Source organism: Streptomyces sp. CoH27 (genome assembly GCF_020181035.1).
GTDB lineage: Bacteria > Actinomycetota > Actinomycetes > Streptomycetales > Streptomycetaceae > Streptomyces > Streptomyces camelliae.
Map to the genome: position 1 here is coordinate 35439 of NZ_JAIQYY010000003.1, position 56450 is coordinate 91888.

Annotated in this window: 53 protein-coding genes and 1 pseudogene (1 of these 54 only partly in view); 27 read left to right on the forward strand and 27 right to left on the reverse strand. The window is 71.9% G+C overall.

Annotated elements, in window-relative coordinates; genetic code table 11:
• Window positions 1–687 (reverse strand): glycerophosphodiester phosphodiesterase family protein (locus tag LE548_RS05435; RefSeq protein WP_225095478.1); only part of this gene is annotated, 687 nt, incomplete at its 3' end.
• A 441-nt stretch (window positions 688–1128) separates the two neighbouring features.
• Between LE548_RS05435 and LE548_RS05440 the strand changes: the two genes are divergently transcribed.
• Both LE548_RS05440 and LE548_RS05445 read left to right on the forward strand, forming a co-directional pair.
• Window positions 1129–1839: a hypothetical protein gene (locus tag LE548_RS05440; RefSeq protein WP_225095479.1), complete on the forward strand. Its 711-nt coding sequence runs from the start codon at window positions 1129–1131 to the stop codon at window positions 1837–1839.
• 111 nt (window positions 1840–1950) lie between these two features.
• Window positions 1951–2655 (forward strand): Clp protease N-terminal domain-containing protein, encoded by a 705-nt coding sequence (locus LE548_RS05445; protein ID WP_225095480.1) that lies wholly within the window; start codon window positions 1951–1953, stop codon window positions 2653–2655.
• Window positions 2656–2750: 95 nt separating this feature from the next.
• Here LE548_RS05445 and LE548_RS05450 read toward each other — a convergent pair whose 3' ends face one another.
• The 3 genes from LE548_RS05450 to LE548_RS05460 all read right to left on the reverse strand — a co-directional run bounded on the left by LE548_RS05450 (window position 2751) and on the right by LE548_RS05460 (window position 4399).
• Window positions 2751–3719 carry a phosphotransferase family protein gene (locus LE548_RS05450; protein ID WP_225095481.1) on the reverse strand — a complete coding sequence of 323 codons (969 nt, stop codon included), beginning with the start codon at window positions 3717–3719 and terminating at the stop codon, window positions 2751–2753.
• 80 nt (window positions 3720–3799) lie between these two features.
• Window positions 3800–3937 (reverse strand): hypothetical protein, encoded by a 138-nt coding sequence (locus tag LE548_RS05455; RefSeq protein WP_225095482.1) that lies wholly within the window; start codon window positions 3935–3937, stop codon window positions 3800–3802.
• A 27-nt stretch (window positions 3938–3964) separates the two neighbouring features.
• A complete protein-coding gene (locus tag LE548_RS05460; protein WP_374116026.1) occupies window positions 3965–4399 on the reverse strand; it encodes a tautomerase family protein in 435 nt (144 codons plus the stop codon).
• Between LE548_RS05460 and LE548_RS05465 the strand changes: the two are divergent.
• Window positions 4287–4709, forward strand: a pseudogene (locus LE548_RS05465) (YbfB/YjiJ family MFS transporter); the annotation flags it as partial. The gene LE548_RS05460 and the pseudogene LE548_RS05465 sit on opposite strands and share 113 nt — an antisense overlap.
• Before the next feature lie 136 nt (window positions 4710–4845).
• Here the strand turns inward: LE548_RS05465 and LE548_RS05470 are convergent.
• Genes LE548_RS05470 through LE548_RS05490 form a run of 5 tightly spaced genes read right to left on the reverse strand, consistent with a single transcriptional unit; the run spans window position 4846 to window position 9010 of the window.
• Entirely contained in the window at window positions 4846–5304 is a 459-nt protein-coding gene (locus LE548_RS05470; protein ID WP_225095484.1) for a Fur family transcriptional regulator, read from the reverse strand.
• 13 nt (window positions 5305–5317) lie between these two features.
• A complete protein-coding gene (locus tag LE548_RS05475; protein WP_225095485.1) occupies window positions 5318–6187 on the reverse strand; it encodes a metal ABC transporter permease in 870 nt (289 codons plus the stop codon).
• Window positions 6184–7095, reverse strand: coding sequence for a metal ABC transporter permease (locus LE548_RS05480; RefSeq protein ID WP_225095486.1), 912 nt, complete (start codon window positions 7093–7095; stop codon window positions 6184–6186). Before LE548_RS05480 ends, LE548_RS05475 begins: the two co-directional genes overlap by 4 nt.
• The gene (locus LE548_RS05485; protein ID WP_225095487.1) at window positions 7082–8023 is read right to left on the reverse strand and encodes a metal ABC transporter ATP-binding protein; all 942 of its coding nucleotides are present in this window, start codon (window positions 8021–8023) and stop codon (window positions 7082–7084) included. The genes LE548_RS05480 and LE548_RS05485 overlap by 14 nt, the downstream gene beginning before the upstream one ends.
• Window positions 8024–8032: 9 nt before the next feature.
• Entirely contained in the window at window positions 8033–9010 is a 978-nt protein-coding gene (locus LE548_RS05490) for a metal ABC transporter solute-binding protein, Zn/Mn family (protein WP_225095488.1), read from the reverse strand.
• A gap of 238 nt (window positions 9011–9248) precedes the next feature.
• Between LE548_RS05490 and LE548_RS05495 the strand changes: the two genes are divergently transcribed.
• The 4 genes from LE548_RS05495 (at window position 9249) to LE548_RS05510 (ending at window position 14124) form a co-directional block, all read left to right on the forward strand.
• A complete protein-coding gene (locus LE548_RS05495) occupies window positions 9249–10736 on the forward strand; it encodes an alanine racemase (RefSeq protein ID WP_225095489.1) in 1488 nt (495 codons plus the stop codon).
• Window positions 10733–12052, forward strand: a complete 1320-nt coding sequence (locus tag LE548_RS05500) for a pyridoxal-phosphate dependent enzyme (RefSeq protein ID WP_225095490.1) — start codon at window positions 10733–10735, stop codon at window positions 12050–12052. The genes LE548_RS05495 and LE548_RS05500 overlap by 4 nt, the downstream gene beginning before the upstream one ends.
• Before the next feature lie 5 nt (window positions 12053–12057).
• The gene (locus LE548_RS05505; protein WP_225095491.1) at window positions 12058–13266 is read left to right on the forward strand and encodes an aminotransferase class V-fold PLP-dependent enzyme; all 1209 of its coding nucleotides are present in this window, start codon (window positions 12058–12060) and stop codon (window positions 13264–13266) included.
• Between the two features lie 93 nt (window positions 13267–13359).
• Complete coding sequence (locus LE548_RS05510; protein WP_225095492.1) at window positions 13360–14124, forward strand: trans-aconitate 2-methyltransferase; 765 nt, start codon at window positions 13360–13362, stop codon at window positions 14122–14124.
• Window positions 14125–14140: 16 nt separating this feature from the next.
• Here LE548_RS05510 and LE548_RS05515 read toward each other — a convergent pair whose 3' ends face one another.
• The 8 genes from LE548_RS05515 to LE548_RS05550 all read right to left on the reverse strand — a co-directional run bounded on the left by LE548_RS05515 (window position 14141) and on the right by LE548_RS05550 (window position 22528).
• Window positions 14141–14533: an SCO5389 family protein gene (locus LE548_RS05515; RefSeq protein WP_225095493.1), complete on the reverse strand. Its 393-nt coding sequence runs from the start codon at window positions 14531–14533 to the stop codon at window positions 14141–14143.
• A gap of 46 nt (window positions 14534–14579) precedes the next feature.
• A complete protein-coding gene (locus tag LE548_RS05520) occupies window positions 14580–15539 on the reverse strand; it encodes an adenylyl-sulfate kinase (protein WP_225095494.1) in 960 nt (319 codons plus the stop codon).
• A gap of 262 nt (window positions 15540–15801) precedes the next feature.
• Entirely contained in the window at window positions 15802–16290 is a 489-nt protein-coding gene (locus LE548_RS05525; RefSeq protein WP_225095495.1) for a carboxymuconolactone decarboxylase family protein, read from the reverse strand.
• A gap of 417 nt (window positions 16291–16707) precedes the next feature.
• The gene (locus LE548_RS05530) at window positions 16708–16881 is read right to left on the reverse strand and encodes a hypothetical protein (RefSeq protein WP_225095496.1); all 174 of its coding nucleotides are present in this window, start codon (window positions 16879–16881) and stop codon (window positions 16708–16710) included.
• A gap of 32 nt (window positions 16882–16913) precedes the next feature.
• Window positions 16914–17927: a methylmalonyl Co-A mutase-associated GTPase MeaB gene (gene meaB / locus LE548_RS05535; protein ID WP_225095497.1), complete on the reverse strand. Its 1014-nt coding sequence runs from the start codon at window positions 17925–17927 to the stop codon at window positions 16914–16916.
• A 14-nt stretch (window positions 17928–17941) separates the two neighbouring features.
• Window positions 17942–20116, reverse strand: a complete 2175-nt coding sequence (gene scpA / locus LE548_RS05540; RefSeq protein ID WP_225095498.1) for a methylmalonyl-CoA mutase — start codon at window positions 20114–20116, stop codon at window positions 17942–17944.
• Window positions 20116–21921 (reverse strand): methylmalonyl-CoA mutase family protein, encoded by a 1806-nt coding sequence (locus tag LE548_RS05545; RefSeq protein WP_225095499.1) that lies wholly within the window; start codon window positions 21919–21921, stop codon window positions 20116–20118. Before LE548_RS05545 ends, scpA begins: the two co-directional genes overlap by 1 nt.
• Window positions 21922–22027: 106 nt before the next feature.
• Window positions 22028–22528, reverse strand: coding sequence for a MarR family winged helix-turn-helix transcriptional regulator (locus tag LE548_RS05550; RefSeq protein ID WP_225095500.1), 501 nt, complete (start codon window positions 22526–22528; stop codon window positions 22028–22030).
• A gap of 117 nt (window positions 22529–22645) precedes the next feature.
• Here LE548_RS05550 and LE548_RS05555 point away from each other — a divergent pair, with 117 nt between their 5' ends.
• Window positions 22646–23161 (forward strand): YceI family protein, encoded by a 516-nt coding sequence (locus LE548_RS05555; protein ID WP_225095501.1) that lies wholly within the window; start codon window positions 22646–22648, stop codon window positions 23159–23161.
• A 19-nt stretch (window positions 23162–23180) separates the two neighbouring features.
• Here LE548_RS05555 and LE548_RS05560 read toward each other — a convergent pair whose 3' ends face one another.
• A complete protein-coding gene (locus LE548_RS05560) occupies window positions 23181–24944 on the reverse strand; it encodes a hypothetical protein (protein WP_374116027.1) in 1764 nt (587 codons plus the stop codon).
• Between the two features lie 222 nt (window positions 24945–25166).
• On the opposite strand from LE548_RS05560, the gene LE548_RS05565 reads away from it, so the two are divergent.
• From LE548_RS05565 to LE548_RS05580, 4 genes are all read left to right on the forward strand, one after another.
• A complete protein-coding gene (locus tag LE548_RS05565) occupies window positions 25167–25556 on the forward strand; it encodes a cell division protein SepF (RefSeq protein ID WP_225095502.1) in 390 nt (129 codons plus the stop codon).
• Window positions 25557–25689: 133 nt separating this feature from the next.
• The gene (locus LE548_RS05570) at window positions 25690–26940 is read left to right on the forward strand and encodes an AAA family ATPase (protein ID WP_225095503.1); all 1251 of its coding nucleotides are present in this window, start codon (window positions 25690–25692) and stop codon (window positions 26938–26940) included.
• Window positions 26937–27305, forward strand: coding sequence for a nucleotide pyrophosphohydrolase (locus LE548_RS05575; RefSeq protein WP_225095504.1), 369 nt, complete (start codon window positions 26937–26939; stop codon window positions 27303–27305). The genes LE548_RS05570 and LE548_RS05575 overlap by 4 nt, the downstream gene beginning before the upstream one ends.
• A gap of 166 nt (window positions 27306–27471) precedes the next feature.
• On the forward strand, window positions 27472–27960 hold the full coding sequence (locus tag LE548_RS05580; RefSeq protein ID WP_225095505.1) for a DUF6099 family protein: 489 nt from the start codon (window positions 27472–27474) through the stop codon (window positions 27958–27960).
• Window positions 27961–28019: 59 nt separating this feature from the next.
• On the opposite strand, the gene LE548_RS05585 is transcribed toward LE548_RS05580, so the two are convergent.
• Window positions 28020–28166 carry a hypothetical protein gene (locus LE548_RS05585; RefSeq protein WP_225095506.1) on the reverse strand — a complete coding sequence of 49 codons (147 nt, stop codon included), beginning with the start codon at window positions 28164–28166 and terminating at the stop codon, window positions 28020–28022.
• A 235-nt stretch (window positions 28167–28401) separates the two neighbouring features.
• On the opposite strand from LE548_RS05585, the gene LE548_RS05590 reads away from it, so the two are divergent.
• From LE548_RS05590 to LE548_RS05610, 5 genes are all read left to right on the forward strand, one after another.
• Window positions 28402–29325, forward strand: a complete 924-nt coding sequence (locus LE548_RS05590) for an LLM class F420-dependent oxidoreductase (RefSeq protein ID WP_225095507.1) — start codon at window positions 28402–28404, stop codon at window positions 29323–29325.
• A 77-nt stretch (window positions 29326–29402) separates the two neighbouring features.
• The gene (locus LE548_RS05595; RefSeq protein ID WP_225095508.1) at window positions 29403–30341 is read left to right on the forward strand and encodes a CbrC family protein; all 939 of its coding nucleotides are present in this window, start codon (window positions 29403–29405) and stop codon (window positions 30339–30341) included.
• A gap of 97 nt (window positions 30342–30438) precedes the next feature.
• Window positions 30439–31377 carry a hypothetical protein gene (locus tag LE548_RS05600; protein WP_225095509.1) on the forward strand — a complete coding sequence of 313 codons (939 nt, stop codon included), beginning with the start codon at window positions 30439–30441 and terminating at the stop codon, window positions 31375–31377.
• A 52-nt stretch (window positions 31378–31429) separates the two neighbouring features.
• Window positions 31430–32920 (forward strand): 3' terminal RNA ribose 2'-O-methyltransferase Hen1, encoded by a 1491-nt coding sequence (locus tag LE548_RS05605; RefSeq protein ID WP_225095510.1) that lies wholly within the window; start codon window positions 31430–31432, stop codon window positions 32918–32920.
• Window positions 32917–35457 (forward strand): polynucleotide kinase-phosphatase, encoded by a 2541-nt coding sequence (locus LE548_RS05610; RefSeq protein ID WP_225095511.1) that lies wholly within the window; start codon window positions 32917–32919, stop codon window positions 35455–35457. The genes LE548_RS05605 and LE548_RS05610 overlap by 4 nt, the downstream gene beginning before the upstream one ends.
• 6 nt (window positions 35458–35463) lie before the next feature.
• Here LE548_RS05610 and LE548_RS05615 read toward each other — a convergent pair whose 3' ends face one another.
• Window positions 35464–36363: a hypothetical protein gene (locus tag LE548_RS05615; RefSeq protein WP_225095512.1), complete on the reverse strand. Its 900-nt coding sequence runs from the start codon at window positions 36361–36363 to the stop codon at window positions 35464–35466.
• A gap of 289 nt (window positions 36364–36652) precedes the next feature.
• Window positions 36653–37831: an SPFH domain-containing protein gene (locus LE548_RS05620; RefSeq protein WP_225095513.1), complete on the reverse strand. Its 1179-nt coding sequence runs from the start codon at window positions 37829–37831 to the stop codon at window positions 36653–36655.
• Window positions 37832–37975: 144 nt separating this feature from the next.
• On the opposite strand from LE548_RS05620, the gene LE548_RS05625 reads away from it, so the two are divergent.
• Window positions 37976–39199 (forward strand): arginine deiminase, encoded by a 1224-nt coding sequence (locus LE548_RS05625; RefSeq protein WP_225095514.1) that lies wholly within the window; start codon window positions 37976–37978, stop codon window positions 39197–39199.
• A 98-nt stretch (window positions 39200–39297) separates the two neighbouring features.
• Entirely contained in the window at window positions 39298–40326 is a 1029-nt protein-coding gene (argF, locus tag LE548_RS05630) for an ornithine carbamoyltransferase (RefSeq protein WP_225095515.1), read from the forward strand.
• Window positions 40327–40460: 134 nt separating this feature from the next.
• On the opposite strand, the gene LE548_RS05635 is transcribed toward argF, so the two are convergent.
• On the reverse strand, window positions 40461–40916 hold the full coding sequence (locus LE548_RS05635) for an ATP-binding protein (RefSeq protein ID WP_225095516.1): 456 nt from the start codon (window positions 40914–40916) through the stop codon (window positions 40461–40463).
• 307 nt (window positions 40917–41223) lie between these two features.
• On the opposite strand from LE548_RS05635, the gene LE548_RS05640 reads away from it, so the two are divergent.
• Window positions 41224–42051 (forward strand): enoyl-CoA hydratase family protein, encoded by an 828-nt coding sequence (locus LE548_RS05640; RefSeq protein WP_225095517.1) that lies wholly within the window; start codon window positions 41224–41226, stop codon window positions 42049–42051.
• Between the two features lie 6 nt (window positions 42052–42057).
• Complete coding sequence (locus LE548_RS05645; protein ID WP_225095518.1) at window positions 42058–44325, forward strand: bifunctional salicylyl-CoA 5-hydroxylase/oxidoreductase; 2268 nt, start codon at window positions 42058–42060, stop codon at window positions 44323–44325.
• A 36-nt stretch (window positions 44326–44361) separates the two neighbouring features.
• On the opposite strand, the gene LE548_RS05650 is transcribed toward LE548_RS05645, so the two are convergent.
• A complete protein-coding gene (locus tag LE548_RS05650) occupies window positions 44362–45174 on the reverse strand; it encodes a PaaX family transcriptional regulator C-terminal domain-containing protein (RefSeq protein WP_225095519.1) in 813 nt (270 codons plus the stop codon).
• Between the two features lie 15 nt (window positions 45175–45189).
• Entirely contained in the window at window positions 45190–46782 is a 1593-nt protein-coding gene (locus LE548_RS05655; RefSeq protein WP_225095520.1) for an AMP-binding protein, read from the reverse strand.
• Between the two features lie 291 nt (window positions 46783–47073).
• Between LE548_RS05655 and LE548_RS05660 the strand changes: the two genes are divergently transcribed.
• Window positions 47074–48210, forward strand: a complete 1137-nt coding sequence (locus LE548_RS05660; protein WP_225095521.1) for an acyl-CoA dehydrogenase family protein — start codon at window positions 47074–47076, stop codon at window positions 48208–48210.
• Complete coding sequence (locus tag LE548_RS05665) at window positions 48207–48605, forward strand: RidA family protein (protein ID WP_225095522.1); 399 nt, start codon at window positions 48207–48209, stop codon at window positions 48603–48605. The genes LE548_RS05660 and LE548_RS05665 overlap by 4 nt, the downstream gene beginning before the upstream one ends.
• Before the next feature lie 85 nt (window positions 48606–48690).
• On the opposite strand, the gene LE548_RS05670 is transcribed toward LE548_RS05665, so the two are convergent.
• Window positions 48691–48885 carry a DUF5999 family protein gene (locus tag LE548_RS05670; RefSeq protein ID WP_225095523.1) on the reverse strand — a complete coding sequence of 65 codons (195 nt, stop codon included), beginning with the start codon at window positions 48883–48885 and terminating at the stop codon, window positions 48691–48693.
• Between the two features lie 251 nt (window positions 48886–49136).
• Here LE548_RS05670 and LE548_RS05675 point away from each other — a divergent pair, with 251 nt between their 5' ends.
• Window positions 49137–49562 carry a DUF6299 family protein gene (locus tag LE548_RS05675; protein WP_225095524.1) on the forward strand — a complete coding sequence of 142 codons (426 nt, stop codon included), beginning with the start codon at window positions 49137–49139 and terminating at the stop codon, window positions 49560–49562.
• Between the two features lie 92 nt (window positions 49563–49654).
• Here the strand turns inward: LE548_RS05675 and LE548_RS05680 are convergent, their stop codons facing one another.
• Complete coding sequence (locus LE548_RS05680) at window positions 49655–50143, reverse strand: hypothetical protein (RefSeq protein ID WP_225095525.1); 489 nt, start codon at window positions 50141–50143, stop codon at window positions 49655–49657.
• A 244-nt stretch (window positions 50144–50387) separates the two neighbouring features.
• Here LE548_RS05680 and LE548_RS05685 point away from each other — a divergent pair, with 244 nt between their 5' ends.
• Window positions 50388–52289, forward strand: a complete 1902-nt coding sequence (locus LE548_RS05685) for a galactose oxidase early set domain-containing protein (protein WP_225095526.1) — start codon at window positions 50388–50390, stop codon at window positions 52287–52289.
• 113 nt (window positions 52290–52402) lie between these two features.
• Window positions 52403–54673, forward strand: coding sequence for a Dyp-type peroxidase (locus tag LE548_RS05690; RefSeq protein ID WP_225095527.1), 2271 nt, complete (start codon window positions 52403–52405; stop codon window positions 54671–54673).
• Between the two features lie 13 nt (window positions 54674–54686).
• Here the strand turns inward: LE548_RS05690 and LE548_RS05695 are convergent, their stop codons facing one another.
• On the reverse strand, window positions 54687–55421 hold the full coding sequence (locus tag LE548_RS05695) for a GntR family transcriptional regulator (protein ID WP_225095528.1): 735 nt from the start codon (window positions 55419–55421) through the stop codon (window positions 54687–54689).
• A gap of 291 nt (window positions 55422–55712) precedes the next feature.
• Here LE548_RS05695 and LE548_RS05700 point away from each other — a divergent pair, with 291 nt between their 5' ends.
• Window positions 55713–56450: the 5' portion of an extracellular solute-binding protein gene (locus LE548_RS05700; protein WP_225095529.1), read on the forward strand. Its footprint extends 540 nt past the window's final position; the window shows 738 of its 1278 coding nt (coding positions 1–738); it begins with the start codon at window positions 55713–55715; its stop codon lies off the right edge, out of view.

Genomic DNA, 56450 nt, shown 5'->3' on the forward strand with positions numbered 1-56450 from the left:
GGCCTCGACCAGCCGCTTCATGCCGGGCTGGTCGGTCACGCAGCCCACCAGGCCGAGCGTCCGGGCCAGCGTCAGGTCGCGCTCGTCGTTGACGGTCCAGGCCATCACGTCGATGCCGGCGGCGCCGCACTTCTCCACGATGGCCCGGTTCACGTGCCGCAGGTCCACGCTGACCAGGGTGGAACCGACCTTCTGGGCGCGGCCGACGAAGGTGTCGCGGTGCGCGCTGGGGCCTGCCACCAGCACGGTGCGGGCCTGTGGCAGCAGGTTGTGGATCTCGATCAGCGCCACGTCGTGGAACGACAGCACCGAGACCCGGTCCAGCAGGTCGCGGTCGGTGAGCACCTTGGCCAGCGACCGGGCGGCCGCCACGTCCTTGATCTCCGCCTGGATCGGCAGCGTCGGCCCGACGGCGTCCAGCACCTCCCCGAACGTGGGGATGCGCTCGCCGAGGCCGGCGTCGAGCTTCTTGAGCTTCCGCAGCTTCTGGTCGGCGATCGGACCGGAGCCGTTCGTCGTGCGGTCCAGAGTCTCGTCGTGCATGACGACCAGCTCGCCGTCCTTGCTCAGGTGCAGGTCCAGTTCGATGCCGTCCAGCCCCTCGCGTTCGGCCCGCAGGAAGGAGCGCAGGGTGTTCTCCGGCTCGGCGGCCATGACACCGCGGTGGCCGATGGTGAAGAAAGACACTCGGTTGCCGTCCTTGGGTGTGGTGGTCCGGGGCAGCCGCACGAGCGCCGTACCCCCGCCTGGCGGCGGGCGACCACCCGTGGGACGCCCCAGCCTAATGGGCCCGTCCGGCCGCGCGCTCCGGGCCGCCTGGACCGCGCCGGAGCGCGCCCCAGGACACAGAGCGAGTTGAGGGGCGAGGCGCTGGGGGGTCTGTGTCGAGCAGCACGGGCGGCGACTAGGGGCACGGCACGGCATGGCCGAGTGTGTTCGAGCACGAACTGCTACGCCGCGCCGCCCGGGCGGTCATGGGCGCTCCCCGAAGGGCACGGCGCACCGACGCAATGCGGCATGCCAGGTGACGGAACCGCCGTGCCGGGCGCGGGACGGGTGGGCGGGGGACGGATGACAGCCGCCGGAGGGCTCCGCATCGTTGTCGTCGGCTTCCAGTACCGTTCTGGCGTGTCCATGCCTCCGGCGCCGCAGTCGCCGTATCAGACGCCCCTCTCCCCCTGGGGCGCCCCACTCCCGGCCCCTCCGGAGAAGAGCCGGGTCGGCCTCATGGCCGGGATCATCGGCGGGGTCCTCCTCCTGATCGTGGCTCTCCTGGCGACGCTGGTGCTGGTAGGAAAGAAGATCGAGAATGGCCTTCCGCGGGCCGAGTACGCCTTGACCGTGCCCAGGGCAGTGCTCGACGGCGATGACGAGCTGACCAGGGACGAGTCCGCGACCCTGGGCCGGGCGATGAAGAGGAGTTGGAGCCGCAGCTGGGATGCCGAGGCCGTCCACGGTCTCGTCGCGAGGTACCGCCCGGTCAGCGGCGACCGGGGCGAGCTCACCGTGGCCGCCATGTACGGCCGGTTCAGGGACATCGCCGGGGTGCGCGCCCGCGTGCTGGCGGGCAACCGCGCCCGCGCCACCCAGGTGAAGGTGCTCGTGCCGCCGCAGGACGTCACCCCGTCCGGCTCCCGCGTCAGGGTCGACTGCGAGGTACTGACCCGGACCTGGGCCGACGGGGCGAAGCTCACCTACCCGGTCTGCGCCTGGGCGGACGGCAACACCTGGGGTCGGGTGGCGTACATGACCCTCGACACCGCGCTGAACGTCGACCTGAAGAACGAGGCCAGGACCACGCTCCGGATCCGCTCCGCGATGGTGAGGCCGATCAGGTGACCGTTCCCGCCGCCCGTGTCCAGCCTCAGCAGCTCCAGTGAGGGGGCCGGCGACAGGAACAATCGTCAATTACAAGTTGACGCTGAGGGGTCGTCAACTTACGATTGACGCATGAGCCCACTCGACATCAACCTCGCAGATCTGATCGCCCGTCTCGACGAGGAACTTCCCGGCGCCGACGACCTGGCCCGCATCAGCGAGGCGCGACTTCGTGCCCAGACGCTGTCCGACCTCGGTGACCAGCTCATCGACCACTACGTCAGCAAGGCCAAGCGGAGCGGCGCGTCATGGACCGAGATCGGCGACGCCATCGGGGTGTCCAAACAGGCCGCCCAGCAACGCCACGCGCCCAACCCGTTCGAGCGGTTCACCAACCTGAACCGGCACAGCATCGTGCTGGCGCAGGAGGCCGCCCGAACCCACAAGCACGACTTCATCGGCACCGAACACATGCTGCTCGGCCTGCTCGGCGAACCGCGGGGCCTGGCATACGAGGTGCTGGTGGGGAAAGCCGAGTCGGAGCAACGCGTCCGTGACGCGATCGAGGAAGCGATGCCGCCGGCCGGGAAGAAGGCGCCGCGGGGTCACATCGCGTTCCGGCCGGAGAGCAAGGAGGCCATCGAGCAGGCACTGCGCGCGTCGGCCGACCTCGGTCACGACTGGGTCGGCACGGAACACACGCTGCTGGGCCTGATCCGCGTCGAGGAAAGCCCGGCCGCGCAGATCCTGCGCAACCTCGGCTTCACGTCGGACGAGCTGCACGAGACGGTCAGGACCGAGATCGCCGAACGGCTCGCCGTGCGCGACGAGCAGTAACGAAACGGTCAGCCTCCGCGCAGGACCGAACCGCCACAGGCTTGTCACCCGCCATCGCCAAAAGCCTTGCAGCGCCCGGTGATGGCCGACGAACGTCAGGCCGGTGCACCGGGCAGGGCGCCCTGCCCGGTGACCGCGTTGCGGTTCAGCAGTGCTGCGCACCACCGGAAATGGCCGTCGCTGCCGTCCAGGCTGAACAGGTCGTAGGTGGTCAGGGCATATGCCGCCTGGTACAGCGCCAGCACCTCCGCGTCATAGCCCAGTGCCTCCGCGAACAAGCTGGTGAGTGCGGCCGTGTGGTGCTCCGCGTGGGGGCCGTACATGTCCCAGATCGCGGCCGTCACCGCTGCCTCGAACGCCGGGTCGCCGGCCGTGGTGAAGAAACCGAAGTCCAGGACCGCCACCGGAACTTCGGCGTCGTCGACGTGGACGTTGGGCGGGACCAGGTCGCCATGGACGGCCGTGACGGGCGTGGCGGGCAGGGCCCGCAACGCCCTGGTGGTCCGCTCGACCGCCACGGCCAGCCCGGGTACCGCCGCGGCGAGCACCTCCCCGTCGCGGCGGGTGGCACGCTCGACCAGGGCGGCGAGTGCGTCGGGGAAGCGGGTGTGGCCGTCCCACAGCGGGCGGTCGTCGCCCTGGACGGTCAGCTGCCGCATCGCGGGCGAGCCCGGCACGGACGCCAGGCCGCGCAGCACGGTGAGCAGGGTGCCGGTCTCGCGTGCGGGCATGTCCCGTGCCGGGGGCGTGTTCCCGGCGCCGCCGCGCAGGGGCGCCCCGGGCAGCTCGCGCTCGTAGGTGACAAGCACTCCGTCGCGCTCCTCGACGGCAAGGATCTGTGGGGTGGCGAACGGCAGCGGATGCCGCGCGATGTCCGCGTAGACCTGCCGGATCAGGCCGAGGCCGACCGGCGGCCGCCCGCTCCACACCTTGGCGACCAAGCCCTCGCCGAGCCGGTAGACCGCGCCCTCGACACCCGCGGCCAGCGGCTGCGGGTCACAGTGGCCTCGCGTGGCGAAGTACGCGAGCCAGTCGTCGGTGTGCCGTTGGAGGTGTTCGACCATGGGAGGCAGTACATCCCGCCGGCCTGGTCCGTGCACCTCCATAACGCCATGAGCGGGCCGCGCGCATGCGGGCCGGACCACTACCGCCGGCCGCGCTGCCGCACCGGGCCGCTGACCAGCGCGCCGTCGAGCCGGTACGCCAGGACATCCCCGACCATCCGCAGGCCGGACAGGTCCGCATCGACCTCCGCGTGGGCCCGAGGCGGCCAGGAGCACACGTGCGGTCGGTTGTGGGGCGGCCGTCGTCAGCGGCCGGGGACGGCCAGGTCGCCCTCGACGTACTGGGCGCGACCGAAGCCGAAGGACCAGTCCTGAGGGCCGTTCTCGATGATGCCGATGAAGACGTCCTCGCCGGCGATGCCGAGAGGTTCCAGCTGCTTGGCGATGGTTCGGAAGAGCTGTTGCTTGACCTCGGTGGTGCGTCCCGCCTGGGTGAAGATCTGGATCATCACCAGCTGGTCGGTCCGCTCGAAGCCCAGGCCCGCGTCGAGGGCCATGATGTGGTCCGCGTCGTGCTCGGTGATGACCTGGAACCGGTCCCGCTCGGGGACCTCCAGGACATCCACGATCCCCCGGTGTGCCGCGTCGGCGCTCTGCTCGCCGCGCTCGCCTGGCCCCTGGCCCCACCGCCGGAACCCAGGGGCGGCCGAGGCGGCCACGAGGACCGAACGGCCACGCACTCACCGCTGGTTCCTCGCGCTGCTCGCCAGCTACACCTTCGAAGGCATCGGCTACATCATCGCCGGCACCTTCCTCGTCGCCGCGATCCAGCAGGGGGTCAAGGGCTGGCTCGGCTCCGGGGCCTGGATCGTGGTCGGCCTCGCCGCCCTTCCCTCGTGCGCGCTGTGGACCCGGCTGGCCCGCCGCTGGTCCCGGCCGGCCCTGCTGCTCACCTCGCTGACCATCCAGGCCGTCGGCATCGCCCTGCCGGCGCTGCTGGGCGGTGCCACGCCCGCGCTCGTGTCCGCCGTGCTGTTCGGCGCCACCTTCATGGGTGTCAGCACGATGGCACTGTCCATCGGCACCCACCTTCAAGTGCCCCGCGCCAGCAGGAGTCACCGCCGCCGCTCGTGCGGGTGGATACCTGTGGTTGTGCTCTGCGCCGGCGGGGGCATGGCGCCCGGGTTCACTGCCGTGCGGCTGCCGCGGGCGTTCTGCCGCAGTCCGGGCACAGCCCGGACAGCTCCACCGTGTGCCGGACGTTCGCGAACCCGGAGGTCCGTGCGATGGTGTCGGCCCATTCCTCCACCGGTCCGGAGTCGACGGGGCGGCTCAGGCCGCATTCGGTGCAGATGAGGTAGTGGCGGTGTTCGGGGCCGGGGCGGTAGCGGAAGAGGCGTTCACCGCTGGTGTCGCGGACCATGTCGGCCCGGCCGGCGGCGGCCAGGGCGGTCAGGGTGCGGTAGACCGTGGAGAGGCCGACCGGTGAGCCTGCGGCGGCGAGTTGGTTGTGGAGGGTTTGGGCGCCGACGAAGCCCTCGGCGCGGATGAGGGCCTCGACGACGACGGTGCGTTGCTGGGTGTGCCGGCCGATCAGCGTGACGTCGGCTGATGGTGTGGGGGTGGGCTGCCGGTCGGGTTCCATCGGGTGCCTTCGCTCAGGTGCCGCTGGGGACGGCAGTTCGCATACGAGGGCCGGGAGCGGGCCGTCGTATGAGGAACGTCGCGGCGTATACGGCCGTGGCGGCGGCCATGATGGCGAAGCTCGGCGGCATCTTCGGCACCGTGTACGAGGCGAACAGTCCCGCCCACATCTCCAGCACCGCCAGAGCGGCGGAGAGGGCGAGTGCCCGGTAGGGGCGGTCGGTGAGGCGGATCGCGGCGCCGGCGGGGGCGGCGAGCAGGCCGAGCAGCAGCAGGGAACCGACCGCCTGCGTGGCCTCGGCGGCGCTGATCCCGGCCAGGGCGAGGAAGCCGTACCCGAGAAGGCGGACCGGTACGCCGCGGGCGGCGGCCACGGCCTCGTCGAGCGTGGCGAACAGCAGCGGCCGCGCGATCAGCACCACCAGCAGGCCGACCCCGGCGGCCACCAGGGCGGCGGCGGCCGCGCTGCCGGAGGAGAGGCCGTAGATGGAGCCGAACAGCACACTCACGCCGGCGGTGCCGTTCGTGGTGCTGCGGGAGGTGGTGTAGAGGGTGATGAAGAAGGCGCCCAGGCCCAGGATCCAGGAGAAGACGCTGCCGATGACCACGTCGTCGGGCCGGGCCGTGCGGCCGAGGGTGCCGAAGAGCACCGCCACGGCGATGGTGGCGGCGAACAGCCCGAGCCGCAGGTCGGCACCGAAGGCGAGGGCGGCCATCGCGCCGGTGAAGGCGACATGACTGAGCGCGTCGCCGGTGAAGACCTGGGCCCGCAGGACGAGGAAGTAGCCGACCAGTCCGCAGGCCGCGGCGATGGCGGTTCCGGCGAGGAAGGCGTGCAGGAAGAACGGGTGGGACAGCGGGGAGGCGGCGAGCAGGACGGTCATGCGACCACCTCCTTGGCGGCAGGCGTGGGCCCGGCTCCGGTGCGGCTGAGTACCTCGCGCAGTGCACGCCGGCCCAGCGCGAGCAGGTATCCGGCGAAGGCGATGGACGTCACGAAGAAGCCCAAGGGGTAGGGGGAGTAGTAGGCGGCGGTCAGCCCGAGCCAGGTCGCGGCGAAGGCCAGCAGGACGGCCAGGGCCAGACTCAACGCCGGGCGGGCGGTGAGGACCTGCGCGGTGGCGGCCGGGATCACCATGAGGGCGAAGACCAGCAGGGTCCCGGTGATCTGGCTCGCCTCGGCAGTGGCCGCGCCGAGCAGGACGAGGAAGACCACGGACAGCGTGCGGACCGGCACTCCGCGCCCGGCGGCGACCTGTGGGTCGATGGACGCGAACAGCAGTGGTCTGCCGATCAGCGCCAGCACCGCGAGCACCACCGCACCGACCACTGTCAACACGGTCACCTGGGAGGAGGTGATGCCCAGGAAGGTGCCGAAGAGGATGGTCTGCGGCCCCTCCAACAGCCCCCGGTACAGGGCGGTGAACAGGAACCCGGACGCGAGCAGGAACGCCTGCACGGTCCCGGTCAGCGCGGAGTCCTCGTGCTCACCGCCACCGCGCAGGGCCGCGATGACCAGCGCAGCGGCCACGCACAGCGTGAAGTAGCCGTAGACCGCGCTGAACCCGAGCAGGAGCGCCCCGGCCGCGCCGGGGAAGGCGACGGCGGAGACGGTGTGCGCGGCGAACGTCTGCCGGCGCAGCACCACGAACCAGCCCACGACCGCGGAGACCACGGCCACGACCGCGCCGGCGCGGAACGCGTTGACCATGAACGGGTAGGACCACATGTCCTGGAAGTCGGTGAGGAGGTTCCACGACCAGGCCGGGGCCCCCGTCTCAGCGAGCCTCATGACCGCTCCCCGGGGTCTCGTGCCGGTCGGTGTGCACCGCGGGGGGCTCCGGCTGGCCCACCACGACCAGCCGGCCGCCCGAGGTCCGCAGCACCTCGACCGGTGTGCCGTACAGCCGGGTCAAGGTCTCGGAGGTGATGACCTCCGCGGGAGTGCCGGTGGCGGCGCCGCCCTCGGCCAGGTACACCACCCGGTCCAGGTGGTGCAGTATCGGGTTCACGTCATGGGCGACCATGACCACCGAAACGCCCTCCTGGTGGCAGATGCGCCCGATCAGCGCCGCGACCGCGCTCTGGTTGGGCAGGTCGAGGCTGTCCAACGGCTCGTCGAGCAGGAGCAGTTCCGGCCTTCGGACCAGTGCCTGGGCGATCAGCAGCCGCTGCTGCTCGCCGCCGGAACACTGCCCGATCGGCCGGTGTGCGTACGCCGACGCCCCGACCAGCTCGATCACCTCGTCCACCCGTGCACGGGCGGCCCGCCGGCGTGCACTCGGGAACGGCAGGGGCACCCCCCACCGGTCACCGTCCAGGCCCATGCGCACTACATCGATGCCGCGGATGCGCAGGGTGGCGTCGAAGCTGCGGCGCTGCGGCAGGTAGCCGATGCGGTCGTTGGCCTGCCCGGGCCGGGCGCCGAGCACCTGAACCTCGCCGGCCGCCGCGGGCAGGGCGCCGAGCAGGACCTTGATCATGGTGGACTTGCCGACGCCGTTGGGGCCGAGGACGGTGGTGAACTCGCCGGCCCCGATGCGAAGGTCCACGCCCGACCACAACGTACGGCCGCCGACCCGTACGGCGGCGTCGCGCAGGGCGACCACCGGATCGCTTCCGGTTCCTGTGGCCGTGTCATGACCCCCGCTTCGGCGGCCGGGGACGGTGTGGCCGCTGGTGTGTGTGACGGCTTCGCGGGCCTTCGCTATCGGGTTCATGGCTTCAGTTCACTTCCCGGTCGCCTTGGCCAGGGCCTGCTCGATGCCCTGGAGCTGGGCGGTCTGCCACTGCTGGAAGGTGGCCCCGGCGGGGGTCAGGGTCTCGGTCACCGTGGCGACCGGGATGCCCTGCGCCTTGGCCTCCTTGACCTGCGCCTGCACGTCCGGCGTGGAGTTCTGGGAGTTGTAGACGTAGATCTTGATCTGCTTGGTCTTGATCTGCTGGTCGATGGTGGCCTTGTCCTTGGCCGTGGGGTCGGACCCCTCGCTCATCGCGTCCAGGAACGTCTCCGGGGTGAGCATCTTCAGCCCCAGGCCCTCGGCGAGCGGGGTGACGATGGACTCGGAGGCGCCGATCGGGGTTCCGGCGTACTTGGCCTTGATGCCGGCGATCAGCTTGTTGTAGTCGGCGAGGGTCTTGGTCTCGAAGGTCGTCTTCTGCTGGTCGAAGTACGAGGCGTCGGCCGGGTCGGCCTTCTTGTAGTCGGCGGTGATCTTCTCGATGACCTGGTGGACGTTGTCCGGGGAGTACCAGCGGTGCGGGTTGCCGCCGGGCTTGATCCCGACCAGGTCGCCGACCTTCAGCTCGGTCCGCCCGCTGCCGGGGTTGGAGGCGAGCAGTTTGTCGGCCCAGGCGTCGTAGCCGATGCCGTTGACGATGGCGTACTGCGCGCCGGCCACGGTGCGGGCGTCGGCGGCGGTCGGCTCGTAGTCGTGCGGATCGGTGTCCGGGTTGGTGATGATGCTGTCCACCTTCACGTGGCTGCCGCCCAGCTGGGAGGCGATGCTGCCCCAGAAGTTCTCCGCCGCCACCACCTGGATGGTCTTGCCCGAGCCGCTGCCGCTGCCGGTAGCGGCGGTGTCGGTGGTGTGCGAGGAGGAGGTCGAGCAGGCCGTCGCCGTCACGGCCGTCAGGGCGGCCGTCGCGGTGACCAGTGCGATCCTCGTGGACGGCCGGGCGGAACGGGAGGCGGGGGCGGTGGACATGCGGAACTCCTTCGAGCGGTACCGGGCACGCGGCGGCCACGCGCCGGCCGGGTGACGACACCTTCGACGCTAGATGGAAACGATTTTCAGATCAATGGCAGATGAAAACCGTTGCCATCTTTTGACCGGGTGTACGACGGCGGCCATCCGGCGCTTTCCGCCCACTCGGGGAGTTTCGGGGGGTAAACCGACCGGAGGAGGGGAAGGGTGCCTACGGCGTGCCGGGGGAGGGCCGGGTATGGGCGGGCAGCCCTTGTATCTCGCACCGCGGCTGGGGGAGAGGCTGCGCTCCCTGCTGGAGTCCCGCGAGCTGCTGCACACCCTCACCGACGCCCTCGGATCTCCGCTGAACATGGTCGTGCCCGAGCAACTGGCCGCCAATCTGGAGCGGTTCCGGGCGGTGTACGGCAGACATCACCTCTCGGGTCAGGTGTTCTTCGCCCACAAGGCCAATCGCTCCAGTGCCCTGCTGCGGCGGCTGGCGGCCACCGATGCCGGTGTGGACGTCGCCTCGCTGGGGGAGCTCCAGCACGCGCTCGGCGCCGGCTTCACCCCCGACCGCATCATGGCCACCGGTCCGAAGAATCCGGAGTTCCTGTGGCTGGCCGCGCGCACCTCGGTCACCGTCGGGGTCGACAGCCGGGAGGAGCTGGAGCAACTCGCCCTGCTCGGCCGTAAGTTCGCACTCCCTCCGCTGCGCGTCCTGCTCCGGCTGTCGGGGTTCGAGGCGGCCGGCGTGCGGGTGCTGAGCCGGCGCAGCCGTTTCGGAACACCGCTGACGGAGCGGGAGGGGCTGCTGGAGGCGGTCGAGCGGCACGGTGCCGCCGTGGAGTTGGCGGGCGTGGCCTATCACCTGGACACGACGAGCGTCACGGAGAAGGCGACGGCGCTGGAGGGCTGCCTGCGGGTGCTGGAGGAGTGCCGGAGCCGGGGCCTGCGGCCCTCGATCGTGGACATCGGCGGCGGGTTCGGCGTCGACTACCTGGCCGACGGCGGGCAATGGGAGCGGTACACGACCGAGCTGACCGGTGCCGTCCTGGGCACCCGGCCGCCGCTGACCTGGGACGGACACGGCTACGGACTGCGCAACGAAGGCGGCACGCTCCGCGGATCCCTCGGCCTCTACCCCGCCCACCGCCCGGTCGCCGGGCCGCACTACCTCGACGAACTCCTCGCGCACCCGGCCGCGTCCTTCGGCGGCCGGCCCCTGGCCGCGCTGCTGCTGGAGCACCTGTACGACCTGTACGCCGAGCCGGGCCGGGCCCTGCTGGACCAGTGCGGGCTGACCCTGGCCACGGTGCTGGAGGTGCGCGAGCCGGAGAACGGCGGCGAACTCCTCGTACGGCTCGCGGCCAAGGCCGACGACATCGCCCTGGAGGAGCACGGGGTGCTCATGGACCCCGTCGTCGTCCCCCGGTGCCCGGCGCCGGCGGACACGGGACCCGTCGCCGTCCACCTGTTCGGCACCCGGTGCCTGGAAACCGACCTGATCACGCGTCGGACCGTGTTCCTGCCGCGCCGGCCCGGACCGGGCGACCTGCTGGCGTTCACCAACACCGCCGGCTACTGCATGGACTTCCACGCCACGCACGCCCAGCGACAGCCGGTCGCCCGCAAGGTCGCCGCCTGGGAGGAGGGCGGTGCGTGGCGCTGGTGCCTGGACGACCGGTACTGGCCGACCACTTCCATGGACCCACGAGGCTTCGACATGGGGGGAGCGCAGTGAGGTACGACAGCATCACCGAGGCCATCGGCAACACTCCGCTGGTGCGCATCGACCCGGCCGTGCACGGCCTGCGGAACATCGACCTGTACGCCAAGCTGGAGCTGCTCAACCCGTTCGGCTCGGTGAAGGACCGGGCCGCCTGGAACATGGCCGGCCCGCAGCTGACCGAGGCAGCGGCACGCGGCAGCCAGGTCGTGGAGCTGTCCAGCGGCAACACCGCCAAGGCCCTGGCCGTCCTCGCCGGGATGCACGGCCTGACCTTCAAGAGCGTCACCAACCGGATGCGGGTCCCGGAGATCAAGGACCTGCTCCTGCTGCTCGGCGCGGAGATCGAGGAGCTGCCGGGCCAGAGCGAATGCCTGGACCCCACCGCCACCGACGACCCGCTGACCCTGTTCCACCGGACCCTGTCCGAGCCCGGCAGCACCTATCTGCACACGGACCAGTACTTCAACCCGCGCAACACCGAGGCTCACCTCGCCGGCACCGGGCCGGAGATCGTCAAGGACCTGGACGGCCGCTCCCCGGACTGGTTCATCGCCTGCGTGGGGACGGCGGGTTCCTCCACGGGCGTCGCCCGCGTCCTGCGCGAACACGATCCCGCCGTACAGGTCCTCGGGCTGGTCGCGGCCAAGTCCGACTTCATCCCCGGCATCCGCACCATCGACGAGGCACATCAGGTGGGTCTGTTCGATCCAGGCACCTACGACGCGATCGAGGCGGTGAACTCGGACGACGCGATCGAAGGAATGCTGACCCTGAACCGTCGTTGCGGCATCCTGGCCGGACCCACCGGAGGCGCCGCCTACTTCGGCGCCGTACGCACGCTGAGGACCGTCGACAGCGAGACGACGGAGCGCCGGACCGCCGTCTTCATCGTCTGCGACCGTATCGAGAGCTACCTGAGTTACGTACGGCAGCGCCGCCCCGACCTGTTCGGCCGCCCCCGCCGCGCCAACTCCCCGGCCCTCCTCACCGACGCCGAGGTACAGGCGGCGCCCGCCATCGGTGTCACGGACGCCCGGACGTGGATCGCCACCGGCACCCCTCTCGTGGTCGACCTGCGCAGCCCCTACGCCTTCGCCGCCCTGCACATCGACGGCTCGGTCAACATCGTCGACGAGCTGTTCGAGGAGCTGCTGCACGGCGGACTGCCCTTCAGCCGCAGTCGTCCGGTGCTGCTGGCCTGTCCGGTCGGGGAGAAATCGGCCCGATACGCCGCACTGCTGACGCGGATGGGCCACCCGGACGTGCGCAGCCTGGCCGGCGGCATCATCGCCTGGCGCGATGCGGGCGCTCCTCTGGTACGGGACTGACCCCCATGACCACGTGTGCCGACAACACAGCTGTCATAGCGGAGTTGACGGAGTGGCAGCGCGCGCTGCGGGACCGGTTCCCGATCGTCACGGGGCACCCGGATCTGGCCTACCTCGACAGCGCGGCCACCTCCCAGAAACCCCAGGCGGTCCTCGACGCCGTCCAGACCTACCTCACCACCACCAACGCCAACGCCGGACGCGGCACATACCCGTGGGCCAACCGCACCACGGCCCTCGTCGAGCAGACCCGTGACCGGGTCCGGCGCTTTCTGGACGATCCGGCTCCGCAGCGGTCGGCCGTGCACTTCACCAGCGGCACCACCGAAGGGCTGCGTACGATCGCCCGCGACTGGCTCCCGGGGTTCCTCGCGGACGGTGACGAGATCGTCGTACCCGTCGCCGATCACCGGGCCAACATCGAGCCCTGGCTGGAGACCCAGCGGCAACTGGCCCGCGAGGGCACACGCATCCGTGTCCTGCCGATGCCCTACCAGCGGGCGTCCGGCGACTACGACCACACCGCCCTCGCCCGGCTCGCCGGACCGTGCACCAGGTTCGTCGCCGCCACCCAGGTCCACCACGTCTACGGCGGCGACATGAACATCCACCGGATCCGGGAGGCGGTCGGCCCGGACGCGGTCATCTGCCTGGACGCCGCCCAGAGCATCGGTCACGTGCCGGTGTCCGTGGCCGGCCTGGACGTCGACTTCGTCGCCTTCTCCGGGCACAAGGCCCTGGCCCTGCCCGGCTCGGGGGCCGTCTGGGCCCGCCAGACGCGCGGCCCGGAGTTCGTGCCCGGCGGCTGGTCCGGCACTCCCAACACCGTCGGAATTGTCTCGCTGGCCGCCGCCCTGGACTGGCTCCAGGCCGCGGGCACGGACCGCATCGAACGCTGGACGGTCGCCCTGGCCGCCCGCCTCACCGACGGGCTGCGCCGCCTCGACGCGTACGAGGTCCTCGGCTGCCGGGCCAGCCTGGCCGCCGACTCACCGGTCCAGCGGCGCCGGGGGATCGTCACCTTCCGGCACCGGGAGATCGGCTCCGGCGACCTGGGGTTCATTCTCTTCAGCCATGGCTTCATGGTCCGCTGCGACCACCACTGCCAGGGCAGTGCCGGGGAGGAGAGCGAGTCGGTGCGGGTGAGCCTGCACGTCTACAACACCGTCGAGGAGATCGACCGGTTGCTGTCGGTCCTTGCCTCTCTCGGGTGACAGGCACCCATGCAGTGTAATGGAAACCGTTTCCAGTTGTAGGGTGCCCGAGCAAGGGGACCGCAACGCGAGACGGCAAGGTGGCGCGACCGGATGGGACTGAGCCTGGCGACGGCCGAGAAATGGGTGGAGCGCTGGGAACTCCAGCAGCAGCGGTACGCCGTCGACCGCGAGGACCGCTTCACCGTGATCGCCGATGTCGTCGAGCACAGCACGGCGGACCGCACGGACCGGCCCCTGGTCGTCGACCTCGGCTGCGGCCCCGGCTCGCTGGCGGCCCGCCTGGCCCGCAGGCTGCCGCACGCGGACATCGTGGCCGTGGACCGGGACCCCCTGCTGCTGGAGCTGGCCCGGACCCACCACGCCGACGCGGCCCGCTACGTCGACACGGTGATCGGCGAGGGCGGCTGGACGCGGGCCCTGGCCCTCGACCGCCCACCGGACGCGGCCGTTTCGACGACCGCCCTGCACTACCTGGCCCCGGACACGCTGTACCGCGTCTACCGGGAACTCGCCGGGCTGCTGCGGCCTGGCGGCGTCCTCGTCAACGGCGACCACTTCCCGCCGGACGACGCCGTGCTGGCCGAGCTGGCGGGGTGCGTGGGACGGCGCCGGGCCGAGCGGCAGCGGGCCTTCGCCCAGGAGGACTGGGCCTCCTGGTGGACGGCCGCCGCCGCGGACCCCGAACTGGCCGACCTCGTCGCCGAACGCGACAGGCGGCAGCCGGCCACCGGCACCGACAGCGCCGCCCGCCTGTCCTTGTCCGGCCACATCCGCCTGCTGCGGCGGGCGGGGTTCGGGCGGGCCGGTGCCGTCTGGCAGTACGGGGACAGCGGTGTCGTCGTCGCGATCCGCTGACCCCGCCGCCGGTGGATCAGCAGTCGCGGAACTCCGGCGACTGGTTGAGGATCTGGGAGCGCAGGGAGGTGAAGCGGGTGTGGGTCTCGCCGCCGCGCGCCTCCGGGTGGAAGGCCGCGACCCGGTGGCAGTTCTGGAAGGCGAGCGCGATGCCGAAGTGGCGCTCCAGGCTGCCGCGGATGGCGTCGCTGGACAGGGCGCGCAGCAGCTGGCCGCGCTCCTTCTCGGAGGGCGGCGGAGTCTGGTTGTCGGCGAACTCCGCCGAACCGGACCGCAGTTCGTCCGCCAGGCGGGCGATGAGGTCGTAGGCGTACGGCAGGGAGGTACGCACCGTTTCCACGAAGTCCTGCTCCCGCACCTCGCCGTTCTCGGCTTCGGCGAGCAGCTGCGGGGAGACGTCGAGTGACATGAAGGGCTGTCCTGTTCTGTGGTTCTGGTCGTGAGGCGGCTGGGGGTCAGGCGAGAGCGGTCAGGGCTGCGGGGCCGTGCCGGAAGTCCGGGTCGACCTGGCCGGCGAGGTCCTGGCCGGTGGCCTCGTCGGCCCAGGCGGCGGCGTTGCGCAGGTGGAACTCCACGGCGTGCCTCTGGAAGGTGGCCCAGTCCTTGGGGCGGGCGTCGACGGCCGTTCGCAGCAGGTCCAGAGTGCGGGTGTTGTGCGGTTCCAGCCCGCCGTGGCCGCGGCCCTGTTCCTGGGCGCGTACGTAGGGGGACTGCTCGCAGTGCGCGAGCAGGTCGTCGCCGACGTGCTCCTTGAGGAAGAGCAGGTCGTCCTCGCCGGTGACCTTGTTGCCGACGACGGCGACCGGGATGCCGAACTCGGCCGCGTGGTCCCGGTACTGGCGGTACACGGAGACACTCTTGCGGGTCGGCTCGACGACCAGGAACGTCATGTCGAAGCGGGTGAACAGGCCGGAGGCGAAAGCGTCGGCGCCGGCGGTCATGTCGACGACGACGTACTCGCCGGGGCCGTCGACGAGGTGGTTCAGGTACAGCTCGACCGCGCCGAGCTTGGAGTGGTAGCAGGCCACCCCCAGATCGCTCTCGCCGAAGGCGCCGGTGACCATCAGCGGGACCCCGCCGACCGCCTGGACGTGGTGGCGGTGGATCTCGTCGTCGCCGAGCAGTCGCAGCAGCCGGGAGCCGCGTCCGGGCGGGGTCGTCTTGACCATGGCGCCGCGGGACGGGATCCGCGGATTGGCGCCCCGCAGGTAGTCCTTGATCTCGCCGGTGCGCGCGCTGAGCGGCGGCGCGGCGAAGCCCTCGTCCTCGTCGAGGCCGAGGGCGTGGGCCAGGTGCTGGTTGATGTCGCCGTCGATCGCGACGACCGGCGCGCCCGAGCGCGCCAGATGACGGGAGAAGAGGGCCGACAGGGTCGTCTTGCCGCTGCCGCCCTTGCCGACGAAGGCAACGCGCATGGTCAGCCACTTCCTGTATTGAAAATGGGTGTCATGAGCATTAGGTTGGGGCTGCGGCCGAGCGCTTTCAAATCGACAGATCCCCAACTCGCCGATGGCTACAGCGAGTTGGGGTCCATGCGGAGGAGGAGCGGAGATGAGCGATACCGCAGCCGGCCGTCAGGGCCATCGCCAGGCGCCGGACTCCCGCACCGTCGTCCTCACGCGACCGCTCCTGCCGTGGCCAGGCAGCCGGCGAAGCCGTGCTCCTGGAAGGATCAGGTCAGTCCCACTGCTGGTCGGCGAGAGAGCTGACCGGCTGCGGCTTGCCGATGACGGCCAGGGCGATGAAGAAGCTGATCTGGCCGATCGCGATGGTGAGGGTGGCCAGCGCCTTCTCGTCGTAGTGCTTCGCGACCTCGGCGTACAGTTCGTCGGAAACGCGCTCCTTGCCGTGCGGCGCGGGCTGGAGGGTGGCCTCCACCAAGGCCAGGGCGGCACGTTCGGCGTCGCTGAAGTACGGAGCGTCCTGCCAGGACGAGACGGCGGTGATGCGCTCCTCGGACACACCGGCCTTCCGCAGGAAGCCGGTGTTCAGGATCGTCAGATAGGTGTTGCCGACGATCTGCCCGGCACGCAGGTGGACAAGGCTCATCGTGGTGCGCGGCACCGAGCGGTTGCCGGTGGCCCTGAACAGAGCGGCGCTGATGTCGTTCAGCTCGGGCACGAACTCGGCCGGGTTCGGCATCCGGGAGATCGAGGTGTTCGTCACGACTGCACTCCTTTGTATCAACCTGATCAACAACTTCACCGCACTGACGAACCGGCTCACCAGGATGTGACAGGCACCCGGAAAAATTCTTTCCCGGCGCGCTCCGGACCTGGTCAGGACGCTGCGTTCCGGGACAAGAGGGCGGCACGGACTCCGGCGCAGGCGTGCGGCCGCGATCTCGGCCGTACGGCGGGCGGCGCCGCTGGAGTTCGTCAGCGGCGGCGGCACCGGCCGTCTGGAGATCACGGCCTCCGGACCCGCCGTCAACGAACTCGGCGCGGGCTCGGGCCTCTACGGGCCCGCCCTCTTCGACACCTGCCGCGGCTTCCTGCCCCGGCCGCCGTGTTCTTGCGGTTCACCCGCCTCGAAGGCGCCGGCGAGGTCCGGACCCCGCTCACGGCCCTGACGCCGCGCATCTCACCGACGGACCATTGCCGACCTGCCGACCTGCCGACCTGCCGACCTGCCGACCTGCCGGCTTGCCGGCGCGTCGACCGCGGCCGTGACGCGTTCGGGTCCGTGCTCCGGGCCGGCCGGCGCGGTGTCGATGGTGTCGACGAGCGGGTCGATGTCGACGTGTTCGGCGTCCATCGCGTCCAGCAGGGCCGGATCCCATGAAGCCCTCAGGAGTTCGCCGAACCCTCCGAACCCGCCGTACCCCCCTCGAACGCCGCCAGGATCCGTTCCGCCGCCAGAGTCGCCGTCAACGTGCCCTCCCTGACCCGCTGTTCCAGGCCCGGCGCAGCCGCCCGTACCGCCGGCGCCGCGTGCAGACGGCCGAGGAGTTCGTCGCGGACCATCGACCAGGTCCACTCCACCTGCTGGTCGCGGCGCTTGGCGGTGAGGCGGCCGGTGGAGTCCAGCAGGGTCCGGTGCTGCTCCAGGCGTTCCCACACCGTGTCCAGACCCGTCGACTCGCGGGCGCTGCAGTGCAGGACCGGCGGGGTCCAGAAGGCGTCCTTGCCGTGCATCAGGCGCAGGGCGCCGGTCAACTCCCGTGCGGCTGCCCGTGCGTCCCGCTCGTGGGGCCCGTCCGCCTTGTTGACGGCGATGACGTCGGCCAGTTCCAGGACGCCCTTCTTGATGCCCTGGAGCTGGTCGCCGGTGCGGGCGAGAGTCAGGAGCAGGAAGGTGTCGACCATGTCCGCGACCGTGGTCTCCGACTGGCCCACACCCACCGTCTCCACGAGGATCACGTCGTAGCCGGCCGCCTCCATCACGACCATCGACTCCCGGGTGGCCTTCGCGACCCCGCCCAGCGTGCCCGCGCTGGGGGAGGGGCGGACGAAGGCCGCCGGGTCCACCGACAGGCGCTCCATTCTGGTCTTGTCGCCCAGGATGGAGCCGCCCGTGCGGGTCGAGGAAGGGTCGACCGCCAGGACCGCGACCCGGTGGCCCAGTGACGTCAGCATCGTGCCGAACGCGTCGATGAACGTCGACTTGCCGACGCCCGGCACCCCGCTCACACCGATCCGGCGTGCCCGGCCGCTGTGCGGCAGGAGCTGCGTCAGCAACTGCTGTGCCAGGACGCGGTGTTGGGGGCGGGTGGACTCCACCAGGGTGATGGCGCGGGCCACCAGTGCCCGCCTGCCGTCCAGCACGCCCTTCACATACGTGTCGAGATCGATCGATGCCACCCCGAGAGCCCCCGCTACAGCTCGTGGCCCAGGTCGGCCGACAGCCGCTTCACCAGGTCGTACGCCGCGTCCGGGATCACCGTCCCGGGCCCGAACACGGCCGCCGCGCCCATCTCCAGCAGCGTCGGCACGTCCTGCGGCGGGATCACTCCGCCGACGACGACCGTGATGTCCTCGCGGCCTTCCTCCGCCAGCTTCTCCCGCAGCGCCGGGACCAGGGTCAGGTGACCGGCCGCCAGGGAGGACACCCCGACCACGTGGACGTCGGCCTCGACCGCCTGGCGGGCGACCTCCTCCGGCGTCTGGAACAGCGGGCCGACGTCCACGTCGAAGCCGAGGTCGGCGAAGGCGGTCGCGATCACCTTCTGGCCGCGGTCGTGGCCGTCCTGGCCCATCTTGGCGACCAGGATGCGCGGCCGCCGCCCCTCGGCCTCCTCGAAGGCGTCCACCAGGGCACGGGTGCGGTCGACGTTCGGGGACTCGCCTGCTTCGTTGCGGTACACGCCGGAGATCGTACGGATCTGGCTCGCGTGCCGGCCGTACACCTTCTCCAGGGCGTCCGAGATCTCGCCGACCGTCGCCTTGGCGCGGGCCGCCCGCACGGCCAGTTCCAGCAGGTTCCCGGTGCCCTCGGCGGCCCGGGTGAGGGCGTCGAGCGCGTCCTGGCAGGCCGTCTCGTCCCGTTCCGCCCGCAGCCGGCGCAGCTTCTCGATCTGCTGGGCGCGTACGGCCGAGTTGTCGACCTTGAGGACCTCGATCTGCTCGTCGCTGGCGACCCGGTACTTGTTCACGCCGATCACCGGCTGGCGGCCGGAGTCGATGCGGGCCTGGGTGCGGGCCGCGGCCTCCTCCACGCGGAGCTTCGGGATGCCCGCGTCGATGGCCTGGGCCATGCCGCCCGCCTGCTCGACCTCCTGGATGTGCTGCCAGGCCTTGCGGGCGAGGTCGTAGGTGAGCCGTTCGACGTACGCGCTGCCGCCCCAGGGGTCGATGACCCGGGTCGTGCCCGACTCCTGCTGGATGAGCAGCTGGGTGTTGCGGGCGATGCGCGCGGAGAAGTCCGTCGGCAGGGCGAGGGCCTCGTCCAGGGCGTTGGTGTGCAGCGACTGGGTGTGGCCCTGGGTCGCCGCCATCGCCTCCACGGCCGTACGCGTGACGTTGTTGAACACGTCCTGCGCGGTCAGCGACCAGCCCGACGTCTGCGAATGGGTACGCAGGGACAGGGACTTGGTGTTCTTCGGGTCGAACTGCGACACCAGCTTGGCCCACAGCAGCCGGGCCGCGCGGAGCTTGGCGATCTCCATGAAGAAGTTCATGCCGATCGCCCAGAAGAAGGACAGGCGCGGGGCGAACGCGTCCACGTCCAGGCCCGCCTCACGTCCCGCGCGGATGTACTCCACGCCGTCCGCGAGCGTGTACGCCAGCTCCAGGTCGGCCGTCGCGCCCGCCTCCTGGATGTGGTAGCCGGAGATGGAGATGGAGTTGTAGCGGGGCATCCGCTGCGAGGTGTACGCGAAGATGTCGGAGATGATCCGCATCGACGGCTTCGGCGGATAGATGTAGGTGTTGCGGACCATGAACTCCTTGAGGATGTCGTTCTGGATGGTCCCGGCCAGCTTCTCGGGCGGTACGCCCTGTTCCTCCGCCGCCACGATGTACAGCGCCAGCACCGGCAGCACGGCGCCGTTCATCGTCATCGACACCGTCATCCGGTCCAGCGGGATGCCGTCGAAGAGCTGGCGCATGTCGAGAATCGAGTCGATGGCCACGCCCGCCATGCCGACGTCACCGGTCACGCGCGGGTGGTCGCTGTCGTAACCCCGGTGCGTGGGCAGGTCGAAGGCGACGGACAGGCCCTTCTGGCCGGCCGCGAGGTTGCGCCGGTAGAACGCGTTGGACTCCTCGGCGGTGGAGAAGCCCGCGTACTGGCGGATCGTCCAGGGCTGGTTGACGTACATCGTCGGGTACGGGCCGCGCAGATAGGGCGCCATGCCCGGGTAGGTGCCCAGGAAGTCCAGGCCCTCCAGGTCACGGCCGGTGTAGAGCGGCTTGACCCCGATGCCCTCCGGGGTCTCCCACAGCGGCGCTTCGCCGCCGGCCGCCCGCTCGACGGCCGCCTGCCACTCCTCGGTGCTGCCGTCGGCGGCCGGGGTGCCCAGCTCGATGCCGGAGAAGTCGGGGATTCCCATCAGGACACTCCCATGCGGTCGAGGGTCGAGGACAGGATGTCCACGGCGTCGCAGCCCGTGAAGACATACGCGTCGATGCCGGCGTAGTCGCCCCGGCCGGCGAGGAACACGTGCCGGGCACCGGCCGCGCGCAGCGACGCGGCGGTCTGCTCGGCCTGTTCGGCGTAGCGGCCGTCGCCGGCGCACAGTACGGCCTCGGTGGCGCCGCTCTCCTCGAAGCTTCCCTCGGTGACCGGCTCGATGCCGCCCGCCTGGAAGAGGTTGGCGGCGAAGGTCGCGCGCGCGGTGTACTCGGCGGCCGGGCCGAGGGTGGCGAGGTAGATCCGGGGGCGGGCGCCGGTCGCCGCGAGGTGGGCGTCGGAGCGGGCGCGCAGCTCCTCGTACGCCTCGTCGCGGCGCACCCGGGGCAGTCCGCCGGACGGCGGCTCGGGCGCGGGCTCGCGCTCCACGGGCTTCTCCGCCAGCAGCGGGAACTCACTGACCCCGGTGATGGGTTCGCGGCGCCTGGCGAGCCTCTTGGAGCGCTCCGCCCAGGTCGTCGCGAGGTCGGTGCGCAGCCGGCCGGAGCGCAGCACGGCCGCCTGGCCGCCGTCGCGCTCGATCGACCGGAAGAACTCCCAGGCGGACCGGGCGAGTTCGTCGGTCAGCGTCTCGACGTACCAGGAACCGCCCGCCGGGTCGATGACCCGGGCCAGATGCGACTCCTCCACCAGGATGGTCGATGTGTTGCGGGCGATGCGGCGGGCGAACACGTCGGGCAGGCCGAGCGCGTGGTCGAACGGCAGCACGGTGACGGAGTCGGCGCCGCCCACCCCGGCGGCCAGTGTTGCGACCGTCGTGCGGAGCATGTTCACCCAGGGGTCGCGGCGGCTCATCATCACCGGCGAGGTCACCACGTGCTGCACCTGGGCGCCGGGCGCGCCGCAGACCTCCGCGACCCGGGCCCACAGCCGGCGCGCGGCGCGCAGCTTGGCGATGGTCAGGAACTGGTCGGCGGTGGCCGCGTAGCGGAACTCCAGCTGGGCGGCGGCCTGTTCGACGCCGAGGCCGGCCTCGGTCAGCTCGCGGAGGTAGGCCACGCCGGTGGCGAGGGAGGCGCCCAGCTCCTGCGCGGCGGAGCCGCCCGCCTCGTGGTACGGGAGCGCGTCGACGGTGAGCGCGCGCAGGCCCGGGTACCGCTCGGCGCAGCGCGCGGCCAGGGCGGCGTACGGCGCGAAGCCGAGGGCGGTGCCGGTGCGGGCCTCGTAGCCGAGCGGGTCGCCGCCCAGGTTGCCGCGTACGGCCTCGGCGGCCACGCCCTTCTCGGCGTACAGCGCCAGCAGTGCCTCGGCGGCGGCCTCGGTGTCGCGGCCCGCGTCGAGGACGACCGGCGCCAGGTCGAGATAGACACCGTCGAGGGCGCGGGGCAGGTCGGCGACCGGGAAGCCGCCCTCGCCGAGCACCAGCCACAGGGAGGTGCCGCCGTTCTCCAGGTCGGCCAGCACGGCGGCCGCCGTGTCGACGGGTGCCGCGTGCCGCTGCCGTACGTCCCAGCCGCCGGCGATGCCGCCCTCGGGGCGGCCGCCGCGCACATACGGGGCGAAGCCGGGCAGGCCGGCGTCGGGCGCGGCATCGCGCGCGGTGTAGAGGGGCCGGGTGCGCAGCCCGTCCTCCAACGTCGTGGACAGGGCGTCCTCAGCTGCCGTGCCCGAGACTTCCTTGCCCGACTTGCGCAGCACGCCCTCGACCAGGCGTTGCCACTGCTCGTGCGTCGCGTCAGGGAACTCGGCGGCCAGTGAGAGCCCGTCGTCAGGCAGGACCGTCATGCTCGGATGCTAGGGCAGGGGGCTCAAGTGAGGGTGAAGCGCGGGCTGTGAGGTTTCCCTCCTTACACCTGTGACCTGCGCCTCTCGTTCGGCGGTCGACGACTTTTCAGTCCTCTGTGTCCGCTACGTCCGGTACGAGCGCGCACATCGCCGCGCGCTGCTCGGTGCCCATCGAGTCGGCGAGGGCCTGCCGGACGGTCCCGGCGAGCAGGGCGGACGTCTCGCGCAGCAGCTCGCGCGCCTTGTCGGTGAGGGCGACCTCCACGCCCCGCTTGTCGCCGCACACGGAGCGGCGGCTGACCAGACCGGACCGCTGGAGGCAGGCGATCTGGTAGGTGAGCCGGGTCTTGGGGCGGCCGAGGAGGTCGGCGACCTGGGTCATGCGCAGTCCGGTGCGCGGCCGTTCGGCCAGCAGGCACAGGATCAGGAACTCGTCGTGGGAGACGTCGAGGGTCTCCTTCACGACCGTACGCATCCGCTGCTCCACCGCGCCGGTCGCCGCCAGCAGCACCATCCACGCGCGCAGCTCGTCCGGGAGCAGCCGCTCACCGCTCTCGGCCGAGGGACATGCGGGCTGGTCGGAGAGGGGTGCGTCGGCGGCTGTCATGGAGGAAGTCTACCTGTTGTGCAAATTTGGACGACTGGGTTGTTCAAAATTGGATGAGCGGCTAGCGTGGGGGTCCGGAAGTCATCCAAATTTGAATCATCAGTCGGGAGCACGATCATGACCGTCGCCGTGGAAACCGGTACCTGGCAGCTCGACCCCAGCGCGTCCACCGTCGCGCTGCGGCACAAGACCATGTGGGGCCTGGTCACCGTGAAGGGCGCGTTCACCACGATCAGCGGCGGGGGCGAGGTGCACCCCGACGGCTCGGCCAGCGGCACCGTGACCCTGGACGCCGCCTCCCTGGACACCAAGCACACCAAGCGGGACACCCACCTGCGCTCGGCGGACTTCTTCGACACCGACCGGCACCCGGAGATCACCTTCGCCGTCCGCGGCGCCGACCGCCTCGACGACGACGGCGTGCGGGTCACCGGTCAGCTGACCGTACGGGGCATCAGCCGGCCGCAGACGTTCACCGCGCGCCTGGCCTCGACGGCGGCCGACGGGGTCACCCTGGAGGCCGAGTTCGCCGTGGACCGCGAGCAGTTCGGCATGGGCTGGAACCAGCTCGGCATGATGCGCGGCCTGACCACGGTGACGGCCACGCTGCGCTTCACTCGGACGCCGGCCTGAGGCTCCCGGGAAGCCCCGCTCAGCCCTTCAGGCCCAGCTCGGCGCCTGTCACGTCCTTGGTGGAGAGCGTCTGCGGAGTCGCCGTGAAGGCGCGCAGCCGGAAGCGGGTGCTGTTCTTCGGGGGCAGCGGGAAGCTGCCGTCGGGCGCCCGCAGGACGACGGTCGCCGTGCTGTGCGCGGGGATCGTGGCCGGGCCGTGCGTGAGCGACCAGTACTTGCTCATGCCCTGGCCCGTCGTGAGCATGTAGTGCGGAGTGAGCGCGCTGCCGCCGGAGTTGGTGACCTTCAGGGTCAGCGCGGACAGCGAGTGCGCCGAGTCGTGCCGGGCCTTCGTGATGCCGATGCGCAGCGGCGGCCTGCCGGTCACCGCCAGGGTCGCGCTGACCAGCGCGGGCAGCACCAGCGCCACCACGGCCGCGGCCAGGGCCTGCTTGCGGCGTGGGCCCGTCAGCCACCGCGGCCGCGGCTGCCACGCGCCCGAGAACTCCGCCAGGGGCGTGGTGATCGCCGCTGCGAGCCACAGCGGCGTCATCAACAGGTAGTAGCCGTCCTGCGAGCGGGTCGCCAGGTAGAAGGCCAGCCAGGGCAGCACGGTCGCGGCCGGGCCGAGCCGCCGCACGAACAGCACGAACAGCGCCAGCAGAGCCGCGGCGAGCAGCATGCTCGCGTGGCCGTACCAGTCGAGCCGGTCGCTGCCGTGGGTGAAGTACAGGGAGATGCCCACCAGGCCCTGCCCGTGCAGCACCGCACCCTGGGTCAGTGGCAGGGCGATGCCCCGGATCCAGGGACCGGGCTCGGTCACGATCAAGTACGCGTTGATCAGCAGCCAGGTGAGGACCGCGATCCCCGTGATCCGCAGCACCACACGCGCCGCCTCCCGCCCGCCCAGCTCACCCCGGCGCACGGCGTAGATGCCGGCCAGCAGGAACGGGGTCACGAACCACGGCAGTTGCTGAGCCGCGCACGCGGCGCCGAGACACGCGGCCCGGGCGATCCCCGGGGCGCCCAGCCGGCCCCCGGCGCCGAGCCGTGGCCAGCGTACGACCACCGGCACCAGCAGGACCAGGCCGACGATCGCGGGATAGCCCTGGCGGGCGTACATCGGCAGGAAGCCGAACCCCAGGAGGACCATCGTGGCCGCCGAGCGCCACGGCACCGGCAGCAGCCGCCACATCAGGACCGCGCCCACGACCAGCACGACGGTCACCGCCGCTGTCGCCGGAATGCCGCCGTGGCCCACCCACAGGAACGGCAGGATGAGCAGCGGGGTCAGCGGCGGATAGCCGTACGTGAAGTCGTACCCGCCGTCTGTCGTCGGCGTCAGCGCGACGCTCGGGTCGCGGAACAGCCACGGCCAGGGATTGTCGTACACCTGATGGCCGTTCATGATCTCGCGCGCGGCCTGGGTGCTCAGGACCGCCTCGTCGCCGCCGGCGTGGTTGAGCGCCCAGGTGCACAGGACGAGTGCGATCGCCGTCACCAGGACCACCAGGTCGAGGCGGGCGAGCGAGCGCGCCCGGCGGACCGTGAGCGCGAGCACGCCGGTCACCAGGATCGCGGCGTAGCAGACGGAGATGACGGCCGCGAGGACCAGCCGGTGCGTGGCTGCCTGGGTCCACACCGTCCGGGTGCCGATGAACAGGCTGACGTCGGCGAGCAGGGTCAGCACGCGATGCCACTGCGCGGGCGCCCCGGGGGCATCGGCGCGTGGTCCCGGAACGGCGGACACCGCCGACTGCGTCCGCCGGCCGGGTGTCACCTGCGGTGTTTCTGCCAAGTGCACGGGCCGGACGGTACCGGCGGCACATGAGCGCCAGATGGACGCGTGTGAAAACTTCGATGAGGCAGAGGTGATCGGCGGGCGTAATCGCACATACAGCCCAGGTCGGGCAGCCGCGGGTCACCGGATCGGTCGCAGACCGTGTCGTTGTTGGGCCGAACGGGTGACTTGGCGTAAGAATTGACCGGTGCAGGCATTGAGTGCGAGTCAGGTCGGGGGGAGCCGGTGAGCCGTTACGACGTCACCGATGAACAGTGGGAAGGGCTCGCCCAGGTCGTGCCGCTACGGGGCCGGGACGCCTGGCCGTCCGCGGTGGACCACCGCGCGCTGCCGGACGCCGAGACCGAGACCCGGCGCCGGTTCGTGGTTCTGCGCGTCAACGTCTTCGCGGACGCCCGCGAGGTCGCCGAGACCCTGATGGCCGGTGCGCCGGTCCTGCTCGACCTGTCCGGCGCGGAGACCGAGGTCGCCAAGCGCGTCCTCGACTTCAGCACGGGCGTCGTCTTCGGCCTGGGCAGCGGCATGCACCGCGTCGACCGGAACGTGTTCCTGCTCACCCCGCCCGGAACCGAGGTCAGCGGGCTGATGGAGGGGGCGGGGGTCTCGGAGGGCTGAGCCCCGCCGAGTCCCCCGCCCGCACGCCACGTCCCCCGGCCGACGGCACGTCACCCGGCGGACGTCCCCCGATCGTAGGAAGGTCCGCAGGGCAAAACGGTTCGGCGGGGCGGCGGAGTTCTACCGTCCGCACATGACCGTGCCTTCCGTCTCCGCCGAGCCTCCGGCGGCCGCCGCGTCCGGCGGCACCGTCCCCGCGCAGTCCCGTGTGTCCGGTGACGCCCGTGCGCCCGGCGGCGGCCTCGATGTGCGGGCCCGGATCACCGAGTTACGGCTGTCGGCGTTCGCCGGGCACCGGCGGGCCGGGTTTCCGCTCGGGCCCGTCACCCTGGTCGCGGGACCCAGCGGCACGGGGAAGACGACCGCGCTCATGGCGTACGAGGCGCTCGCCCGGCTCGGCGGCGGCGCCCCGCTCACCCAGGCGTTCCCGGACCCGCTCGCCTGTGTGCCGCAGCGGGCGCGCCCCGACGCCGGCGGCCGGCGCGGCTTCCGGATCGGCTGTACGGCCGACGGCGTCGAGGGACCCGTCCGGCTCGACATCGCCGTACAGGCCGAACCCGCCCTCAGGATCGTGGGGGAGCGGCTGACCGCAGGCGGTGTCGTCCTGCTGCAGACCGCTCTGCGCGACCCGTCCCGCCGGACCGTCCAGGCCGCCTGGCACACCGCGGGCTCCGCCCCGGTGACCCGCGCCCCGCTGCCCGACGACCGCCTCGGCACCGCCCTGCTGCCCCTGCGTGTGGCCGGCAAGACGGACGGGCAGCGGCAGGTGCTCGCCGCGGCCGAGCAGATGGTGGTCGCCCTGCGCTCCGTCTTCCCCTGCGATCCCCGCCCCGAGTACATGCGCACCCCCGTCCCCACCGGCTCCGGCCGGCTGCTGCCGGGCTGCGACAACCTCGCCGACGTGCTGTGGCGCACCCGCGCCGAGTGCGCCCGCCGGCACGGCCTGCTGGTCGAGGCGCTGCGCGCGGGCTGCGCCGGTCCGGTGACCGATCTGGTCGCCGAGCCGCTGTCCGACGGCACGGTACGGGCGCTGCTCGACCGCGGCGACGGCTTCCGCACCGAGCTCGCCCGGCTCGGCGACGGCGAACTGCGCTATCTGGCCCTGACGTTGGTGCTGCTGACCGGCCCCGGCGTGCTGGACCTGGACGCCCCCGGTGAAGTGCCCGACGCGCTGCGCAGTCTCACCGTCCTCGCCGACGGCTTCGACCGCGGCCTGGACCCGGCCCAGCGTCTCGCACTGCTGCGGATGGCGGCGCGGATGGGCGAGCGCGGGCACATCCGATGCCTGGGCGCGGTGAGCGACGGCTCGTGGGCCACCGGGGCCGACGGGGTGACCGTGGTGCACCTGGACCGGGAGAGCCGCGGTGATACACCTGGACCGTGACACGACCCCCTGACCTCGCCCGGCTCCAGCGCAGGCTCGCCGAGTTCGCCGCCGCGCGGAACTGGCAGCCCTATCACACCCCCAAGAACCTCGTCGCCGCCCTCTCGGTGGAGGCCTCCGAACTGGTCGAGATCTTCCAGTGGCTGACCCCGGAGGAGTCGGCACGGGTGATGGACGACCCCGGCACCGCGCACCGCGTCGAGGACGAGGTCGCCGATGTCCTCGCCTATCTCCTGCAGTTCTGCCAGACCCTCGGCATCGACCCGCTGGCGGCGCTGGACGCCAAGATCGACCGCAACGAACGGCGGTTTCCGGTCGCCGGGGAGCAGGGCGGGCCGGAGCGGGGCCAACTGCCGGAATCCTGAACTCCGTTATCACGCTCCGTGGTCAAATTGCCTGTCGAATCCGAATTGTTGTCCACAAATTTCCGTTCAGCACTGGCTTTTCGTCTGATGTACCCTCACTCTGGGTAGTGGACACGGTAGTTCACGCGGACGTGCGAGAAAGCATGTGGAGGGACGGGGGCGACGTATGGATGCGATACGGCTCATCCTCGCGAGCAGGCGAGCCCTGGCGAACAGCGCGGACGCAGGCGAAATCATGGCGGAGGTCTGGCAGGCCCAGTCCCTGGCCCAGGCGATCGGCAGCCGGCTCGCGGTCTCCGGTCCGCCGGAGCTGCGCGGCGAGGCGCTCGGCCTGACGGAGCTGGCGGGCCGGGGCTGCGGCGTCCTCGACCCGCCCGAACTCGACCCCGGCGATCTGCGCGCCGCCCAGCTCACCGAGCTGGACGACGCCCGTGAGACCCTGCTCTGCCTCGGGGGTCTGCTCGGCGAGGTCGGCATCGCCCTGGTCGGCGTCGCGAGTTCCGCCGCCGACGAGACGACGTACTGGCAGTGCATGGAGGCCATCGACGCGGCCGACGAGTCCCGCGACCGCGTCCTGGAGATGCTGCGCAAACTGGCCGCGCGCGAGGAGGTGTTACGGGAGAGCGGGAACGAGAACAGCCCTTCCGGCGTGTGAGGACGAGGGGCGCAAGGCCCGAAGCGGGGTCCGGGGGCGGCCGCCCCCAGTACGGTGCCTCAGCCGAGGCCGGCTTCCTCGGTGCCGCTCTGACCGGCATGCAGATCCGCCAGCTCCGACAGATCCGCGTTCAACGCGGCCATCAGCTCTTCCATCTGCTCCAGCAGCCCCTTCGGCTGCCCGTCGGAGCCACTCTCTTCGGACACTACGGCCTCCTCGGCCTCCGGCCCGGCAGGCCGGCGCGGTGACGCGCGACGGCGGCCACCGCCCGGCGCGGGTGCCGGACGGTCCGGCTCCGACGTCCCAACGATCATCACCGGGGCCGGTCACTGGCCCGCGCGGCGCCCACGGCGTCCCGCTCCGATTTACACCCGACCGGGGACCGCCGCACCTGGCGGTACCGGCGAGGTTGACGCGGGTCGCGGCAGGCAGGATGGGTGTATGGACCTTCGAATCTTCACCGAGCCCCAGCAGGGGGCCACCTACGACACCTTGCTCACCGTGGCGAAGGCCACCGAGGACCTCGGCTTCGACGCCTTCTTCCGCTCCGACCACTACCTCCGCATGGGCAGCACGGACGGTCTGCCCGGGCCCACGGACGCCTGGATCACCCTGGCCGGCCTCGCCCGTGAGACCCAGCGGATCCGCCTCGGCACACTGATGACGGCCGGCACCTTCCGGCTGCCCGGTGTGCTCGCCATCCAGGTCGCCCAGGTCGACCAGATGTCCGGCGGCCGGGTGGAGCTGGGCCTCGGCGCCGGCTGGTTCGAGGAGGAGCACAAGGCGTACGGCATCCCGTTCCCGAAGGAGAAGTTCGCCCGGCTGGAGGAGCAGCTCGCGATCGTCACCGGGCTGTGGGCCACCGAGGTCGGCAAGACCTTCGACTTCCACGGCACCTACTACGACCTCACCGAGTCGCCCGCGCTGCCCAAGCCCGCCCAGGGCAAGGTCCCGGTGCTCATCGGCGGTCACGGGGCGACGCGCACGCCGCGGCTGGCCGCGAAGTACGCCGACGAGTTCAACATCCCGTTCGCCTCCGTCGAGGACAGCGAGCGGCAGTTCGGCCGGGTGCGGGCCGCCGCCGAGGAGGCCGGCCGGCGCGCGGACGAGCTGACGTACTCCAACGCGCTCGTGGTCTGCGTCGGCAAGGACGACCAGGAGGTCGCCCGCCGCGCCGCCGCGATCGGCCGTGAGGTGGACGAGCTGAAGGCCAACGGCCTGGCGGGCTCCCCGGCCGAGGTCGTCGACAAGATCGGCCGGTACGCCGCGATCGGCTCCCGGCGGATCTACCTCCAGATCCTGGACCTGGCCGACCTGGACCACCTGGAACTGATCTCCGCCCAGGTGCAGTCGCAGCTGTCGTAAGGAGCCGGAGGGCATCCCGGTGTCCGGCGCCGGCCCCGGGATGCCCTCCTGGTGGCGGTATGTGATGGAGTATCGGCATGGGATCGGGCATCTACGTCCACGCGTTCCGCGACGGCGCCATCGTGCCGATGGACGCCGCGGCCGTCCGCGAGGTGCTGGCGCCGTACGCGCCGTACGACGTCCCGGACGGTGAGCCGGTCGAATGGGTGCGGGCCGCCGACGGCAGCGACGCCGACGTCTATCTGCACCACGGGGTGTCGTTCGACCGGCCGGGCCCCGGTGTGCTGGACATCGTCGCCGAACTGGCCCGCCGCACCGGCGCGGCGATCGTGCTGCCGGCGGATCCCACGGTGATCGTGACCAGCGAGGCGGACGTAGGGCAGCTGCCGCAGGAGCTGCGCGCGCGGGCGGTCGTGGTGCCGCCCGCCGCGCTGACCGGGCAGGCGATCGAACAGGTCGTCAGACCGCGGCCGGAACCCCGGCGCCGGCCGCTGCTGCCGCCGTTCCCCTACCACCCCGACCCGGTGGCCACCGGCTCGGTCACCGCCGCCGACGAGCCGTGCGTGTGCTGCGGACACGACCAGGGCTGGATCTACACCGGCCCGGTGCACGGCGAGGCCGTACCGGACGGGCGCCTGTGCCCGTACTGCGTCGCGTACGGCACCGCGGCCCAGCGGCTCGGGGTGTTCTTCAACGACGTCGAGGCGGGCCGGATGCCGGACGAGGCGGCCCGGCAGATCTGCGAGCGCACCCCCGGCTTCGCCACCTGGCAGGACTGGGGCTGGCCCGAGCACTGCGGCGACGGCGCGGTCTTCCTCGGCGCGGCGGGCGCCCGGGAACTGCGGGCCTACCCGGACGCGCTCGACGAACTGCGCGGGCAGTGCGCCGAGTGGGGCTGGGCGGCCGGCCCCACCGAGGAGTTCCTCGCGGCGCTCGACCAGGACGGTCAGCCGACCGGGTACCTCTTCCGCTGCCGCATCTGCGGGACACATCTCGCCCGGGCCGACTTCACCTGAGGCCGGACGCGCGGAGGTGGGACCGCTGTGCACGCCGTAGGGCGGAACTGTGGGCTCCATCACAGCGCCCAAGATCCGGGCCTGATCGGATGAGCCCGTGCGCAAAGTCCTGCCTCTCGCCCTCGCCGGCCTCTTCGCCGTGTCGGCCTGCCGGTTCGCCGGTGGCGACGACGACCCCGCCGGCGAGGCCCACCGTCTCAACACCAGGGCGGCTCTCCCGCTGCACGCGTACCTCGCGGACTCAACCTCGCCCGGCGCCGAGGACGTCGGCAGGGCCCAGTGGATCCTCGCCAAGACGTGCATGGTCCGGCTCGGCTTCTCCGGTTTCGTGGTGCTCGACACCAAGAGCGTCGAGTCGACCTACCCGGAACGGCCGGGCACACTCGACCTCACCGCGTTCGGCGACGACAGTCCGTACGGGGTGGACGACCCCGGCCTGGCCTCCGAGCACGGCTACCACCAGCCCAAGGCGGCGGGCTCCGCCCAGAGCCAGGAGTGGCCGGTCGACCAGTTCCTCGCCCTCACCGGCGAGTTCCAGCCCGGGGACAGCCGGCTCGCGCACGGACACCGCATCCCCGAGGGCGGCTGCCTGGGCCAGGCGATGCGGACGATCTACGACGCTCCGCCCACGGCGGCGAAGGTCGGCATCGTGAACCTCAGGAGTTACGACTCCCTGGCCATGCAGCTCTGGTACCAGTCCCACCAGGAGGCCCAGAAGGACCCGGCCTGGAAGAAGGCCGACCGCGCCTGGGCGGACTGCATGAAGAAGCAGGGTCTGCACTACTCCGGCCCGGACAAGGCGGCCGCGGACTTCGCCTGGTACAGGACGGAGCAGCCCTCCGCCAAGGAGAAGAAGACGGCCGCCGCCGACGCGAGGTGCAAGCTCGACACCGGGTACATCCCGGCCGCCCACGCCCTCGACACGCGCACCCAGAAGGCCGCCATCGACAGGAACAAGCAGAAGCTGGACGACCTGCGGGCCACACAGGAGCGGGCCGTGCGCAACGCCCGGACGATCATCGCCAAGGAGCCGTGACGAACGGGAAAACCGGTGGTCGCCGGGGTCGGAGACCGGAACAATCGGACGCGTGTTCCTGACGATCTCGACGCGCGGCGACGCCGCCCACCCGGCCACCGACCTGGGGTACCTGCTGCACAAGCACCCTGGCAAGGCGCAGAAGTTCTCCACGTCCTACGGCACCGCCCATGTCTTCTACCCCGAGGCGGACGATCAGCGCTGCACGGCCGCGCTGCTGCTGGAGATCGACACGGTCGCGCTGGTCCGGCGCGGCAAGGGCAAGGGCCGTGGCGGCGCGCCCGACGCGGCGCTCGCGCAGTACGTCAACGACCGCCCCTACGCAGCCTCCTCGCTGCTCGCGGTCGCGCTGAGCGGTGTCTTCTCCAGCGCCGTGCGCGGGGTGTGCGCCGCGCGTCCCGAACTCCCCGGTCAGACACGGCCGTTGCGCATCGAGGTGCCCGCACTGCCCGCACGGGGCGGTCCGGGTCTCGTGCACCGGCTTTTCGAGCCCCTCGGCTGGACGGTGTCCGCCGAACCGGTGCCCCTCGACACCGAGTTCCCCGAGTGGGGCGACTCGCGCTACGTCCGGCTCGTCCTGGAGTCGGAGAAGCTGACCCTCGCCGAGGCGCTGCGCCATCTGTACGTGCTGCTGCCGGTCCTCGACGACGCCAAGCACTACTGGGTCGCCTCCGACGAGGTCGACAAACTGCTGCGCGCGGGCGAGGGCTGGCTGCCCGGACACCCCGAACAGCGGCTCATCACCACCCGGTATCTCACCCGCCGCTGGTCGCTGGCCCGGCAGGCGACCGAGCGGCTGGAGCTGGTCCGGCTCGCCGAGGCCGACGACAGCGAGGTCGAGGAGATCGACAACGCCGTCGCCGAGGAGACGGAGACCGAGGAGAAGCCGACCCCGCTGGCCGTGCAGCGCCGCGAGGCGATCCTCGCCGCGCTGCGCGCCCACGGCGCCGCCCGGGTCCTCGATCTCGGCTGCGGACAGGGCGAGTTGGTGCGGGAACTGCTGAAGGACCCCCGGTTCACGGAGATCGTCGGACTCGACGTGTCCGTGCGGGCCCTCACGATCGCCGCGCGCCGGCTGAAGCTGGACCGCATGGGGGAGCGGCAGGCCTCCCGGGTCCGGCTCCTGCAGGGCTCCCTCGCCTACACCGACAAGCGTCTGAAGGGCTACGACGCGGCCGTGCTCAGCGAGGTGATCGAGCACCTCGACCTGCCCCGGCTGCCCGCCCTGGAGTACGCGGTGTTCGGCGCCGCCCGCCCCCGCACGGTCCTCGTGACCACCCCGAACGTCGAGTACAACGTCCGCTGGGAGACCCTGCCCGCCGGCCATGTCCGGCACGGCGACCACCGCTTCGAGTGGACCCGCGAGGAGTTCCGCGCCTGGGCCGGCCGGGTCGCCGGACTCCACGGCTACGACGTCGAGTTCGTCCCCGTGGGACCGGACGACCCCGAGGTCGGCCCGCCCACCCAGATGGCCATTTTTGAAATGAGCACAGCCGAAATGATCACACCCACGCTCGGCGCGAAGGAGGCGAAGGCGGCATGACCGGCAAGACCGACGGGCGGGTCCTCCCCGTCACCGACCTCTCCCTCGTCGTCCTCGTCGGCGCCTCCGGCTCCGGCAAGTCCACCTTCGCCCGACGGCACTTCAAGCCCACCGAGGTGATCTCCTCCGACTTCTGCCGCGGCCTCGTCTCCGACGACGAGAACGACCAGAGCGCGACCCGGGACGCCTTCGACGTGCTGCACTACATCGCCGGCAAGCGGCTGGCCGCCGGCCGCCGCACGGTCGTGGACGCCACCAGCGTGCAGCAGGACAGCCGGCGGCAGCTGATCGAGCTGGCGCGGACGTACGACGTGCTGCCCATCGCCATCGTGCTCGACGTGCCCGAGGAGGTGTGCGCCGAGCGCAACGCGGCCCGCACCGACCGCGCCGACATGCCCCGCCGGGTCATCCAGCGGCACATCCGCGAACTGCGCCGCTCCGTCCGGCACTTGGAGCGCGAGGGCTTCCGCAAGGTACACGTTCTGCGCGGAGTCGCGGAGGTCGACGCCGCCACCGTCGTCACCGAGAAGCGCTTCAACGACCTCACGCACCTCACCGGCCCGTTCGACATCATCGGCGACATCCACGGCTGCGCCGCCGAACTGGAGTCCCTGCTGGCCAAGTTGGGCTACGCGGACGGCGTGCACCCCGAGGGCCGTACAGCCGTCTTCGTCGGCGACCTGGTCGACCGCGGCCCCGACTCCCCGGGCGTGCTGCGCCGGGTGATGTCGATGGTCGGCTCCGGCAACGCGCTGTGCGTGCCGGGCAACCACGAGAACAAGTACGGCCGCTACCTCAAGGGCCGCAAGGTCCAGCACACCCACGGGCTCGCCGAGACCATCGCCCAGATGGAGGGCGAGAGCGAGGAGTTCAAGGCCGAGGTGCGCCGCTTCCTGGACGGGCTGGTCAGCCACTACGTCCTCGACGGCGGCAAGCTGGTCGTCTGCCACGCCGGCCTGCCCGAGAAGTACCACGGCCGCACCTCCGGCCGGGTCCGCTCGCACGCCCTGTACGGCGACACCACCGGCGAGACCGACGAGTTCGGACTGCCGGTGCGCTATCCCTGGGCGGAGGACTACCGGGGCCGCGCGGCCGTCGTCTACGGACACACCCCGGTCCCGGAAGCAAGCTGGCTCAACAACACCATCTGCCTGGACACCGGCGCCGTCTTCGGCGGCAAGCTCACCGCGCTGCGCTGGCCGGAGCGCGAGCTGGTGGACGTACCGGCCGAGCGGGTCTGGTACGAGCCGACGAGGCCGCTGCGCTCCGAGGCGCCCGGCGGGCACGACGGCCGGCCGCTGGACCTGGCCGACGTGTACGGCCGCAGGGCCGTGGAGACCCGGCACGCGGGCAGGGTCGCGGTGCGCGAGGAGAACGCGGCGGCGGCCCTGGAGGTCATGAGCCGGTTCGCGATCGACCCGCGCCTGCTGCCGTACCTCCCGCCGACCATGGCGCCGACGGCGACGTCGCAGGTGGAAGCCTACTTGGAGCATCCGGAGGAGGCCTTCGCGCAGTACGCGCGGGACGGGGTCGCGCGGGTCGTGTGCGAGGAGAAGCACATGGGCTCGCGAGCCGTGGCCCTCGTGTGCCGGGACGCGGCGGCTGCCGCGCGGCGGTTCGGGGTGGACGGACCCACGGGTTCCCTCTACACCCGCACCGGGCGGCCGTTCTTCGACGACGAGCGGATGACCGAGGAGATCCTCGGCCGGCTGCGCTCGGCGATCGGGAGCGCCGGGCTCTGGGACGAACTGGCCACGGACTGGCTGCTGTTGGACGCCGAGCTGATGCCGTGGTCGCTGAAGGCCTCGGGTCTGCTGCGCGGTCAGTACGCGGCCGTGGGTGCGGCCTCGGGCGCGGTGTTCCCGGGCGCGCTGGCCGCTCTGGAGGCCGCTGCGGCGCGCGGCACCGACCTGGACGGCCTGCTGGACCGCCAGCGCGAACGCGCCGCCGACGCGGCCGCGTTCACCGGCGCCTACCGCCGCTACTGCTGGACCACCGACGGCCTGGACGGCGTACGCCTGGCCCCCTTCCAGCTGCTGGCCGTCCAGGGCCGCAGCCTCGCCACGCTGCCGCACGACGAGCAACTGGCCCTGCTCGACCGCCTGGTGGAGCACGACGGCACCGGACTCCTCCAGACCACCAGAAGGCTGTACGTCGACACCGGCGAGGCGGAGTCGGTCCGCGCGGGCGTCGACTGGTGGCTGGAGATGACCGGCCGCGGCGGCGAGGGCATGGTGGTCAAGCCGCTCGGCGCGCTCGTCCGGGACGGCGACGGCAGGCTGGTCCAGCCCGGCATCAAGTGCCGGGGCCGGGAGTACCTGCGGATCATCTACGGCCCCGAGTACACCCGGCCGGACAACCTGGCCCGGCTGCGGGGGCGGTTCCTGAACCACAAGCGGTCCCTCGCCCTGCGCGAGTACGCCCTCGGCCTGGAGGCCCTGGACCGGCTCGCCGACGGGGAGCCGCTGTGGCGGGTGCACGAGGCGGTGTTCGGGGTGCTGGCCCTGGAGTCGGAGCCGGTGGACCCGCGGTTGTGAGGCAGGTCAGCCGACCAGCCGCAGCCGCTGCTCGCACACCCCGACGCGGATCGTCTGCCCCCAGGTCAGCTGGAGCGCGTCCGTCTCGATGCCGTCGCCGAAGGCGATGAGGCGGTCGGACTCGACGGTGACGGTCAGCGCCGCCGGGGCCGCGAGTTCGCCGGCCACCAGGCTCGTCCCGGTGGCCGGTGACGGCCAGGCCTCGCGGACGAACCACACCAGCCGGTCCTCGGTGGGGGAGGGCAGCGCGATCCGGCTGCCCCGCTCCTGCCACACGGAGCGGAGCCAGCCGGTCGCGCCGGTGCCGGTTCCCACCAGCACCCCGGAGGAAGCCTGGGCCTCGACGACACCCCCGTCGTCCTCCAGGCCCAGGCGGTATCGGGCGGTCTGATGACCGGCCGTGCCCAGGAAGATCTCGTTGAGCGCCAGCAGCCGCTGGGTGTCGTCGGCGACGGCCTCCACCATGGTGAGCTCGTCCACCGAAGAGCCCGAACCGCCCGCGGAGGCCAGCATCCTGGCCGCGTCGCCGGGCCGGTGCCGTACCAGCACACCCGGGTTGCGGCCGGGGTCGGTGTCGATGCCGATCACCGGCTGGCCGGTCAGGTACTTGGCGGCGTTCGCGACCAGCCCGTCCTGCCCGATCACCACGACCACGTCCTCGGGCGCGAACAGGAACCGGTCCAGGTCGCCCCGTTCCACCCGCGCCTGACGCCACGTCAACGGAACCGCCGAGGTCACCTCGGCCAGCGCGGCGCGGGCGCGGCGGTGGCGCGCGGCGACCTCCTCGATGTCCCGGCCCCGGGAGGCGAGGAAGAACGCGGCCTGGCCGTGCGTGCCGTGCCGGGCGACCAGCTCCTCGTACTCCGTGGTGCGGTGGACCAGCACGGCGCGCGGGGCGAGGCTCATCGGGTTGCTCCGGGGGTGGGCCCGGGCCTGCTCGGGGCTGTGCTGCGGGGAGTGGTGCGTGCCGAAGCGAGGTCTGCCGCCGAGGGACGTGAGCGAGGCGTCGAGGTCGAGGCAGACCCGCAGCGGGTGACCGCCCGGGTGAGCGAGGCGACGGCCACCGGGCCGGCCCTGGGCCGCGGCGGGGTGCCGGGCGTCCGGCCTGCTCTCGGGGCGCGCCCGGCGGGCGGCGGGGTCCCGGGCGTCCGGCCGGCCCCCGGGGCGCGCCGGGCGGGCGGCGCCGGGGTGCGGCTCATGCCGGCTCTCCGGGCGTGAGCCGGGTGAGCAGCCCGGTCAGCACGTCCGGTGCGACGGTCACACTGTCGATGCGCGGCAGGTTCTCCGCCAGCCGGTCGGCGGTCAGCGCGCGCAGGGTCGTCGCCCCGTCGATCCCGGCCTCGGTGTGCACCCGCAGCCAGGCCGCCTGGGCCTCGGCCCGTGCCGCTCCGACCTCTCGCGCCGCGTCGGCCTCCACCCGCGCCAGCCGGACGGCCTTCGCCGCATCGGCCTCGGCGAGCGCCACCGTACGCGCGGCCTCGGCCTGGCCCAGCCGCTCGGTACGCCGTGCTTCGGCCTCGGCCAGTTCGACCGCCCGGGCGGCCTCCGCCCGGGCCAGCCGTTCCGTCCGCTGTGCCTCGGCGTCGGCCAGCCGGACCTTCCGGGACGCCTCCGCCTGCGCCTGTACCGCGTCCGCCGCGGCCTGCTCCTCGGCCTCGCGCCGGGCGTTGGTGCCCCGCTGTTCGACCAACTGCTCCTCGCGGCGGGCGAGTTCGATGCGGCTGGCCAGCTCGTTCTCGGCGATGGTCCGCTCCCGCTCGACGGCCACGGCCCGCCGCTCGTAGGTCGCCCGGTCGGCCTCCTGCTGGATCTGCTCCCGGGCCGGTGTGCGCAGGGCGCGCTCCACCTCCGGCTCCGGTCTGAGCGCCATCACGCGGACGGCGACCACCTCGATGCCGGTGGCGGGCAGCCGCGGCTCGGCACCGAGTCCGGCCGCGACCCGCTCGCGCACCGCCGTGACGCCGTCGGCCAGCGCGGCCGCGAGCGGCGTACGCGCCAGGACGTCCAGCGCGTGCTGCTGCGCGGTCTCGGTCAGGAGGGTGCCCAGCTGCTCCAGCGGTGTGCCGCGCCAGGCGCCGGTGTCCGGGTCGACGGAGAAGTCCAGGCGGGCGGCGGCCACGGCCGGATCGGCGACGCGGTAGGTGACGGTCGCCTGCACGGACACGTCCTGGAAGTCGGCCGTACGGGCATGGAAGGTCATCGCCAACTCCCGGTCGTCGACCGGCACTTCGGAGATCGCCGCGGTGAGCGCGCGGAACCAGAAGCTGAGCCCCGGTCCGTCGTGCAGCAGCGTCCCGCCCCGGTGGTGCCGGATGTGCGCCGTCGGCGCCCCGCGCAGATGACGCCAGCCCAGGCGCCGGGTGATGTCGGCCATGGAACCCCCTCGTTTTTCGTCATCGCGACGATAAACGGAGACTCCGCTTCTCGTCAACAGGACGAGAAGCGCTGAAGGGAACAAGAAGGTGCAGAAACCGGCGACAGGAGCGTGAACCCGGTCGGCTGCGGCCAGGATGGAGGCATGACCTACCGTGTCGACTCCGAGGCCGGGCGGCTGCGCCGCGTGATCTTGCACCGGCCCGACCTGGAGCTCAAAAGGCTCACCCCGAGCAACAAGGACGCCCTCCTCTTCGACGACGTGCTGTGGGTGCGCCGGGCGCGTGCCGAGCACGACGGGTTCGCCGACGTCCTGCGGGACCGCGGAGTCGCCGTCCACCTCTTCGGCGACCTGCTCACCGAGACCCTCCAGCTGCCCGAGGCCCGCACGCTCGTCCTCGACCGGGTCTTCCATGAGAAGGAGTACGGCCCCCTCGCCACCGACCACCTGCGCGCCGCGTTCGCCGCCCTGCCCGCGAGGGAGCTGGCCGAGGCGCTCGTGGGGGGCATGACCAAGCGGGAGTTCCTTGCGGCGCACCCGGAGCCGACGTCCGTCCGCTTCCATGTGATGGACCTCGACGACTTCCTCCTCGGCCCCCTGCCCAACCACCTCTTCACCCGTGACACCTCCGCCTGGATCTACGACGGGGTCGCCATCAACGCCATGCGGCTGCCCGCCCGGCAGCGCGAGACCGTCCACTTCGAGGCGATCTACCGGTATCACCCGCTGTTCCGTGACGAAACGTTCCATGTCTGGTCGCAGGGCCAGGCCGACCACCCCTCCACCATCGAGGGCGGTGACGTCCTGGTGATCGGCAACGGCGCCGTCCTGGTCGGCATGAGCGAGCGCACCACCCCGCAGGCCGTGGAGATGCTGGCCCACCAGCTGTTCGCGGCCGGCTCCGCGCGCACCATCGTCGCGCTCGACATGCCCAAGCGGCGCGCCTTCATGCACCTGGACACCGTGATGACCATGGTCGACGGCGACACCTTCACCCAGTACGCGGGCCTCGGCATGCTGCGCTCGTACACCATCGAGCCGGGCGTCGGCGAGCGGGAGCTGAAGGTGACCGATCATCCCCCGGAGCACATGCACCGCGCCATCGCCGCCGCCCTCGGCCTCGGCGAGATCCGGGTGCTGACCGCCACCCAGGACGTGCACGCCGCCGAACGCGAGCAGTGGGACGACGGCTGCAACGTGCTCGCCGTCGAACCCGGCGTCGTCATCGCCTACGAGCGCAACGCCACCACCAACACCCATCTGCGCAAGCAGGGTGTCGAGGTGATCGAGATCCCGGGCAGCGAGCTGGGGCGGGGCCGCGGCGGCCCCCGGTGCATGAGCTGCCCGGTGCAGCGGGACCCGGTCTGACCGGTGTGATGAAGCGGACGCCAGGAGGCTGTATAGAAATTCTGGAGGTCGTATAGAATTCCAGGGTCCTGTCCGCTCGTACCCCCGGAGCGCCCACCATGGCGACAGTCCCGACCGTCTTCACCGGCCGCCACTTCCTCAAGGAGCTCGACTTCACCGAGGAGGAGTTCCGCGGCCTGGTCGAGCTGGCGGCCGAGCTGAAGGCGGCCAAGAAGGCAGGGACCGAGACGCAGTACCTGACCGGCAAGAACATCGCGCTCGTCTTCGAGAAGACCTCGACGCGTACCCGGTGTGCGTTCGAGGTCGCCGCCGCCGACCAGGGCGCCCGCACGACCTACCTCGACCCGGCCGGCTCGCAGATCGGGCACAAGGAGTCCGTGAAGGACACCGCCCGCGTCCTCGGCCGGATGTTCGACGCCATCGAGTACCGCGGGCACGGCCAGGGGGTCGTCGAGGAGCTGGCCGCCCACGCCGGGGTTCCCGTCTACAACGGCCTCACCGACGAGTGGCACCCCACCCAGATGCTCGCCGACGTGCTCACCGTGACCGAGCACACCGACAAGCCGCTGAACGAGGTCGTCTTCGCCTACCTCGGTGACGCCCGCTACAACATGGGCAACTCCTACCTCGTCACCGGCGCCCTGCTCGGCATGGACGTCCGGATCGTCGCGCCCCGGGTGCTGTGGCCGGACGAGACGATCGTGCAGGTGGCCCGGCAGCTCGCCACCGCCTCCGGCGCCCGGGTCACGCTCACCGAGGACGTGAAGGAGGGCGTGCGCGGCGCCGACTTCCTCGCGACCGACGTCTGGGTGTCGATGGGCGAGCCCAAGGAGGTCTGGGACGAGCGCATCGCCCTGCTGGGTCCGTACGCCGTGACCATGGACGTCCTCGCCGCCTCCGGCAACCCCGGCGTGAAGTTCCTGCACTGCCTGCCGGCCTTCCACGACCTCGGCACCAAGGTCGGCCGCGAGATCCACGAGCGGTACGGACTGTCCGAGCTGGAGGTCACCGACGAGGTCTTCGAGTCCGAGCACTCGGTCGTCTTCGACGAGGCGGAGAACCGGATGCACACGATCAAGGCGGTCCTCGTGGCCACCCTGGCGGGTGCGTCACAGAGCCTTGCCTGACCCTCCACCCGCATGCCCGCTCCCCGTGTCACGTCGGACCTGGGTCCAGTTCGCCGTGTTCCTCGTGGTGGACCTGGCGATCCACGCCGGCTACGGCCGCCGGCACTCCACGCTCGCCGGGACGGCCCCCGAGGTCATGCCGACGGCCGCCGCTGAGCGGGAACCACAGGCAGTGTGAACCACACCGCCTTGCCCGACGGGGTGGGGTGGTGACCGCAGGACGAGCTGAGGGCGCGGATCAGCAGCAGCCCGCGCCCGCCCTCCTGCCAGACGTCGGGCTGCTCGACCACCGGCGCGGTCAGCCGGCCCGGCGGCGCCGGGTCCGGGTCGTGCACCTCGACCTGGCAGCCGGTCGGCAGCAGCTGCACCACCAGCTCTATCGGGCCGCGCCCGGCGGTGTGCTCCACCGCGTTGGCCACCAGCTCGGCCGTGAGCAGCTCCGCGGTGTCACTGTCGGCCGTGTGCTCCACCTCGGCCAGGGCCGTACGCACCAGAGCGCGGGCCACGGGCACCGCCGCGGCGGTGTGCGGCAGCGCGATGCGCCAGGAGGCCGATTCGGTGGGGCGTTCGTGCAAGGCGAGTCCGTTCATGGAGCAGGTTGTCCTGCTTTCGACTGTAGGAATGGTACGGGCCCGGCCACTTCAGCCGATCGGCGGGCTTCGCCCGGGGTGTTCGGCCCCGGTACCGGGCGGCCTACCCAGCCGAACGGCCTGCCTCGCCCGCCCGAGCCCGCTGTTACGGCCCTGTCGCCGACCGGTGACGCACGTGACCGGGCTGGGCCGATCGGCGGACGGCGGACCTGCGTCTGTCGCGCACTCATGACGACAGTCACAAACAGGTGATAACTTCGTGGGACAGAGCAACGTACGGCACCGCCGCCCTAGGAGGCCGCACGTCATGAGTCCCTTCACCGGCTCCGCCGCCCGCACCTCCGACTGGGAGCATCTGCGGGTCCACCGCGCCGACGGGGTCGCCACCGTCACCCTCGCCCGCCCCGAGAAACTCAACGCGCTCACCTTCGGCGGCTACGCCGACCTGCGCGATCTGCTCGCCGAGCTGTCCCGGGAGCGCTCGGTGCGCGCCCTGGTACTGGCCGGCGAGGGCCGCGGCTTCTGCTCCGGCGGAGACGTGGACGAGATCATCGGCGCCACCCTCTCGATGGACACCGCCCAGCTGCTCGACTTCAACCGGATGACCGGCCAGGTGGTGCGCGCGATCCGCGAATGCCCCTTCCCGGTGATCGCCGCGGTGCACGGGGTGGCGGCGGGCGCCGGAGCGGTGCTCGCCCTCGCGGCCGACTTCCGGGTGGCGGACCCCTCGGCCCGCTTCGCCTTCCTCTTCACCCGCGTCGGCCTGTCCGGCGGCGACATGGGCGCGGCCTATCTGCTGCCCCGGATCGTCGGCCTCGGCCACGCCACCCGGCTGCTCATGCTGGGCGAGCCGGTCCGTGCCCCCGAGGCGGAGCGCATCGGCCTGATCAGCGAACTGACCGACGAGGGCCACGCCGACGCGGCGGCCCAGGCCCTGGCCCGCCGCCTGGCCGACGGCCCGGCCCTGGCGCACGCCCAGACGAAGGCCCTGCTCACCGCCGAACTGGACATGCCGCTCGCCGCCTCGGTCGAACTGGACGCCTCGACCCAGGCGCTGCTGATGAACGGCGAGGACTACGCGGAGTTCCACGCGGCTTTCACGGAGAAGCGTCCGCCGAAGTGGCAGGGGAGGTGAGCCGTCATGCGCGTGGCGATCATCGGCGGAGGGCCCGGAGGGCTGTACGCGGCCGCGTTGCTGAAGCGGCTCGACCCCGCCCGTGACATCACCCTCTGGGAGCGCAACGCCCCGGACGTGACCTTCGGCTTCGGAGTCGTCCTCTCCGACGAGACCCTGGGCGGCATCGAACACGCCGACCCGGTGGTCTACGAGGCCCTGCGGCGGGACTTCGTGCGCTGGGACGACATCGACATCGTGCACCGGGGCACGGCACAACGCTCCGGGGGACACGGCTTCGCCGCCCTCGGCAGGCACCGCCTCCTGGAGATCCTCCACGACCGCTGCCGCTCCCTCGGTGTGGACCTGCGATTTCGCACCGAGGCGCCGCCCACGGACGTGCTGTCGGCCGAGTACGACCTCGTCATCGCCGCCGACGGTGTGCACAGCGCCACCCGCGAGGCCTACGCCCCGGTGTTCCGCCCCCATGTGGCGACACACCACTGCCGCTATGTCTGGCTCGCCGCCGACTTCGCCTTCGACGCCTTCCGCTTCGACATCGCCGAGACCGAGCACGGCGTGATGCAGCTGCACGGCTACCCCTTTTCGGCCGCTGCCTCCACCGTCATCGTGGAGATGCGCGAGGAGGTGTGGCGGGCGGCGGGATTCGACGAGCTCGACACGGCGGAGTCCATCGGACGCTGCGCCAAGATCTTCTCCGAGGCGCTGCGCGGCCGCCCCCTGCGCTCCAACAACTCGGCCTGGACGACGTTCCGTACGGTGGTCAACGACCGCTGGTCGCACGGCAATGTCGTCCTGCTCGGTGACGCCGCCCACACCGCCCACTTCTCCATCGGCTCCGGCACCAAGCTCGCCGTCGAGGACGCGCTGGCCCTCGCCGCCTGCCTGGCGGAACAGCCCGACGTACCCAGGGCGTTGGCGGCGTACGAGGAGGAGCGCAGGCCCGTCGTCGCCTCCACCCAGCGGGCCGCCCGGGCCAGCCTGGAATGGTTCGAGAACCTTCACCTGTACCGCGACCAGCCGCCCCGCCGCTTCGCCTTCAACCTGCTCACCCGCAGCCGCCGGGTCACCCACGACAACCTCCGGCTGCGCGACGCCCGCTTCACCGACGCCGTGGAGCGCGAGTTCGGCTGCCCGCCCGGCACGCCCCCGATGTTCACCCCGTTCCGGCTGCGCGGGCTGACCCTGCGCAACCGGGTCGTGGTGTCGCCGATGGACATGTACTCCGCCACCGACGGCGTACCCGGCGACTTCCACCTCGTCCACCTCGGCGCCCGCGCCCTCGGCGGGGCCGGGCTCGTCATGACCGAGATGGTGTGCGTGAGCGAGGAGGGCCGGATCACCCCGGGCTGTGCCGGTCTCTACACCGGCCGGCAGGCCGAGGCGTGGCGGCGGGTCACCGACTTCGTGCACACCCAGGCGCCGGGCACGGCGATCGGGGTGCAGCTCGGGCACTCCGGCCGCAAGGGCTCCACGAAGCTGATGTGGGAGGGCATCGACGAGCCGCTGCCCGAGGGCAACTGGCCGCTCGTGGCCGCCTCCCCGCTGCCGTACAAGCCGGGCAGCCAGACCCCGCGCCGGTTGTCGAGGGCCCAACTGACCGACATCCGCGAGCAGTTCACGGCAGCCGCCTGGCGGGCCGCGCGGGCCGGGTTCGATCTGCTCGAACTGCACTGCGCCCACGGCTACCTGCTCTCCGGCTTCCTCTCCCCGCTCACCAACCACCGCACCGACGCCTACGGCGGCTCGCCGGAGAAGCGGCTGCGGTTCCCGCTGGAGGTCTTCGACGCCGTCCGCGCGGTGTGGCCGGCCGAGCGCCCGATGACGGTCCGTATCTCCGCCACCGACTGGGCCGAGGGCGGCACGAGTGCCGAGGACGCGGTCGGGATCGCCCGTGCCTTCGCCGCGCACGGCGCCGACGCGATCGACGTCTCCACCGGGCAGGTCGTCGCCGAGGAGCGGCCGGAGTACGGGCGGTCGTACCAGACGCCGTTCGCCGACCGCATCCGGCACGAGGCACGCGTCCCGGTGATCGCGGTCGGCGCGATCTCCTCGTGGGACGACGTGAACTCCCTGATCCTCGCCGGCCGCACGGACCTGTGCGCGCTGGCCCGCCCGCATCTGTACGACCCGCACTGGACCCTGCACGCGGCGGCCGAGCAGGGCTACGACGGCCCGGGGGTCGTCTGGCCCGCGCCCTACCGGGCGGGCAGCCGCCGCCCCCAGACCGGCCGCACGGACGCCCCCAAGCCCCGGCTGACCCTGGACGGTTGATCAGGCGCGCACCGCCGGGTCTGCGCCTGACCCGCCTCACACCCCGGCGAACCGCGCCCCCGCATCCCGCAGCCGCGCGTGCAGCTCCCGGAAGACCTCCGCCGAACGCACGCCGGGCCAGCCCGTGGGCAGCAGGCGGGTGGGCAGGCCGGGGTCGGTGTAGGGCAGGTGGCGCCAGGAGTCGAGGGCGAGGAGGTAGTCGCGGTAGGCCTCCTCGGGCGGGGTGTCCGTGCGGCGCTCCCAGGCGCGCAGCACCGGGGCGTGCGCGTCCAGGAAGCGCTCGTGCTCCTTGGCGATCGCGGCCAGGTCCCACCAGCGGGCGACCGCCTCGGCCGTCGCCGCGAAGCCCAGGTGCTCGCCGCGGAAGAAGTCCACGTACGCGTCCAGGTGGAGCCGGCGCAGGGTGTGTTCCGTCTCCTCGTACAGCCGGGCCGGGGCGATCCACACCCCGGGGGCGGCCGTGCCGAAGCCCAGGCCCGACAGCCGGGAGCGCAGCACATGCCGCTTCTGCCGCTCCGACTCGGGCACGGAGAAGACCGCCAGCACCCAGCCCTCGTCCTCGGGGGGTGCCGTCGCGTAGATACGGCGGTCGCCGTCGTCCAGCAACTGGCGTGCCTCGGGGGAGAGTTCGTAGCCGGCGGCGCCGCTGTCCGTGCGGGCCGGCAGCAGCAGCCCGCGCCGTTTGAGCCGGGACACGGAGGAGCGGACGGACGGCGCGTCCACGCCGACCGCGGCCAGCAGCCGGATCAGCTCGGCGACGGGCACGGGGCCGGGCATGAAGCGGCCGTACGCGCCGTAGAGCGTGACGATGAGGGACCGGGGGGCGTGCTGCTCGGACACGTTGATCATTTTAGGTCGTCGTCATCACTGCTGGTCACCATCGGTGCGCAGCCGGAACCGCTGGAGCTTGCCGGTGGCCGTGCGGGGCAGCGCGTCCAGGAAGACGAATGCGCGCGGGCATTTGTAGGGCGCCAGTTCGGCCAGCAGGAACCGGCGCAGGGCCTCCGCGTCGCGCGGTGCCCCCGGGCGCAGCACCGTGTAGGCCACGGCGACCTGTCCGCGTGTCTCGTCCGGGCGGCCCACGACCGCCGTCTCCAGCACGTCCGGATGGCGCAGGAGCGCGTCCTCCACCTCCGGCCCGGCGATGTTGTACCCGGCGGAGATGATCATGTCGTCGGCGCGGGCCACATAGCGGAAGTAGCCGTCGGGCTCGCGGACATAGGTGTCGCCGGTGACGTTCCAGCCGCCGCGCACGTACACCCGCTGGCGCGGGTCGGCCAGATAACGGCAGCCCACCGGGCCGCGCACGGCCAGCAGACCGGGCTCGCCGTCGGGCACCGGGCGCCCGTCCGCGTCCTGCACCCGCGCCTGCCAGCCCGGCACCGGCACCCCCGTGGTCCCGGGTCTGATGTCCTCGTCGGCGGCGGAGACGAAGATGTGCAGCAGCTCGGTCGCGCCGATGCCGTTGATGAGCCTGAGGCCGGTGCGCTCGTGCCAGGCCCGCCAGGTGGCCGCGGGCAGGTTCTCGCCGGCCGACACGCAGCGCCGCAGAGATGAGATGTCGTGGCCGTCCAGCTCGTCCAGCATGGCGCGGTAGGCGGTCGGGGCGGTGAACAGCACCGAGACCCGGTGTCCGGCGAGCGCGGGCAGCAGGTGCCTGGGGCCGGCCTGCTCCAGCAGGAGGCTGCTGGCACCGGCCCGCATCGGGAAGACCACCAGCCCGCCGAGGCCGAAGGTGAAGCCGAGCGGGGGACTGCCGGCGAACACGTCGTCGGCGTGGGGGCGCAGCACATGCCGGGAGAAGGTGTCGGCTATGGCGAGCACGTCCCGGTGGAAGTGCATGCACCCTTTCGGGCGACCCGTGGTCCCGGAGGTGAACGCGATCAGGGCGACGTCGTCGGCAGCGGTGTCCACCGCCGGGAAGGGCGTGCCGGGTACGGGACGGCGCAGGAGGTCGTCGGGGCCGTCACCGCCGTACGTCGTGATCCGCAGCCCGGGTATGTCGGCCTTCGCCAGGTCGTCCACCGACCGGATGTCGCACAGCGCGTGCCGCACCAGGGCGATCTCGCACATGGTCGCCAGCTCGTGCGGGCGCTGCCGGTCCAGCACGGTGACCGCGACGGCGCCCGCCTTCAGCACGGCCAGCCAGCAGGCGGCGAGCCAGGGCGTGGTGGGGCCGCGCAGCAGCACCCGGTTGCCGGGGACCACGCCGAGGTCGCCGGTGAGCACGTGCGCGATCCGGTCGACGCGCGCGCGCAGCTCGCCGTACGTCCAGCTGGGGCCCGCCGGGGTGTGGAAGACCGGGTGGTCCGGGTCGGTGTGGTCCAGGAGTTCGGCGGCGCAGTTCAGCCGGTCGGGGTAGCGCAGCTCCGGCAGGTCGAAGCGCAGCTCGGGCCACTCGTCCGGCGGGGGCAGATGGTCGCGCGCGAAGGTGTCGACGTGGGCCGAGACATGCATGGCGGTTCGCCCCCTTGCCGTGCCACGGGTACGTACGGGCTTTCCGGTGGGCTCGCGCATCGAGCGTATCGTCTTGGTGACGGCAGTCAACCGCACGCGATAACGTCGGGGGAGACGGAGTACGGGCCGGGTGGTCCGAAGAGCGACGGGACCGGCCGTGGCGGCCGCTCCGGAAGCACGACGGGTGGGCCATGGCGGCCCGGCCCGGGAAGAAGGCGGGACGGGTCGTCGCGGCCCCTCCCGCACGGCGACGGGACGGGCCGTGACGGTCCGTCCCGGAGGGAGGACGGCGTGCCCGCATTCTCGCTCGAACCGGAACAGACCGCCTGGTGCGCCGAGCTGCGCGCGCTGGCCGGGCAGCGGCTGCGCCCCCTCGCCGACAAGGGCGAGCCGGGCCACGTCAACCGGCCGCTCCTCACCGAACTCGGCCGACTCGGGCTGCTGGAGCGGCTGTTCACCTCCGGCGCGCTCGATCTGTGCCTGATGCGCGAGTCCCTCGCCCAGGCCTGTACCGAGGCCGAGACCGCCCTCGCCCTCCAGGGCCTCGGCGCCCATCCGGTGCACGCCCACGGCAGCCCGGCCCAGCGCGCGCGCTGGCTGCCCCGGGTCGCCGACGGCAGCGCGGTCGCCGCGTTCGCGCTGAGCGAGCCCGGGGCCGGTTCGGACGCGGCCGCGCTGTCCCTCGCGGCCGCGTCCGACGGCGCCGGCGGCTGGCGGCTGACCGGCGAGAAGTGCTGGATCTCCAACGCCCCCGAGGCCGACTTCTACACCGTCTTCGCCCGCACCACCCCGGGCGCCGGAGCCCGGGGCGTGACCGCGTTCCTGGTCCCGGCCGACCGGCCCGGACTCACCGGCAGCGCCCTGGAGATGCTCTCCCCGCACCCCATCGGCGCCCTCGCCTTCGACGCCGTACCCGTCACCGCCGCCGACGTCCTCGGCGCGGTGGACCGCGGCTTCGCCGTCGCCATGGGCACCCTCAACCTCTTCCGGCCCAGCGTCGGCGCGTTCGCCGTCGGCATGGCCCAGGCCGCGCTCGACGCGACGGTCCGGCACACCCGCCGGCGCGAGGCCTTCCAGGGCCGGCTGATGGACCTTCAGGCGGTCGCCCACCAGGTGGCCGAGATGGCGCTGCGCACGGAGGCGGCCCGGCTGATGGTGTACGCGGCGGCCACGGCGTACGACCAGGGCGCGCCCGGCGTCCCCGGACGGGCCGCGATGGCCAAGCTGCTCGCCACCGAGACCGCGCAGTACGTCGTCGACACCGCCGTCCAGCTGCACGGCGCCCGCGCCCTGCGCCGCGGCCACCTCCTCGAACACCTCTACCGCGAGGTGCGCGCACCCCGGGTCTACGAGGGCGCGAGCGAGGTCCAACGGGGCATCATCGCCAAGGAGTTGTACACCACCGCCGACGACCGGGAGGTCCGGTGAGCACCGAGCGCGTCAACCCGCCCGAGCTGTCTCCGCCCACGGGTTTCTCGCACGCCGTGGTCGCCGCCGGCTCCCGTGTGGTGTTCCTCGCGGGCCAGACCGCCCTCGACACCGACGGCAAGGTCACCGGCGACACGCTGCCCGAGCAGTTCGAGCAGGCGCTCGGCAATCTTCTGACCGCCCTGCGCGCGGCCGGCGGCACCCCCGCCGACCTCGCCCGGGTCACGGTCTACGCCACGGACGTCGCCGCGTACCGTGCCCACGCCGGCCGTCTGGGCCGCATCTGGCGGGACCTGGCGGGCCGGCACTATCCGGCGATGGCCGTCGTGGAGGTCGTACGGCTGTGGGACGAGCGGGCGATGGTGGAGCTGGACGGGTTCGCCGTACTGCCGTGACCGCGGCCGGCCTGCGCCGGGCCGCCGCCGCGGGCCGAACCGCGCCGGTGGGCGGGCGCGGAGCCGGGGCCGCGCCGTACGCGGATCAGACCGCCGCCGCGAGACGGTCCGCCGGTACCCGGTGCGGCGGGACCACGCTGCCGTCCGGGTGCAGTTCGCCGGTGTCGTCGAAGACGATCGAGCCGTCGCACAGCAGGGTCCAGCCCTGTTCGGGACGGGCGGCCACCGGGTGGCGCAGGGTGGGGTCGGACGCGGGACGCGAGGACCGGCAGGAGCACATGGCGCACCTCCACAGCGAAGTGTGAGGGGGCCGGCGGAATCGCCCGCCGCCCGTCATGCATAGACCATGCGCCCGTCGTGAACGCGCCGGAACCGCTCGCCGTGAAGCGTGACAACACCCGGACAACTCCCGGACGGTCCCATGACGCGCCACCGTTGGAGTGACGGTCACGCCGCTCGGTGCGGCCGCCCGGTATCCAGTGGATCCCTCTGCCCCAGGAACCTCGACCCCATGAAACCGGGAGGTACCCCATGCCCGTCCGTCCCGCCCTCGCCGCGGCCCTCGGCGCCGCCGCCCTGCTGTGCGCCGCCGCGGTCCCGGCCGGCGCCGACCCCGCCGAGACCGTCACCGTCGACTCCACCGGCTCGATCGCGGCCGACGGCACCGTCACGCTCTCCGGCACCTACCGCTGCGTTTCCGGCACCGGGCCGGTGCTCGTCAGCTCCTCGGTCAGCCAGAGCGACCCGCGCGTCAAGCACGGCATCGGCGGCAGCGCCGCCCGGTGCGACGGCGCCGAGCACCGCTGGCAGAACTCCGGCAAGGTCTCCCTGGAGACCCTCAAGGCCGGTGCCGCCCATGTGCAGGCCACGCTCCTGGAGATGCGGCCCGCGGGCATCGCCCTCATGCCCGTCTTCCACGCGATCGACGACCTGGACATCGCGCTCGTGAACCGGTGAGCGCCGGCGATGCGACGGGCGGCCCGCGGGGGAGCGGGCCGCCCGCGGCGTGACCGGGCCCGCCGCTCCCGTCCGGCGCGGCCGGGGAGGTGTCACATGCCGTGCATCGGCGACTCGTCGCTGCACGTGACGTAGAGGGTCAGATCGGCCGGACCGGCGTCGTGCCGCTCCTCGCTGCCGCCGTCCGGGCGGTGCTGCTCGTGCTGCTCGTGCTGTTCATGCTGCGGCTTCGGCTTCTGCGGCATCTGCGGCTGCTGCAACCACGTGGTCTTGCGCACGGTGACGATCCAGCCGCTGGCGTTGTCGTTCGGCCGGTTCTCCCACACGTCGGCGGGGGAGTCCTCGGACAGCCGGGTGCCTGTGCGGGCGCTCAGGGCGTAGCCGCCGCCGTAGGCGTGCTGCTGTGGCGGGCAGAGCACCTCGTGGCGGGTGCCGTCGGCACCGCCGGGGATGAGCTGGCCGGTGATCTCGCGCGGCGGCTGTGGCGGGTCGGCGAGCGCGGTGGCCGGTGCGACGGCGCAGCCGAGCAGGGCGAGGGCTCCCGCCGCGGCGAGGGGGACACGGACACGGGTGGCGGTCATGCTGATGGCTCCTCGGGACGTTCTCGGGAAGGGGGACTGGCTCGCTCATTGGAGCCCGCCGGTCCGGCCCTCCTCCGACGGACACGCAGCGTTACCACTCATCGGGGTAAAACGGTCAATCTTTCGAGCAGATCGATCGCGATCGCTACCGTGTGTGATTAACTGCGCCTGTTCCGTCACTCTACGTGGTCGTCCTGTGCTGCTCCGTGCCCGCACGGCGTCCCGTGTTCCCCCGAGGAGCCCCATGTCCCGCAGAGGGATCCCCCGCAGCCGGAGATGGACGTTCGCAGCCGGCTGCGCCGTGGTCGTCCTGTCCGTCACCGCCCCCGCCGCACTCGGCTCGACCCCGTCCGCCCGGCACGGCTTCGACCCCCATCCGGGCGGCGTCCGCATCACCCGCGAGCAGATCGCGAAGGAGATCCGCCCCGAGGAGGTCAAGGCCCTCGGCCGGCCCCGTGCCGAGCAGCTGGCCCGCGACCGCATCGGCCTGCGCGCCGTCGACGCCGGTTATCCGCAGCCGATCCGCACCCGTAGCCTGAAGGAGCACACCGACTCGCAGGCCGAGGCGAACGCGGCGTTCTCGGCCGCCCAGTCGGGCGAGTTCAAGCAGTACATCAAGAGCCCGGACTACGGCGACCACGTCGCCCTGCTGCCCACCGGCAAGGTGCTGCTGTTCTCCTTCGAGGCCGTCGAGGACAACCCGAACAAGGAGACCGCGCCCACCCAGGTCATCGGCCGTCAGAACGCGGGCCGCGCCTACGTCTGGACCCCGCCCGCGCCCGACGACGACACGGGCACCGGCACCTTCAAGGCCGTACCGCCGCCGACGGTGGACATGGACGACGGCCTGAACGAACCGCGCCCCGCCCCGATCTTCTGCGCCGGACACGCCTACCTGCCCAACGGCATGGTCGGCATCTTCGGCGGCAACCTCGGCGGCAACCACGGCACCGGCGCCCACCTCGCCTTCGTCTTCGACCCCTGGACCGAGACCTGGCACCGGCAGCAGGACATGGCCGAGGGCCGCTGGTACCCCTCGGTCGTCACCGGCGCGGACGGCCGGCAGTTCATCACCTCCGGCCACGGCGACGTCGGCTGGGGCAAGCTCTCCAAGACCATCGAGCGCTTCCCGGCGAAGAACACCGCCGTGTCGTTCGACAAATCGAGCGTCCCGGACAACCAGCAGCTCGACAAGTGGCAGATCAAGGCCGACTACGCCACCGACTACCCGCAGCTGTTCTCCCTGCGGGACGGCAGGATCTACGGCTTCGGGCGCGACTACAACCAGCAGTACGTCTTCGACCCGGCCACCGAGACCAGCCAGAAGCTGCCCGACCGCCCCGACGAGGAAGGGCGCAAGTACGGCTCCGCGGTGCCCCTGCCCAACTCCACCCCCGGCAACGGCCCCGACTCGGCGCTGATCCTCGGCGGTGACCGCAACAACCCGAAGACGTACCGGTTCTCCAACGGCAGCTGGACCACCGACAGCTCACGCGCCTTCGGCCGCACCATGGACGACACGCTGATCTTCCCGGACGGCCGGCTGTGGACCGTCAACGGCGCCTTCGACATCCGCGACTACGGCAACGGCGAGTACAACCCCACCGCCGACGACAAGTGGCGCCAGACCGAGCTCCGTGACGCGAACGGCACCTGGAAGCTCGGCCCGCAGCAACGGCTGCCGCGCGGCTACCACTCCAACGCGGTCATCCTGCCCGACGGCCGCATCATGATCACCGGCGACGAGCTCCAGGAGATCGCCAACAACCCGGACATCAAGTCCGGCATGAACGGCTCCATCGAGATCTTCAAGCCGCCGTATCTGAACCAGGGCGGCGACCGGCCCGGACTGCGCACCGTGCCGGACGGGCCGATCGGGTACGACACCGACTTCCAGATCGACACGACCAATGGCCGGCTGGCCCGCAAGGTCGTGCTGATGGCGCCCATCACCTCCACCCACTCGGTGGACACCAGCCAGCGCCGCATCGAGCTGAAGATCAACGCGCGGGCCGGCAACACGCTGGACCTGCAGAGCCCGCTGTCCGCCAAGGACGCCCCGCCCGGCTACTACCTGCTCTACGTCCTCGACGACCGAGGCGTGCCCAGCATCGGCAAGTGGGTGCAGCTGCGCCCCAGCGCCTGACCGTCCCGAACCGTCCCCTGCCGCAGGACTCCCGGGCGCCCCGCCCACGGGCCGCCCGGGGACTTCCGGCCACCGAAGCACGTCCCCGTCCCCACACCACCAAGGGAGACCCCATGGCGCTGCGCGACAGCACCGAGATCCAGGGCGACATCCTCGCCGGGTTCAAGAAAGACAACATGACCCTGCTCTTCCTCCGCTTCGGCGACGCGGCCGCCGCCCGGAGCTGGCTGAAGGACCTGGTCCTGCAACTGGCGACGACCCAGCAGGTCCACGCCTTCAACGAGAAGTTCAGCGAGGCCCGCCGCAACTCGATGGGCTCCGACCCGGCCATGAAAGCCACCTGGCTGGGCCTCAGCCTCACCTATCCCGGACTGACGGTCCTCACCGGCAAACAGGACCTGCTGCCGGAGAACGACGGCATCGACACGGTCGGCGCCTTCGTCCAGGGTGCCGCCCGACGTGCCAAGCCACTGGGCGACGTCGACAACAACGCGCCCGACAAGTGGCTGTTCGGCGCCACCCAGAACCAGGTCACGCACGCCGTGCTCACCGTCGCCGCCGACGACAAGAACGACCACGACAGGCAGCTCACGCGCCAGACGGACGCCGCCACCCGGGCCGGCATCGTGATCGTCCACACGCAGGCCGGTGCCACGCTGCCCGAACCCCGGCGCGGCAAGGAGCACTTCGGCTTCAAGGACGGTGTCAGCGAACCGAACGTGGAGGGCATCGAGGAGAAGCCCGAGCCGGGCGCCCGGCTCCTCTCCGCCGACTTCTTCGTCCTCGGTGCCACCGGCAGTGCCCTGCCCGAGGGCGTGCCCGAGTGGATGCGCAACGGCTCCTTCCAGGTGGTACGGCGGCTCGGCCAGGACGTGCCCGGCTGGTGGGCGCAGGTCGGCACGGAGCTGAAGAAGCTGAAGGACGCCAAGGTGGTGGGGGAGAAGACGTCGACGGAATGGCTCGCCTCCCGCCTGGTCGGCCGCTGGCGGTGCGGCGCGTCGGTCCACAACCACCCCGACGCCACCCGGGACCCGCTCCTCGACGACCCGAGCATCAAGCCGGACAACGTCATCAGCTACAAGAACGACCCCGACGGCGTGATCACCCCGCTCTTCTCCCATCTGCGCAAGACCAATCCGCGCGACGGGCTGATCGACGAGGGACCGGTGGACGAGCAGAAGTTCCTCGACCGCCGCCGGATCATCCGCCGCGGCATCCCCTACGGCGCCCCGTTCGACCCCACCTCCCCGGGCGGCGGCCCCGACGAGGAGCGCGGCCTGGTCTTCATCTGCTACCAGGCCGACCTGGTCGACCAGTTCGAGTTCATGCAGCGGAACTGGGTCAACACCCCCAACTTCCCGCCGGGCCGTAACCCCAAGCCCGGCCCGGACACGATGATCAGCGGGGTGCTGAGCAAGATCGGCAACGGTGACGTCGCCTTCGAGACCGAGACCGGCGGCGAACACAAGATCACCAAGCTGAACTTCCGGCCCTTCGTGAACACCGAGGGCTCCCTCTACGCCTTCACCCCCTCGCTCTCCACCCTGCGCAAACTCGGCGAGGGCCGGCTGGACGCTGCGGCGGACGGACAGCGGCCGCAGCCGAAGGTCCAGCCCGGCCCGGTCGACGAGATCCTGCCCTGGATGGACGTCGAGGGCCGGTACTGGGTCTTCTCCGGCAACCAGGTCCGGGTCGTCGGCACCGGCGCCGAGGACGTGGACCAGCTCACCACCGGCTCGGACGACGCCACGGGGATCGTCTTCGGCGACCCTGTGGACCTGTCCACCTGGCCCGCGCTCCAGGGCGTGGAGCGGGTCGACGCGATCTGGCCGGTGCCGGACGAGCAGAGACTGAACGGCGAGAGCAGCTACTGGCTCTTCCACACCGTGAACGGCACCCAGGTCTACCGGCGGATCTGGATCGCTCTCAACAGCCGCCACAACAGCCGTACCAGTGGCGGCGACATGCCGCTCACGAACTGGCGGACGGCCTTCGGCGGAACCACGCGTGTCACCCATGTCGACGCGGTTCTCCCGGTGCCCGACATGCAGCACGTCAACGGCAAGTCGCAGTACTGGCTCTTCCACACCACCTCCGCGGGCCAGCGCTACCGGCTCGTTTCCGTCGCCGAGGAGCCGTACCACACGGACAGCCTCGACCGGGACGACCGTGAACTGTCCAAGTGGTCGTCCTTGAACGGCATCACCAAGGTGGACGCCTTCGGGTTCGTCCTCGGCAAGTACCAGGCCGGCGGCAAGACCTGGTGCTGGGTCCAGCACGACGGCGGTCAGTACCGCACCATCTCGATCGCCGACGGCTTCGGCCACCAGGACGAGCAGGTCCGCGGCTCGCGCCCGAACACCCCCTGGTTCCGGCGCGGCTGAGCCGCCCCGCAGGTCAGTGGCCGCCCGGCCGGCGCAGGGCGGCCACGAACTTGTACCGGGACCCCCGGTACACCGAGCGCACCCACTCCACCGGGGTGCCCTCCGCGTCCCGCGAGTGGCGGGACAGCAGCAGCATCGGCAGCCCCACGTCGGTGCCGAGCAACTGCGCCTCGCGCGGGGTGGACAGCGAGGTCTCGATGGTCTCGTCGGCCTCCGCGAGATGGACGCCGTAGACCTCGGCGAGCGCGGTGTACAGCGAGGGCCGGGTCGTGAGCTCGCCGCGCAGGCCGGGGAAGCGGCGGGCCGACAGATGGGTCGTCTCGATCGCCATCGGCTCGCCGCCGGCCAGCCGCAGCCGCTCGATGCGCAGCACCCGTTCGCCGAGCCCGATGCCGAGCAGGCCCGAGAGCTTCTCGTCCGCCGGTATCTCCCCGATGTCCAGCACCTGCGAGGCCGGGGTGAGGCCCTGGGCGCGCATGTCCTCGGTGTGCGAGGTCAGCTGGAGCGTGCGGTACAGCTTGGGCTGGGCGACGAAGGTGCCCTTGCCCTGGATCCGGTCGAGGCGGCCCTCGCCCACGAGTTCGGTGAGCGCCTGCCGGATCGTGGTCCGTGAGGTGTCGAACCGGACTGCGAGCAGCCGCTCGGCGGGCACGGCCGAACCGGGTTGCAGCGCCTCGGTCATCGCGAGCAACTGCTGCTTGATCCGGTAGTACTTCGGCACGCGCGCGCTGCTGACGTCAGGGGTCATGCCTGCCTTCCCGGCTGTGTGAGTGGTCTCCCGTTATAGCGACCCGTCACGCATTGGTCTAGTCCAACCGGGAAGCCCGGCAAAAGGGGACGGAGTCCCTCCGGTGACGTTCTCGTAACGGCCTCCAGCGGCTTCTGGAGCCACCCTTGACACCCCGAAAGGTCTAGGCCAAGCTCCACCGTACTGGTCTACACCATTAGTGGCCAGGTCCCGAGCCCTACGTGCAACAGCGTCGTACGCAGGTCACCGCCGAGGGCGTGGGGGGTAAGCAGCATCCCTGAGGAGGGTGGCGTGAAGCGCAAGCTCGCTGCCGCGATCTCGATCGCGGGCATGATGGTCTCCGTTGCGGCGTGTGGCGGGAACGGCAAGGACAGCTCCAAGGACGCGGGACCGGACAGCTGGAAGGGCCAGACGCTCACGGTCTGGACCATGGACGGCTCCGCGCCCCCGCAGTGGTCCAAGGACGTCCAGGCCGCCTTCGAGAAGAAGACCGGCGCCAAGCTCAAGTTCGAGATCCAGAAGTGGGACGGGATCCAGCAGAAGATCACCACCGCCCTCTCCGAGAACAACCCGCCGGACGTCCTGGAGGTCGGCAACACCCAGACCCCGGCCTACGCGGCCACCGGCGGCCTCGCCGACCTCTCCGACGTCAAGACGGCGGTCGGCGCCGACTGGACGCCGTCGGTCTCGCAGTCCTCCGTCTACGACGGCAAGCAGTACGCCGCCCCCTGGTACTTCGCCAACCGTGTCGTCATCTACAACAAGGCGATCTGGGCGAAGGCCGGCATCACGAGCACCCCGAAGACCCGGGACGAGTTCCTCAAGGACCTGGACACCATCGGCAAGAAGACCGACGCCGAGCCGCTCTACCTGCCGGGCCAGAACTGGTACTTCCTCGACGGCCTGATCATCGGCCAGGGCGGCGACCTGGTGAAGAAGCAGGGCAGCAAGTACGTCTCCAACCTCGCCGACCCCAAGGTCGCCGCGGCCATGGAGATCTACAAGAAGTACGCCTCCTACTCCAAGGCC

Bases quoted from the DNA above. Each gene is read 5' to 3' on its own strand.
- LE548_RS05445 (WP_225095480.1), top strand. From the start codon at position 1,951: ATGAGCCCACTCGACATCAACCTCGCAGATCTGATCGCCCGTCTCGAC.
- LE548_RS05450 (WP_225095481.1), bottom strand. From the start codon at position 3,719: ATGGTCGAACACCTCCAACGGCACACCGACGACTGGCTCGCGTACTTC.
- LE548_RS05470 (WP_225095484.1), bottom strand. From the start codon at position 5,304: ATGGAACCCGACCGGCAGCCCACCCCCACACCATCAGCCGACGTCACG.
- LE548_RS05475 (WP_225095485.1), bottom strand. From the start codon at position 6,187: ATGACCGTCCTGCTCGCCGCCTCCCCGCTGTCCCACCCGTTCTTCCTG.
- LE548_RS05480 (WP_225095486.1), bottom strand. From the start codon at position 7,095: ATGAGGCTCGCTGAGACGGGGGCCCCGGCCTGGTCGTGGAACCTCCTC.
- LE548_RS05485 (WP_225095487.1), bottom strand. From the start codon at position 8,023: ATGAACCCGATAGCGAAGGCCCGCGAAGCCGTCACACACACCAGCGGC.
- LE548_RS05490 (WP_225095488.1), bottom strand. From the start codon at position 9,010: ATGTCCACCGCCCCCGCCTCCCGTTCCGCCCGGCCGTCCACGAGGATC.
- LE548_RS05495 (WP_225095489.1), top strand. From the start codon at position 9,249: ATGGGCGGGCAGCCCTTGTATCTCGCACCGCGGCTGGGGGAGAGGCTG.
- LE548_RS05505 (WP_225095491.1), top strand. From the start codon at position 12,058: ATGACCACGTGTGCCGACAACACAGCTGTCATAGCGGAGTTGACGGAG.
- LE548_RS05510 (WP_225095492.1), top strand. From the start codon at position 13,360: ATGGGACTGAGCCTGGCGACGGCCGAGAAATGGGTGGAGCGCTGGGAA.
- LE548_RS05515 (WP_225095493.1), bottom strand. From the start codon at position 14,533: ATGTCACTCGACGTCTCCCCGCAGCTGCTCGCCGAAGCCGAGAACGGC.
- LE548_RS05520 (WP_225095494.1), bottom strand. From the start codon at position 15,539: ATGCGCGTTGCCTTCGTCGGCAAGGGCGGCAGCGGCAAGACGACCCTG.
- LE548_RS05530 (WP_225095496.1), bottom strand. From the start codon at position 16,881: ATGGACGCCGAACACGTCGACATCGACCCGCTCGTCGACACCATCGAC.
- scpA (WP_225095498.1), bottom strand. From the start codon at position 20,116: ATGGGAATCCCCGACTTCTCCGGCATCGAGCTGGGCACCCCGGCCGCC.
- LE548_RS05545 (WP_225095499.1), bottom strand. From the start codon at position 21,921: ATGACGGTCCTGCCTGACGACGGGCTCTCACTGGCCGCCGAGTTCCCT.
- LE548_RS05550 (WP_225095500.1), bottom strand. From the start codon at position 22,528: ATGACAGCCGCCGACGCACCCCTCTCCGACCAGCCCGCATGTCCCTCG.
- LE548_RS05555 (WP_225095501.1), top strand. From the start codon at position 22,646: ATGACCGTCGCCGTGGAAACCGGTACCTGGCAGCTCGACCCCAGCGCG.
- LE548_RS05570 (WP_225095503.1), top strand. From the start codon at position 25,690: ATGACCGTGCCTTCCGTCTCCGCCGAGCCTCCGGCGGCCGCCGCGTCC.
- LE548_RS05580 (WP_225095505.1), top strand. From the start codon at position 27,472: ATGGATGCGATACGGCTCATCCTCGCGAGCAGGCGAGCCCTGGCGAAC.
- LE548_RS05590 (WP_225095507.1), top strand. From the start codon at position 28,402: ATGGACCTTCGAATCTTCACCGAGCCCCAGCAGGGGGCCACCTACGAC.
- LE548_RS05595 (WP_225095508.1), top strand. From the start codon at position 29,403: ATGGGATCGGGCATCTACGTCCACGCGTTCCGCGACGGCGCCATCGTG.
- LE548_RS05610 (WP_225095511.1), top strand. From the start codon at position 32,917: ATGACCGGCAAGACCGACGGGCGGGTCCTCCCCGTCACCGACCTCTCC.
- LE548_RS05615 (WP_225095512.1), bottom strand. From the start codon at position 36,363: ATGAGCCTCGCCCCGCGCGCCGTGCTGGTCCACCGCACCACGGAGTAC.
- LE548_RS05620 (WP_225095513.1), bottom strand. From the start codon at position 37,831: ATGGCCGACATCACCCGGCGCCTGGGCTGGCGTCATCTGCGCGGGGCG.
- LE548_RS05625 (WP_225095514.1), top strand. From the start codon at position 37,976: ATGACCTACCGTGTCGACTCCGAGGCCGGGCGGCTGCGCCGCGTGATC.
- argF (WP_225095515.1), top strand. From the start codon at position 39,298: ATGGCGACAGTCCCGACCGTCTTCACCGGCCGCCACTTCCTCAAGGAG.
- LE548_RS05635 (WP_225095516.1), bottom strand. From the start codon at position 40,916: ATGAACGGACTCGCCTTGCACGAACGCCCCACCGAATCGGCCTCCTGG.
- LE548_RS05640 (WP_225095517.1), top strand. From the start codon at position 41,224: ATGAGTCCCTTCACCGGCTCCGCCGCCCGCACCTCCGACTGGGAGCAT.
- LE548_RS05645 (WP_225095518.1), top strand. From the start codon at position 42,058: ATGCGCGTGGCGATCATCGGCGGAGGGCCCGGAGGGCTGTACGCGGCC.
- LE548_RS05650 (WP_225095519.1), bottom strand. From the start codon at position 45,174: ATGATCAACGTGTCCGAGCAGCACGCCCCCCGGTCCCTCATCGTCACG.
- LE548_RS05655 (WP_225095520.1), bottom strand. From the start codon at position 46,782: ATGCATGTCTCGGCCCACGTCGACACCTTCGCGCGCGACCATCTGCCC.
- LE548_RS05670 (WP_225095523.1), bottom strand. From the start codon at position 48,885: ATGTGCTCCTGCCGGTCCTCGCGTCCCGCGTCCGACCCCACCCTGCGC.
- LE548_RS05675 (WP_225095524.1), top strand. From the start codon at position 49,137: ATGCCCGTCCGTCCCGCCCTCGCCGCGGCCCTCGGCGCCGCCGCCCTG.
- LE548_RS05680 (WP_225095525.1), bottom strand. From the start codon at position 50,143: ATGACCGCCACCCGTGTCCGTGTCCCCCTCGCCGCGGCGGGAGCCCTC.
- LE548_RS05685 (WP_225095526.1), top strand. From the start codon at position 50,388: ATGTCCCGCAGAGGGATCCCCCGCAGCCGGAGATGGACGTTCGCAGCC.
- LE548_RS05690 (WP_225095527.1), top strand. From the start codon at position 52,403: ATGGCGCTGCGCGACAGCACCGAGATCCAGGGCGACATCCTCGCCGGG.
- LE548_RS05695 (WP_225095528.1), bottom strand. From the start codon at position 55,421: ATGACCCCTGACGTCAGCAGCGCGCGCGTGCCGAAGTACTACCGGATC.